The organism is Mediterranea sp. An20 (assembly GCF_002160055.1).
GTDB classification, from domain to species: Bacteria; Bacteroidota; Bacteroidia; order Bacteroidales; family Bacteroidaceae; genus Bacteroides; species Bacteroides avicola.
In genome coordinates, this window is the sequence record NZ_NFJV01000012.1 from 57672 (window position 1) to 115342 (window position 57671).

Below are 57671 nucleotides of genomic sequence, written 5' to 3' on the forward strand. Positions count from 1 at the left end.
AATTCCTTGGTCAGGCGGTTCAGCAGTTCGGTTTGTTTCACCGGGTTGGTGCCTTCACCTTCGATGTCGTCGAAGAAGATGGCGAAAGAGCGTACCCCCAAGTCGTACATCAGGTTGAACTTATGCACTAAGTTGTTATAGTCTTCTTCGTTCCATTTGATGTCCTTTCCCGGATGTATAGCCCACACGAAGTCTACGTAATTGCGTTTGCAAGCCTCGATAAGCTCGCTGATTTGTTGGGCTTCGTCCTCCGGATAAGGCAAGCGCCAGTTCGGGCTGCTGTGGTAGGGGTCGTCTTTCGGTCCGTACAGATACGTATTCATTTTGTTCTTACCCCAGAAGTCGATGAGCGACAAGCGTACCTGGTGCGACCAGGGCGTGCCATAGAATCCTTCCACTACGCCTCGGTTGGGCAGGTCGGGCCAGTCGGTAATCTTCAGCACGGGCAATCCTTTTTTCTCTGTACCGTCCGGGTTCAGCATCAGTTGGCGTAAGGTTTGTATGCCATAGAAAGCTCCCCGTTCATCATAACCCGTGATATTGATTTGGTCCGCGTCGATGGTCAGGGTGTAAGCACCAGACACAGGTTTTACTCCGTTTTTTTCAGCCTTCTTGGCATTGATGTCGATGGTCAGTTTGATACCGTCCTTGGCGGTTTTCAAGAACTCCAGTGCGTGGGCAAACTTCCCTTTCTTGTCTTTCACGTTGAAGCCTCTCTGGAAAGAAACCAGCATGTCTTTCTGCGTGATGTCCATTACTTGCGGGGTCGGATTGATGACGATTCCCTTGTGGTCAATCTTCTTACCTGGGATAGCAGTGACATACTGTTTCTCCGATCGTTGCGAAGAGAGATCGAAACCAGTATCCTGTGCTGCCAGGTTGCCGCATACCAACATGGTAGTCAGGCAGGCGGCGAGTGATTTTGTACACTTCATAGTCCTTTTTGATTTTAAGTATATTATTTATTATATTGTGTCCAATCTGTATGGCGCATATCTCCGCTTTGAGCCAATTCGGCATGCATGCCCAGGGCGGCTTGTATGGAGTGCGGAGTCTGTGCCTTGCCATCTGTCAGTTTCAGGTAATCCCACAACAGTTGTTTGTAATCCGGGTGTGCGCAGTTCTCGATGATAGCTTGTGCGCGTTCCTTCGGGCTTTTGCCGCGCAGGTCGGCCACACCTTGCTCGGTAACGATGACGTTGACATCATGTTCCGTATGGTCATGGTGTGATACCATAGGCACGATAGCGCTGATGCGTCCTTCTTTGGCCACCGACGGGCAGGTGAAGATGGAGATATAGGCATTGCGTGTGAAGTCGCCACTGCCGCCGATACCGTTCATCATCTTCGTGCCTCCGATGTGCGTGGAGTTCACGTTGCCGTAGAGGTCTGCTTCGATAGCTGTGTTGATGGAGATGATGCCCAGTCGGCGCACTACTTCGGGGCTGTTGGATATTTCCGACGGGCGCAGCACCAGTTTATCGCGGAAGAAGTCCATATCGTCGTAGATGCCTTGCAGGCAATCGTTGGTTACAGTCAGCGAGCAGGCGCTTCCGAACTTGATACGTCCTTCGCGGATGAGTCCTATCACGGAGTTCTGTATCACTTCGGTGTACATCTCGAAGGGCGGGATGGTCTTTTCGTGGCCCAGTGCGCTCAATACGGCGTTGGCAATGTTTCCCACGCCCGACTGCAAGGGAAGGAACGTCGGAGGGATGATGCCCCGTTTCATGTCGGCTACCAGAAAATCGGCCACGTTCTGCCCGATCTTGTCAGTCAGCGGGTCGGCTGCCGCAAATGAGCGTGCCTCATCGGGCCAGTTAGTTTCCACTACGCCTGCAATTTTCTTCGGGTCTACCTGAATATAGGTGGTTCCTATGCGGTCGCTGGGCTTATAAATAGGTATTTCGCGTCGTGCGGGCGGGTCCAGCGGTTCATAGACATCGTGCAGACCCATGGCCGCCTTGCTGTGTGCGGCGTTCAGCTCTACGATGATTTTGTCTGCCATCCGGCACACGGTAGGAGCTATACCTCCCGCCGCAGTCAGATATATTTTGCCGTCATCGGTCACTTCGCAAGCCTCGATGATAGCTATGTCTATCTTTCCCATAAAGCCATAGCGCAGTTCCTGTGCCATTTGTGAGAGGTGGATGTCATTATAGGCAATTTCGCCGTTGTTTACGGCTATGCGGAAATCCTTGTTCGTGGTATAAGGCGCCCGATAGCGGATAGCCTTGGCCCGCGACAGGATACCGTCGCATGAGTCGCCCGTCGATGCTCCGGTGAAGATACCCACCTGGAAAGGCCGTCCGGCGGCATGTTCCGCTTCAGCGATGTGGGCCAGTTCGGCTGTGACCGCCTTGGCTGTACCTGCGGGCGTGAATCCGCTTAAACCTATGTTATAGCCATGTTTGATGAGGCTTGCAGCTTCTGCTGCCGAAATGTAGTTGAGTGCCATGGTTGTTGTAAAGTATAGTTATATTTATTGTAATGTCAGTTGTTGCGATGTCAGTATTTTCTCGATAGGATTTCTCCCCAGATGATGGCCCGGCGTGCTTCTTCGACCGACTGGATGCGGAAATCCTCGTCTCCGGCTTTTTCTTGCAGAGAAGGTGCCTTGTCAGACTTTTCGGGTTGCCTTGTCCTTGTGGTGCGTTGTCCTTCGGGGTTCAGCATGGGGCGCGGTCTGGGAGCCGGTTTCGGTTCGGGAGCCGGTCCCTGGGGTATATAGCCGCCATAGGTATGGTCTTCCTTCTCAGGGTGGGGCAGCGGAGAGGCTTCGTCGGGCAGGGGTACAGCAGGTTGTTGCGGCGCTTTTTTCTGCGCTTCTTTCCGGACTTGCCGTATGAATGCCACCACCAATACGGCTGCCACCAGCAGGAACTTCAAAACGTCTTCCATAAGGTCGGGATATGATTTATCGCCCAAAGTTAAGAATATTATCCGGATAAACTAAGAGATGCAAAGTAAAATTTGAGTATTTGCCTCAGGAAAAGAGGTAAAAAGAGGGAAGACAAGTTGGGCGGGCAGATGGCAGGGGCTGCATTCGCATAAAAAAAGGGCAGCTTCACAGCTCCCCTTAATCTTTTTAACCTAAACCTTAACTATGAAAAAATCTAATGTTTCTTTCGGGGGACAAATGTCCGAAATAATTTGCTTTATACCAAATTAACGAAAGAATAATATTTTACTGTTAACATAATTTAAAGTATTGCTCGCGTAAAAGGCTTTTTTGCCTGGATTAATGATACATAGCTAATGTTGAACAACAACGGATGTCATAGAACTTTAAGCGTTTTTTGAGGATTCCGTCTCTTCATTGCCTGCAAACCCGTATCTTTGCAAGCGGATTTTATAACGAACTGTTTATGGAAAAAGAACTGACGGGAACGGACTTTAAATCCGTAACCGACGGTGGCAACAAGAAGTTGTACATCGAGACTTACGGCTGCCAGATGAACGTGGCCGACAGCGAGGTGATTGCCTCAGTGATGAAAATGGCAGGCTACGACACGGCCCAGAGTGTAGACGAGGCGGATGCCGTCTTTCTGAACACCTGCTCCGTGCGCGACAATGCCGAGCAGAAAATACTGAACCGCCTGGAGGCGTTGCGTGCCTTGCGGAAAAAACACCCCGGACTCATCGTAGGTGTGGTGGGCTGCATGGCCGAGCGTGTGAAGGACGAACTGATTGAGCATCACGGTGTAAACCTGGTGGCGGGACCGGATGCCTATCTGTCGTTGCCCGACCTGATGGCCGCCGCCGAGGCAGGAGAACGTGCCATCAACGTGGAGCTGTCTGCCACGGAAACCTACCGCGATGTGGTGCCCCTGCATCCGGGTGCCAACCGGGTGTCGGGTTTCGTATCTATCATGCGCGGCTGCAACAATTTCTGCACTTATTGCATCGTGCCTTATACCCGCGGGCGGGAGCGTAGCCGCGATGTGGAAAGCATTTTGCGCGAGGCACGCGATTTGCAGGAGAAAGGCTTCCATGAAGTCACCCTGCTGGGACAAAACGTCAACTCCTACCGTTTCGCCCATCCGGACGGTACGGTGGTAACCTTTCCCGAACTGTTGCGCACCGTGGCGCGTGCCGTACCTGCGATGCGTGTGCGCTTCACCACTTCCCACCCCAAGGATATGAGCGACGAGACGCTGCACGTCATTGCCGATGAGCCCAACGTGTGCCGTCACATCCACTTGCCGGTGCAGAGCGGGAGCAGCCGCATTTTGAAGCTGATGAACCGCAAGTACGATCGCGAGTGGTATCTGGAGCGTGTGGCAGCCATCCGCCGCATCATCCCCGACTGCGGCTTGAGCACGGACATATTCTGTGGTTTCCCCGGCGAGACGGAAGAAGACCACCGCTTGTCGCTGTCGCTGATGGAAGAATGCCGCTACGATTCGGCTTTTATGTTCAAATATTCCGAGCGTCCCGGCACATACGCTTCCAAACACCTGCCCGACGATGTGCCCGAGGAGGTGAAAATCCGTCGCCTGAACGAAATCATAGCCTTGCAGAACCGTCTTTCTGCCGAAGCCAACGCCCGCCAGGTAGGCCACACCTTCGAAGTGCTGGTAGAGGGCGTTTCCAAGCGCAGCCGCGAGCAGCTGTTCGGCCGCACGGAGCAGAACCGGGTGGTGGTGTTCGACCGTGGCGGGCATCGTATCGGCGACCGTGTCTTAGTGAAGATAACGGAAAGCAGTTCGGCGACGCTGAAGGGCGTGGAAGTGGACAAGGCCGATTGAATGAATTTACAGCCTTCCGTTTGAGAAGCGGGCGCTCATCTTCGTCTGAAGTATGAGTCCGGCAAGTGCCCTCACGCTCTCCGGTTGGTGTCCAAGTGCTGATGCAGATATTATGGCCGTGAAGGATAGTGCTTTCGCATATCTTTCACGGCTTTATTGTGTCTGTTATTTTCTTCTTATATAGATGCTTCCTGCTTCAAAGCGCTAAGGCGTCTGCTTCCAAGCGCTAAGGCGTTGGCTTCTTAGGTATAAGAAAGAACCTGTGTCTATCTGTTGTATCCGTGGCATGATAAAAAGAGTTTCCCCGGTTAAATCTCCTTAACAAACTCCCGATTATTCGCATTTTATTTATTACTTTGCGCCAAATTTGGGTATCTTGCGGCTTTACGCCTCGGGCGGAGGCCGCAACATGTTTTTTCTGAGCCGATACGTTGGATGAATAAAGTCACTATAAAAGCCTGTCCGCTGTGCGGAGGCACGCAATTGGAGCACACTTTGACGTGTGTGGACCACTATGCTTCGGGCGAGGCATTCCACCTGTGCCGTTGCAGCGCGTGCGGCTTCCTCTTCACGCAGGATTTTCCCGCGGAAGCGGAGATAGGACGCTATTACGAAACCCCTGACTACATTTCACATTCGGATACCCGCAAGGGACTGGTCAACACGCTCTACCATTGGGTGCGTACTGTCATGCTGGGCCGCAAGGCGCGGCTGGTGATGAACGAGGCACACCGGCGGAGGGGACGCCTGCTGGACATCGGAACGGGCACGGGCTATTTTGCCCATGCCATGGACGAGCGGGGCTGGCGGGTGGATGCCATCGAGAAGAATGCGCAGGCACGGGCGTTCGCCAAGGAACATTTCGGCCTGGAGGTGCTGCCCGACGATGCGTGGGCTTCCTTGCAGGAGGGGGCGTATGACGTCATCACGCTTTGGCATGTAATGGAGCACCTCGAACATCTGAACGATACGTGGGAACGACTTTACCGCCTCTTGTCGCCCAAAGGCGTGCTCATTGTGGCAGTGCCCAACTGCTCGTCGTTTGATGCGCACAAATATGGAGGCCAGTGGGCGGCTTACGACGTGCCGCGCCACTTGTGGCACTTCACGCCGGGCACCATGCAGCAGTTTGGTGCCAAACACGGTTTTATTCTGGCAGAGCGGCATCCCATGCCGTTTGATGCGTTTTACGTGTCGATGCTGACCGAGAAATACATGCACCACAATCTGCCTTTCGTGCGCGGCTTGCTGACGGGTACACTGGCATGGTTCAGCGCCCTGGTGCGCAAAGACCGCAGCAGTTCGCTGATTTATGTGTTCAGAAAAAAACAGAGCCGTTGAGCGGAGATGCGTATGAAGAAGAAAGAACAAGGACACAGCACGGTTTCACTGTTTGACATGCAGTTTGTGACGGCTACCATCAGCACGACGCTGGTGTTGCTGCTGCTGGGCATGGTGTTGTTTTTTGTGTTGACAGCCCATAATCTTTCGGTCTACGTGCGCGAGAACATCAGTTTCTCGTTAGTGCTGGACGATGGAGTGACAGACCGCGAAGTGCTGCGTCTGCAACGCGCTTTGCAGCAAGAGCCTTTTGTGAAAGAGGTGGAATATATCTCGAAAGAGCGTGCCTTGCAGGATTATGTCGCCGCTACGGGTACCGACCCGCAGGAGTTTGTGGGATATAATCCGTTGGGCGCTTCTTTAGAAATCAGGTTGCATTCTGCCTATGCCAATTCGGACAGCATTGCCTGGATTGAAGAACGCATCGGGCAGGACAAACAGGTGAAGGAAGTGCTTTACCAGCAAGAACTGATAGATGCGGTGAATAAGAATATCGGACGCATCAGCCTTATTCTGTTGGGACTGGCGGCTTTGCTGCTGCTTATCTCGTTTGCGCTGATAAGCAATACCATCAGGCTGACTATTTACTCCAAACGGTTCCTCATACACACCATGAAGCTGGTGGGAGCCTCGTGGAGTTTTATCCGCAGGCCTTTCTTGCGGCGTAACTTCTGGGTAGGAGTCATGTCGGCCGTCATTGCCGACGGGATGCTGTGGGGAGCGGCCGGCTGGCTGGTGACGTATGAACCGGGACTGGTGCAGGTGGTGACTTCGGAAGTCATGGCGCTGGTTTCTGCAGCGGTGTTGGTGGCAGGGGTGCTCATCACTTGCCTGTGTGCGCTGCTGTCTATCAACAAATACCTGCGCATGAAAGAAGGAGCACTGTATCTGGTATGACTGAGAAGAAACAGAGATTAATATGATAAGATTGGCAGTTCATAATTTAAAGAACCATGGATAGAGGAAAATTTGCTTTCGACAAGACCAACTTCATCCTGCTGGCTGCAGGTATGGTAGTAGTAATTATAGGTTTCGTATTGATGACCGGTCCGTCATCTACTCCAACTCACTTCGAGCCGGATATCTTCAGTGTGCGCCGCATCAAGGTGGCTCCTCTGATTTGCCTGCTGGGCTTTGTGTCCATCATTTATGCAGTGGTGCGCCGTCCACGTGGCGACAAATGAGGGCTGGGGGAGATGTTTTTCCTGACATATATTAAAAAAGAGCAATAAGAAGAAAAATGGGAGATTTAACAACTTGGGAAGCGATTATCATCGCTATTGTAGAGGGGCTGACAGAGTTCCTGCCAGTGTCGTCGACGGGACACATGATTATCACGCAAAACGTTTTGGGTGTGGAAAGTACAGAATTTGTCAAGGCGTTTACATTCATCATACAGTTTGGTGCCATCCTGTCGGTGGTGGTGCTTTATTGGAAGCGTTTCTTCCGGTTGAACCATACACCTGCTCCTGAGGGAGCTTCTTCGCTGGCACGTTTTCTTCATAAGTATGATTTTTACTGGAAGCTGTTTGTGGCCTTCATTCCGGCTGCCGTGCTGGGATTGTTGTGCAGCGATTTCATCGACGCCATGCTGGAGAGTGTCACGGTAGTGGCCGTCATGCTTATCATAGGCGGTGTGTTCATGCTGTTCTGCGACAAGATATTCAATAAAGGCAGCGAACAGACCGAACTGACGGAGAAGCGTGCCTTCTGGATAGGAATGTTCCAGTGCATTTCCATGATACCGGGCGTGTCGCGTTCGATGGCTACCATTGTGGGCGGTATGGCACAGAAACTGACCCGCAAGGCTGCTGCCGAGTTCTCGTTTTTCCTGGCAGTGCCTACGATGTTTGCCGCCATGGTCTATAAGATGTTCAAGCTCTTTCGTGACGGAGGCATGGACATTATCGTAAACAATTTGCCTGCTCTGTTTGTTGGAAATGTAGTGGCGTTTGTGGTGGCGTTGCTGGCTATTAAGTTCTTCATCAGCTTTGTCACGAAGTACGGTTTCAAAGCCTTTGGCTGGTATCGCATCATTGTGGGAGTGGCTATCCTGGCCCTGCTGCTGACAGGTCATACATTGGAAATGGCGTGATGATGATGGACTTCAAGGAAGGCGAAGTATTGTGTTTCGACAAGCCGTTGGGTTGGACATCGTTCAAGGTGGTGGGGCATGTGCGCTATCACCTGTGCAGACATTTGGGAGTGAAGAAACTGAAGGTGGGTCACGCCGGTACGCTCGACCCGTTGGCTACGGGAGTGATGATAGTCTGCACCGGCAAGGCAACCAAACGTATCGAGGAGTTTCAGTATCATACGAAAGAATACGTGGCTACGTTGCGTCTGGGAGCTACCACTCCCAGCTATGACCTGGAGCACGAGGTGGATGCTACTTATCCCACGGAGCATATCACGCGGCAACTGGTGGAAGAAACCCTGCAGAAGTTTACAGGGGAAATCTGGCAGACGCCGCCCGCTTTTTCGGCATGTATGGTCAATGGGGAGCGGGCATACGACCTGGCACGCCGGGGTGAGGAAGTGAACCTGCGTCCTAAGCTGCTGGTGATTGATGAAATAGAGTTGTTGGACTGTCGGCTCGATGTGCCTGAAATCACTATCCGCGTAGTGTGCAGCAAAGGAACTTATATCCGTGCGCTGGCCCGCGACATAGGGGAAGCTTTGCATAGTGGTGCCCATCTGACCGCTTTACGCCGTACCCGTGTGGGAGAGGTCCGTGTGGAAGACTGTCTGAATCCGCTGACGTTTAAGGATTGGGTGGACAGGCTGGAAGAAATGCCCGTAGAAAGTGGAGATGTGTAAGGAGAAGTACAGAAACATAGCCGAACAGAATGAAAGAAGAGGCAACAGGTATATGAAAAAGACTTTATTTACGTTTTTGGCAGCTGCTTTTTCCTTGAGCCTGGCTGCTCAGGAAAAATTTGGGTTATCCCATGGCCCGTATTTGCAGGAAGTGACCACGGATAAGGCGACCGTGGTATTCCAGACTTCCGGGAAAGCTTTTTCGTGGGTGGAAGTAAAACCGCACGGGGCGCCGGAGGAGGAGTGTGTGCGATATTATGCATCGGATCACGGGTTGAAGATGGCTTATAACACATTCAACTCCATTCGCCTGAAGAAATTGGAGCCGGCTAAAGCCTACGATTACCGCATCCTTTCGAAAGAGATGCGCAGTTTTCAGCCTTATAAGGTGGTGTTCGGCGACAGCATAGCCACGCCGTGGCATACCTTTTCTACGATTGACCCGGAAGGTAAGGGGGCCTCGATATTCATAACCAGCGATATGCACGGCGATGCCGCCAAGTTGGACACCCTGCTGCATTGGGCTGACTACAAGACCTGCCATGCTTTCTTTTATGCAGGCGACATGATGAATTACATGGACCGTCCCGAATTGCCTTTCACTTCCTTTATCGACATCAGCGTGAAACGTTTTGCTTCTTCCATTCCTTTTGAAGTGGTACGTGGAAACCATGAGACGCGGGGCAACCTGGCACGTGAGTTCTCCCGTTATTTCCCGAAGGAGGATGGAAAGATTTATGGTGCCTATCGCTTGGGAGATATCATGGTTGTCATGCTGGACAGCGGGGAAGACAAAGCCGATTCGCATCCGGTATATGCCGGCTTGACCGACTTTGATGCTTACCGCACGGAGCAGGCTGCCTGGCTTGAAGAGTTGGTGCAGACAAAGGAATATAAGACGGCGCGTTACCGCATTGTCATTTCCCATTTCCCGATGGTGATGCCTTCGGACAACCAGAAAGAAGGTGTGTGGAAAGGATGGGAGGATGCCATCCGGAAGTTTCTGCCTGTCCTGAACAGAGCCGGTGTGGATTTGCTGGTTTCCGGTCACACTCACCGTTATGCTTACTATGAGGCCGGTACGGAGGGGAATAACTTTCCTGTACTGATACAAGGTGCCTACAGTGCTGCCCGGTTGGATGTGAAAGACGGAAAGATACAGGTCAAGGTCATTGATACTGCCGGGCAGGTTCTGAAAGAAGCAGTCCTGGACACAGATAAAAGATAATATAACCATTGTAAATCACTCATTATATGAAACTGTCGCAATTTAAGTTCAAACTTCCCGAAGAGAAAATCGCCCTGCATCCTGCCAAGTACAGGGATGAGTCGCGCCTGATGGTGCTTCATCGCAAGACAGGTGAGATAGAGCATCGTGTTTTTAAGGATATTCTGGATTATTTCGACGACCAGGATGTGTTTATCTTCAACGATACGAAGGTGTTCCCTGCCCGTTTATATGGCAACAAGGAGAAGACAGGAGCGCGCATTGAAGTTTTCTTGTTGCGTGAGCTGAACGAGGAACTGCGTTTGTGGGATGTGCTGGTGGATCCTGCCCGTAAGATTCGCATTGGCAATAAGCTGTATTTTGGTGAAGACGATTCAATGGTGGCCGAGGTAATAGACAATACCACCTCGCGCGGACGTACCTTGCGTTTCTTATACGACGGTCCGCACGATGAATTCAAGAAAGCGCTTTATGCTTTGGGGGAAACACCCTTGCCCCACAGCATCATCAACCGTCCGGTGGAGCCGGAAGATGCCGAGCGTTTCCAGTCTATCTTTGCCTGCAACGAGGGGGCTGTTACGGCTCCTACGGCCAATCTGCACTTCAGCCGTGAACTGATGAAGCGCATGGAGATTAAAGGCATTAATTTTGCTTTTGTCACGTTGCACGCCGGTTTGGGCAATTTCCGCGAGATTGATGTAGAAGATCTGACGAAGCACAAGACCGATTCCGAACAGATGTTTGTGACCAGTGAGGCCGTGGAGATTGTAAACCGCGCCAAGGATTTGCACAAGCAGGTATGTGCGGTAGGCACAACCGTGATGCGCGCCATCGAAAGTACGGTCAGCACCGACGGACACCTGAAGCCTTATGAAGGTTGGACCAACAAGTTTATCTTCCCGCCTTATGATTTCACCGTGGCCAATGCAATGGTGGCCAACTTCCAGATGCCGCTTTCTACCTTGCTGATGATTATAGCTGCTTTTGGTGGTTACGAGCAGGTGATGAATGCTTACGATGTGGCTTTGAAGGAAGACTACCGTTTCGGTACGTATGGTGATGCCATGCTGATAACGGACAAATAATCTGCTTTTTGCCAAAGACAAACTTATGGAGGGTGAAGAAGAAAATAGCCGGAAGGTTCAATCTGCATCAGGAGAAGAAAAGACTGTGGCAGCTCCGTCTTCCGGACGGGTTTCTTCTTCATCCTTCCTATATTACCTGGGTTTAGGGACTAATCTGGGCGACCGGGAAGCCCATTTGCATACGGCAGTCTGCCACCTGGCAGAACGGGTAGGGGAGGTTGCCGCTCTTTCTGGCTTTTATTCCACCGAGCCGTGGGGATTTGTTTCCAATCATGTTTTTCTGAATGCTGTGGTATGTATCCGTACTCTGTTAGCGCCCTTGGACGTGCTGGCGTGCACGCAAGCGATAGAGCGTGACATGGGTCGGGTACATAAATCAGCGAATGGCGTATATGCCGACCGTGTGATAGATATTGACCTGTTGCTCTGCTTCGACGGGCAGGGGAAGCCGGTATGTCTGCATACGCCTCTTCTGACTTTGCCTCATCCATTGATGCATCTGCGCGATTTTGTCATGGAGCCTTTGGCGGAGATTGCGCCGGAGGTGGCGCAGGCTGTTCGTACTTCTTTTTTATCTTTGTAATACGAAACCGAATTTAGGCTGTTTTTGAGCTTTGTAGCAAAAATCTTTGAGCCGGAGGGCAAAGCCTTTCCCGGCAGGTCCTGCTATCTTTGCACCATAATCCTGCAACAGTTTGATGATGAACGTATGGAGACATGCTCCGGCAGATAATCACTGACTGACAACAAACGATTAACTGATAGCATTATGGAAGATATTTTTAAGAAAGACCTGTCGGGAGCCCTGGTATCGCCCGACGAACCCGGTTACGAACAGTTGATTGCCTCCATCTTCGACACCATGAAGCTGGCTTATGAACTGAACAGCGGCTACCATACGCCCGATGAAGTGCGCAACTATTTGTCGCGCATTACCAGACAGGAGATTGACCCTTCCGTGACCTTGCTGCCACCTTTTTACGTAGACTTTGGCAAAAACATCCGTATGGGCAAGCGTTGCTGGATTCAGCAGGGTTGCACGTTTTTCGACCGTGGGGGCATCACGCTGGGCAACGATGTGCTCATCGCCCCGAAAGTGAACCTCATCACCATCAACCACGACCCCAATCCGGATAACCGCAGTGCAACGTATGGGCGTCCCATCGTTATTGAAGACAAGGCATGGATTGGCATCAACTCCACCATATTGCCCGGTGTGCGGATTGGCTACGGGGCCATCGTGGGAGCCAACAGTGTGGTGACGCACGACGTTCCTCCCTTGACCGTGGTAGGAGGCAATCCGGCAAGAGTCATTAAGACGATTGAAACCCAAGACAAGGAGTAATGGTAATTTCCCGGGCATTTGCCTGTGTTGGCATACTTTCTCATGGGCAAATTCCCGAGGTATTGGCAGCCGCTTGGTTATATATGGGCGTCTTCCTTACAAGGTATAAGAACCAACTGACTGTATATCAGCAGGTGTTCCCCTTCGGGGAGCCACCGGCGGCAACCCATCGTTCAACCTCCTTGAGGTTGCCGAGTGTGCGAGTCAAGAAAGGGTCAGACGTGCGAGGTTCAACCTCTATGAGATTGTCAGCGCAGGCAAAAATGTGGCGATATGCACCATTCTAACCCGCGCAAAGTATAGCGCCGTATTCATATTAGCGCCGTAACCCTTCATTTTAGCGGCGTAACTCTCTATTTTAGCGGCGTAATCCTTCATATTAGCGACGTAACCTTGTATTTGAGGGGAACTTTCAGTTTTTTATCAGTCATTGATGCCGGAATTTTGTGTTTCACCTCGGGTAATCTGTGTCGGCAGATGTTTCATCTTCCCTCTCCATGTTCTTCTCAGAAAAATGCTTTCACGCCTTCACCAGGTTTCAACCTATTATTAATAAGCGCCTTACTGTGAAACATAGGACCTTCACGCATCTTTCACACACCGTTCACGCATCATGATTTGCCTCCTATGGGGGGGAAGCCTCTCTTTAAGCGATAAGGACTTTACTTCTACGGACTGGTCACGTTGCTTTCAAACTATAAGGAAGAAATTACTGAGAGTCCATCAACCCGTCTCATCTGTGTTTCAATGAATCCGGTGAAAGACGTGTGAAAGATGTGTGAAGGTTTTATGTTTCACAATATCTTATTTATCTACAGCGGTTTAAACGAGGGTGAAAGCGTGAAGGATGTTTGAAGAAGAAATAACAGGTAGCGGTTTGCTTTCACAGAAAAGTCCGGAATCATGTCATTTCCCGTTTATAAAAAATGGAAGGTTTTAATTTGTCAAACTGCTGTATAATAGTATATTGCTGTGAAACATGCCGATTTTTCATTTATATTTTTTGCCTGAATGCACGGTTGGACGCATCTGAGGTTACGGATTGTTATTTCACCTTAACTGCGTGTACGAAAAACGAGAATATAAGTATAAATGTGCAAACTTAAATGCTACTAAACACAGAAACACAGAGGCACAGAGTCCGTGGGTGCACCGCACACGGGAGAGAAATAAATTCTGTGCCTCTGTGTCTCTGTGTTTAAAGTCATTTCATTTTGACGCATCCCCGCGCTGTCACCCCGAGGGGGCTCACGATACACGGCGCGAGACCCATGCCCGTTGTATCGTTACCGCAATCGCGACCACTGCGCCCACAATGAGCGAAACTACCACGGCATCCATCCTTTCCTTGTTCCATAAAAAGGCTTCTAACAGCCACGTCACCACGAAACAGACGAGGAAGGCGCATAAAAAAGTAAAGAAATGCTGTTTCATAATCATATATTTTTGTTTTTAACTTTACCGCAAAGTTAGTCTTCTTTATTGAATGGTCCTTATTTTATGATACGCAAATAGTACGCAACCCTCATTTGCGTATTATTGCGTACTATTTGCCAGATAATTTAGGGATATGTTGGAAATAGTTTTTATCTTTGCCCTCCTGCTTAAATGGTTTTGTATGAAGTATGTAGCCTATTCATTCATTTTTTGGTTTGGGGTGCTGGCCTTTTCTTTTCAGGCTTGTCAGTCTCCTTTAAAGAACAGTTCTTTGTCTGAAGCCTTGGGACGTGTAAACCGGTTGACCTATACATCTCCCGACAGCGCAATGGTATTGCTGGAAGATTTGTCCCAGACAGTAAGACAAGGAACCGAAGAACAGCAGATGTATTATAAATTACTCACCATCAAAGCACGGGATAAAGCCTATCTGCCGCATTTGTCGGACAGCCTGATTCGGGAGGTGGTAGCCTTTTATCAAAAAGGAAAAGACAGGGATTTGCAGGCTGAAGCATTCTATTATTTAGGGCGTGTGCATGTGGATTTGCAACAGTATGCACGGGCATTGGAGGAGTTCCTGCGCGCGCTTGAGGTGAGTGATGAAAAGGATTACCGATTGCGGGGGGTAATATATGCTCAAATGGGAACGCTTTACTTGTATCAGGATATGTATGAAGAAGGGCTGGAAGCGCATAAGAACAGTTATAAATATAAACTTCTGCAAGGAAATGACAATGAGGTTGTTTTCGCTTTACGGGATATAGGCCGTACCTACACAATGCTTCAACAGCCAGACAGTGCTTTATATTATTATACGGCAGCCCGAGACCTTGCTGCAAGCATCGGAAACAAAAAAATGGAGCGGATGGTATGCAGTGAGTTAGGGGGATATTACGTAGATTTGGGAGATTACAGAAAGGCTTACGAATGTATTCAGTCGGCAATTCAAAGCGAAACTCAGCGCAACAAGTTTACCACATTATCTATAATGGGGCGATATTATGAATACAGTCATCAGTTGGATTCTGCTGGCTATTATTATCATCGTCTCTTGTCTTCCTCTTCTCCGCTATATCTTCACGCCGCCTACCACGGCCTTGCCTCCATCGCCCGTCAGCGCGGAGAGCTTTCGCAAGCCTTGGCGTATTATGACCGCTACATGGCCTATGCCGATACGCTGCGGGAGATGGCGCAGGAGGAGGCGATGGGCAAAATCAAGTCGGCTTATGACTACCAGCAATACCACCTGGAAAACAATGCCCTGCGGCAGGAATCCACCAGACAGAAACTGTTGATAGTCTTCCTGCTTCTTGCCGTGTTGTTTTTCGGGCTTGTGCTTGTGGGATACCGACAATACCGGAAACGGCGGGAGCGCGAAGCCGAGCTGCGCTATGAACGTCTGCAGCAGCTTCAGCGCGAACAGCAGCAACAGGGCGAACAGCAGCATCGGCAAAATCTGCAACGGATTGAAGCGCTGGAACACGCCCTGCGGGAAGCACGCACCGGCAATGATCCTGCGGTGCGTGAACTACTGCAATCGCAAAAGGATCTGGTGGAAAAGAATAACGAGCAGATCGAGGCACGTCAGAAGGTGAGGCACCAGGCTGTGGCTGCCTTGCGCCGCTCGGACATCTACCATCGTTTCCACCGGCTGGCCGATGAGAACGGGAAGCCCGGCGAAGCTGACTGGTTGCAACTGGAAGAGGCGGTGGATGCTGCCTACGAACGTTTCTCTACCCGCTTGCGCGAGCTCTATCCCCCGCTGCGCGATGTGGAACTGCAGGTGTGCCTTTTGGTCAAGATCGACCTGCAGCCCTCGCAGGTGGCTGCTCTCATCCTGCGCAGCCGACAAGCTGTGGCCTCCCTGCGCAGTCGCCTCTATGCCAAGGTGTTTGGACAAAAGGGAAGCCCTGATGATTGGGATGCGTTTTTGAAAGAGCTTTGAAAGGAGGAGGTGTGGGGCAGCGTTTTTTTGCGGTGTCCGGGTGTTAATCTCTGTCATCTTAGTGCGGAATACCGGAAAACTTCTTATCTTTGCGCCCGAAAATGAAAGTGGAAAGATTTGAGTAGCTTGCAACCACGGAAAAAAATGCTAAAACACATCTCTTTTTCTGACCGCAAAGGCTCGTGTTTCCCGCCGGGGAAGCAAAGCCGGATTCCTACTCCCTCCTTTCCCATTTTTTGAACTTCTAATTTCTAATTTTTTATTCAAAAGGAAATGGGATATTTATTCACATCCGAATCGGTGTCTGAGGGACACCCCGACAAAGTGGCCGACCAAATATCGGACGCTGTGCTTGACAAACTGTTGGCTTACGACCCCAGTTCGAAAGTAGCTTGCGAAACGCTGGTGACTACCGGACAGGTGGTGCTGGCCGGTGAAGTGAAAACAAAGGCTTATGTGGACATGCAACTGATTGCCCGTGAAGTCATTAAGGAAATCGGTTATACCAAGGGCGAATACATGTTCGAAGGCAACTCGTGCGGTGTGCTGAGTGCCATTCATGAACAAAGCCCCGACATCAACCGCGGTGTGGAACGCCAGGACCCGATGGAACAGGGAGCCGGCGACCAAGGCATGATGTTCGGCTATGCCACCAATGAGACAGAAAACTACATGCCTCTCTCGCTCGACTTGGCGCACCGCATTCTGCAAGTGCTGGCCGACATTCGTCGCGAAGGCAAACAGATGACTTATCTGCGTCCCGACTCAAAGAGCCAAGTGACCATCGAGTACGACGACAACGGCAAACCCGTGCGGATTGACACTATCGTTGTCTCTACCCAGCACGATGAGTTTATCCAACCGGCCGACAACACGGAGGAAGCGCAGCTGAAGGCTGACGAAGAAATGCTGGCCATCATCCGCTACGACGTTATTCATACGCTGATGCCGCGGGTCATTGCTTCCATACATGCTCCTCAGGTGTTGGCTCTCTTCAATGAGCAAATCAAGTATTATGTGAATCCTACAGGCAAGTTTGTCATTGGCGGCCCTCATGGAGATACCGGTCTGACCGGCCGTAAAATCATTGTCGATACCTATGGAGGCAAAGGGGCGCATGGAGGCGGAGCCTTCTCGGGCAAAGACCCTTCGAAGGTAGACCGCAGTGCCGCATACGCTGCCCGTCACATTGCCAAGAACCTGGTAGCGGCTGGTGTGGCCGATGAAATGCTGGTGCAGCTCAGCTATGCCATTGGTGTGGCACGCCCCATCAGCATCTATGTCAATACTTACGGGCGCAGTCATGTGGCTATGTCCGACGGCGAGATTGCCCGCAAGATTGACGAATTGTTCGACCTGCGCCCCAAGGCTATCGAGGACCGTCTGAAACTGCGCAATCCTATCTACCGCGAAACGGCGGCTTACGGACACATGGGCCGCGAGCCTAAAACCGTGGTGAAGCATTTCCGCAGCCGTTATGAGGGTGACAAGGATATAGAGGTGGAACTCTTTACCTGGGAGAAACTGGACTATGTGGCTCAGGTAAAAGAGGCATTTGGATTGAAATAAGGTAATGAAGAAGCCTCTTTCCCAACCTGCCTTTTCTCGGAAGGGGTTGGGGGAGAGGCGCTTTTTATGTACACAGATAGCTTATGAACACACTTTCTTCCGTTTGTGTCTATGGCGCTTCAAGCACCAGGATAGATAAGGTTTATTACGACGATGCGGGCGAATTGGGCACTTTGTTGGGCCAGCGTGGCCTGCGTGTGATAAACGGTGCCGGCAACATGGGGCTGATGGCAGCCGTATCGGATGCTGCTTTGAAAGCCGGAGGTACGGTGACCGGTGTCATTCCTCGTTTCATGGTGGAGCAGGGATGGCATCATACGGGACTGACCGAACTGATTGAGGTGGAAAGTATGCACGAGCGGAAGCAGACGATGGCCCGTCTGAGTGATGCCGTCATTGCCTTGCCCGGCGGTTGCGGTACCTTGGAGGAACTGCTGGAAATCATAACCTGGAAGCAGCTGGGGCTTTATCTCAACCCCATTGTCCTGCTTAATACGAAAGGCTATTATGATTCTTTGTTGCAGTTGTTCGACCATGCTGTCGACGAGCATTTCATGGGGCAACGTCATAAAGAGTTGTGGCGGGTGGCACAGACACCGCAGGAAGCGGTAGACTTGATATATACGGTTCCCCGCTGGGATGCTTCAGTCCGTAAATTTGCAGCCTTATGATGTCGGCATTGTTGTTGATGGGGCAAGCTGCGGGAGGTCAGATGTCCGGCGTCCCCATTCCTTACTCGCTTCGCATGGATGGATGGGTGACCATAGTGTTGCTGGTATGCTTTTGTTTTTCGTCGTGGGTGTTGTCGCACAGCCGTAAATTCCTGTTGCAGCAAGGCCGTGATTTCATACTTCATCGGGAGCGTGCAGACCTTTTTGCGGTCTCTACGGGCAGTGATGTCCGCTTTTTGCTGTTGCTGGTCGGGCAGACTTGCGTGTTGGCCGGCATTTATCTCTTCGATTGTTTCAGTGGAGTACAGCCGGTTTTGGCAGGGGACATCACTTCGTGGAAACCGATGGGAATTTATATGCTTGTCTGTTTGGGCTATGTGTTTGTCAAATGGTTGCTTTACTCCTTCATAGGATGGATATTTTTTGACAAAGACAAGGTTTCTTTATGGATCGAATCCTATTCTACGCTTCTTTATTACTTGGGATTCGCACTTTTTCCGCTTGTCTTATTCATCGTTTATTTCAATGTAAACCTCGAATTAGTGTGCATAACCGGCTTGTCTTTGGTCGTAATTTTTAAAATATTGTCATTATATAAGTGGTTAAAGCTTTTTTGCAACAATTTGTATGGCTGTTTCTTGTTAATTTTGTACTTTTGCGCCCTGGAAATTATTCCTTGCCTCATGCTTTATAGAGGTTTGGAGCAATTGAACAATTACTGGATAATAAAATCTTAGGACAACAGTGAAGATTAAAAAAGTACTTGTGTCGCAGCCGAAGCCGACATCAGAAAAGTCGCCTTACTACGACATCGCCGAGAAGTACGGTGTGAAAATAGATTTTCGCCCGTTCATTAAAGTGGAAAGTTTGACGGCCCGAGAGTTCAGACAGCAGAAGGTCTCCATTCTTGACTATAGTGCCATCGTATTTACCTCACGCCATGCCATCGACCACTTTTTCCATCTTTGTACGGAATTGCGCGTGACTATCCCCGAAACGATGAAATATTTCTGTGTGACGGAAGCCATTGCGCTCTATATCCAGAAATATGTGCAGTATCGCAAGCGCAAGATATTCTTTGGCAGCACCGGTAAGTTCGATGATTTATTGCCTGCCATTGTGAAGCACAAGACGGAAAAGTATCTGGTGCCGATGTCGGATGTACATAACGATGATATCAAGAATCTGCTGGATAAGAATAAAATCCAACACAAGGAGGTGGTGATGTACCGCACGGTGAGCAACGACTTTCAGCCCGATGAAGATTTTGACTACGATATGCTGGTGTTCTTCAGCCCGGCGGGGGTAAGTTCGCTGAAGAAGAATTTTCCCAATTTCGAGCAGAAAGATATTAAGATCGGTACCTTTGGAACTACCACGGCCCAGGCTGTGCGCGATGCCGGTTTACGGTTGGATTTGGAGGCTCCCAGCTTACAGGCTCCTTCGATGACTGCCGCGCTTGATATGTTTATCCGTGAGAATAACAAGGAAAAATAATCTTTGCTCTGGTGGATTGCCGGAGAAATGTATGTATGACAAATACACTGCATAAAGCCGAAAGGCTGAACAGAAAGAAAGTAATAGAGAAAATGTTTGCGGGAGGTTCCCGCTCATTTTCTCTATTTCCTTTACGGGTCGTCTGCTTGCCTGTGGAGGAGTTGGATGTGCCTGTATCTGTCCTGGTCAGTGTGTCGAAACGCCGTTTCAAGCGTGCTGTGAAGCGTAACCGGGTGAAACGCCTTATCCGGGAGGCTTACCGCCTGAACAAACAGCCTTTGTTGGAGGCGGTGCAGCGCAGCGGCTGCCGGCTGGCTGTGGCCTTCATTTATTTGTCCGACCGCGTGGTTGAGTTTTCACTTCTTGCCGAGCGGATGCAGGTGGCCTTGTCGCGTCTGGCAGAAGAGCTTCCGGCGGCTGCAGAGGCAGAGGGCGAAGCGGGAGGTGACTCATGTTGAAGGCTTTGTCTAAGGCGCTTTCTTTTCTGCTGCTGCTTCCCATCTGGTTTTACCAGCGTTGTATTTCCCCTTTCACGCCACCTTCCTGCCGCTTTACTCCTACTTGTTCGCAGTATGCTGTAGAGGCTATCAGGAAGCATGGTCCGTTGAAGGGGCTTTATCTGGCCATTCGCCGCCTTCTGCGTTGTCACCCTTGGGGAGGTTCGGGGTATGACCCGGTGCCTTAGTCCTTATATCCGTTTGTATTTTATTTGACATACGTGCTCGATTTTCCCGATATACATACTCATAGGACCGGTGTCGGTAATGCATCCGGGTTCTGCCTGCTTAGTTGTACGCCCGATGAATTTGTGGCGCACGGAGGTGGATATTACTCTGTGGGGATACATCCGTGGCAGCTGACCGCCGCAATGCCGCCGGAAGAGACCTGGCGCTTGCTTGAAGAGGCGGTGCGCCATCCGCAGGTGCTGGCTGTAGGCGAGGCAGGAGTAGACAAACTGGCTGCCGCGCCTTTGCCGTTGCAGGAAACTGTGTTTGAGCGGCAGGCTTTGCTGGCAGAAGAGACAGACAAACCTTTGGTCATTCATCTGGTTAAGGCTGTAGACGAGTTGCTGCGTGTACGGAAACGGCTGCTTCCCCGTGTACCTTGGGTGGTGCACGGTTTCCGGGGCAAGGCTGCGTTGGCGCAGGAGTTGTTGCATCACGGTTTTTATTTGTCTTTCGGCGAGAAGTATCAGGAAGAGGCACTGAATGCCGTACCCCTTTCCCGACTGTTTCTGGAGACGGACGAGAGCCTTGAATCCATTTCCCGTCTCTATGTTCGTGCAGCTGCCGTGCGACAGCTTTCTGTCGAAGAGCTGGTCACGGCGGTGCGGGACAATGTGTGCCGTGTTTTCAGGCGTTGATTGTCCCTTATTGGTTGAGCAACTGTTCTACTGCCTGGCTGGAGCGCTGGTCTGTTCGGGCTGTTTTGTCCGTACTGAACAGTTTGTCCAGTTCGTAGGGCTGCAATGTTGCTGATGGCTGAAAGTCATCCGATTCTACATAGTTCTGTATGGAAACCAGCAGTTGTTGCATGGCCAATCGGTTCTCTTTGTTTTTCTCGGGGTCCACACACAGCACGAATAGCTTTCCTGGGCCAACTTTTGCTTCGAATGCAATTCCCAGTTTCCTGTTTGTCTCATACGTGTCAATACTTTGGATGACCGGTGTCAGGTTGCGCAAGTCTGTCAGGTCTAAAGCCGTTGCATCATTCAGAATGTCCCACCATTGCCAGTCGGCATAATAGGAAGTGGGGAATTGGTTAAAAGCAGGATGCCGGTATTTTATCAGAGTACCTACGATCATCGGTTCCCAGTTGAACATGATAGGATTCCAGAAATGGCTGGCAAAATGTGTCTTCCGTCCTGCGCAACTGTCTGGTATGAACCACACCGTTTCCCCTTTCTGCAGCCGTTCTTTGGCTTCCTGCCAGTGACGGACATAGCGAGGGGTTGCTGCCGGCGTCTGTTTACCGGAAGGATATATCCAGATGTCCCACTCGTTGCGGATGCCGTTTGCCAGATGGGTTTTCAGGGTGAATTTCCCGGCTTCTGCAACTGTAGAAAGCGATATGTCAAGCACACCGATGCTGTCTACCGTGCTGGCAGGAATTTTCCCGTGCCGCATCTTTCCTTCTCTTACGATTTGTCCTGCTTCATCGGCCAGCTGCCAGGTTATTGTCCCTTTGTCAATGGCTTCGGGGCCGAAGTGATAGATGCCGAGTTTGGCTCTGAATGTTTCTTGGTTGGTGTAGGTACGTTTGGGGATGCGTGCCAGCAGGACTGTCGGCGCACACGACTCGCGGAATTTTTCGGGTGTAACCAGTCCTTTGCTTTCCCAAAAAGCATCTAAGATGCCTACAAATGCGCTGCCCTGACCGGGAAAGTCTGCCAGTCCGAGCAGTTGGAATCCGCCGGAGTTGGCAGTACGCAGCAGTGCTTCGTTTACTTCCTTGTATTGCAATACGGTGTGTGCTCCTGTTGCACGGAAGAAGTCTTCTGCTTGCGGGAGCATCCCGTTACGTGCCAGCCGTTCCTGGAAAACCACGAAGTTGCGGGGTTCCAGCACACCGGTATATTTGGCTATTTCCCGGAAATTGGGATACATGCAGCGCTGCCCCGTTTCATGAGCGATGACCGGTACGTCGATGTCCGAAGTTTCCGAGCGGTCCCAGTCTGTCGACGGTTGTCCTTCGTAGACAGTAATCCAGCCTTTATGGGTTACGTGGGAAGTATAATATTGGTCTGCCTGTACATGTGTCCGGGCTGTGGAAGCCGAATAAAGATGCCGGGAATCGTAGCTCTTCCCTTTTTTTATCAGGTCTTCAAGAACCGCAAAATCTCCTTCGTTCTCATTGCCGTTGCAGTATAGCAGGAAAGAAGGGTGGTTTCCATACTCATCCAGGATGGCATACATTTCTTTTTCAAAGAAGTTGCGGCGTGCCGGATATTTCCCCACGTCTTTAATCCACATCGGGAGTTCTACCTGCAGATATATGCCGGTTTGGTCTGCGGCTTCGAATGCAGCTTCGGGCGGGCACCACGAATGAAACCGCACATGATTCATTCCATAATCTTTTACTGTCCGGAATATGCGTTTCCAGGCCGGCACATCAGTTGCCGGATAGCCGGTCAGCGGGAAGACACAGCAGTCTAATACACCGCGCAGATGTATGTCTCGTCCGTTCAGCCGGATGTGGTGTTTGCCCTGTTCTACCCGTCGCATACCGAAATCGGCCGTACAGGTATCTTGTCCCGCTTCGCTTTCCAGCACTGCTTCGAGTGTATAGAGGGCGGGTGAGAATTCATCCCAGAGTTTCATCCTTTTCTTTCCGATGGTCAGGGTCTGTTCCAGCAGCAGTGTATCGGCTGCAAGCGAGACGGGTACAGTGGTTGTGCCTATCTCGCGTCCGTCTTTTTCGCGGAGTCGAAGTTGGAGGGTGCCTGTTTGTGTTTCTCCTTTCGAGTGGAGGTCCAAACAAATACGTACAGTTGCTTCGTCGATGTCCGGGTAGAGTTTCATTCTATGGATATAAGAAGCCGGTCGTGCCTGCAGTTCAATGCGGCCTACGACGCCGTTCCAGTTGGTCTGCGTGTATTCCGTTGTTCCGTGCGTCCACTGATCCATGGGATATTTCAGACGGTTGTCGATGCAGAGGGTCAGTGTATGTACGCCCGGTGTCAGTTGCCGTGTCAGTACAAAACGGTTGGGGGTAGAAAGCCTCTCGTCAGTTCCTGCCGACTGGCCGTCGACAAATACGGCTGTTTCCCAATGGCAGCGTTCCAGGAAGAGGGTAATTTCTTTTCCTGCCCAGTCGTCGGGGATGACCACTTCCCGCTGGTACCACGCTTGTCCGCAATATTCGAACTTGCGGCTCAGCCGGTCTACATGGGCCACTACGTTCTGTATGCCTTTGCCTCCTTCATCGGTCGAGCCGGGCAGGGTAATGGTTTCTGTCAGGCGGCTCAGGTATAGTTCCGAACCGGGTGTCTTGCCGAACCCCATCGGGTCTAATTGAAAGCGCCACATTCCGGCAAGGTCTATCTTTTCGGCGCGTGCTGTTCCGGTCAGCAGGCAGGCAGTCAGGCATACCGCCAGCACACTCAGTATCTTAATCTTATTTCTTCTCATTATCATCGTAAGTCAAATCGTTGATGTTCACTTCAGTCTGTGGCTGGAACTTATCCGAAGCCATGTATTCCAGCAGGCTTTGCCGGAATTGTGCCGCTGCCGGTCGGGAGGACAGGTCGTGTTGGATGTCGGCGCTGCATACCAGGATTTTGCCTTTTCCTATGCGTGCCTCGAATAGCATGCCCAGTCGCCGGTTGGTAAACCAGTCGTCTATGAGGTAGACAATGGGGCGCAGCTCCTGAGGCAGGTCATCCATCCGCATGGCTTCACACCGGTTCATCAGGTCCCACCACTGGTAATCACTGACCCCTTCGTTGGGGAAAGCGGCAAGAGCCGGGTGTTGCGGGTCGCAGCAGACGCCGAGGGTGTGGGGTGCCTGTCCGCGGGTCCATGCCGTATTCCAGAAGATGCTGGAGAAACCGACGGTGATGTTTCCACCCTTTTCTGGAGGAACCGTGCCGTAAGTCAGCAGCAGGACGGAACCTCCCTGTTCGAGTTGCTTCCGTGCGGTGGCGTCCATCCGGGTGGTGATGTAGGGCATGGTTTCAACCGCATTCTTCTCCGAAGGATAGACCCACAGGTTCCATTGGTTCCGTGCTTCCGTGCCCTGCACTTCGGCTGTGACTGTCAGTTGTGTGGGTCGGGTCAGGGTCGAGAGCTCCGCCCGGATTTCCCCTACGGGGATGCAGTTTCCCAGAGGAAGGTCGCAAGTCACGGTCTCTTCCACCAGGATTTGCTGGTCTTGGGTGCTCACCTGCCAGTGCACTTGTGCGCCGTGCATGGGTTCAGCACCGAAATGTGCCATTTCCAGCGGTGCTTCCAACACTTCGTTGTTCAGCCAGACCATTTTGGAGAAGCGTGCCAGAGGGACAGTCTTGTTGCAGAAAGTCCGGTATTCTTCGCCTGTCACGTAGCCTTTGCTGTCCCAGAAGGGGTCGAGCACGCCGACAAGGGCAGTTCCCTGGCCGGGGAAATCATGCAGGTCGAGCAACTGGAAGCCGGCAAAGCCGGGGGTACGCAGGGCAGCTTCTATATCTGCTTTGTAGCAGAGGGTCTGCAGGCGGCCGGAGGCATAAAGGAAGCGTTCTGCCATGTCGCCCAGTCCGTGCTGTTGCAAGGTCTCCTGGAAGATTTCGAGGTTTTTGGCCTTGAGCACGCCGGTATATTTAGGTATCTCCTTGAAGTTGGGATATACGCACCATTGCCCGATTTCGTGGCTGACGGTCGGCATTTCCTGCCGGATGGCGGTGCGCCAGTCATAGTCCGTGCTCGGTGCCTGTCGGTTGATGAGGCTGTTTACACCTGCGCCCCATGCCTGGATGCGCGGGTCGGGTGTGTTCCAATAGTCGGCATTTTCGATGTAGGGCCATCCTGCCGAGCTGGAGTAAACGCGTCGCGGATCCTGATTCTTCCAAGTGTCTACTAACTGCGACAGATATTGCACCTGGTTGGCACCTGCCGGCTCATTGCCATACACCATCAGGCAGAAAGAAGGATGGTTGCCATATTCCCTGAGTATGCGTTGGCTTTCTTCCTCAAACCAGCGGTCTTGCGGTTTTCCGCTTCCCACTTCCGCCCATCCTCCGCATTCCACCTGCAGGTAGATGCCTAAGCTGTCTGCCACGTGGAAGGCGACCTCCGGCGGGCACCACGAGTGGAAGCGGACGTGGTTCAGGCCGTATTCCTTGCAGGTGCGGTAGATTTTCGCCCAATAATCTTTCTCCATCGAGGGATAGCCGGTCAGGGGGAAGATGCAGCATTCCAGCGTGCCGCGCAGGAATACGGGCTGTCCGTTCACTTCAAAGCGGGTTCCGTTGGCTTTGAATTCGCGCAGTCCGAAGTTGGGTGCGGCATGGTCTTCTCCTTCCGCGGTGTGCAGAGTGACAGCCATCCGGTAGACGTTCGGCGTGTGTTCCGACCAAAGTCCGGCATCAGCGCCTAAGTCTACCGTGGCTTCCACTTCCTGTTTTGTTTGTTTGTTTTCGAGGGTCAGGCGTACCGGCTTTCCCACCGGTTTCCCGTCCAGCGTTTCGGCTTGGAGCGACAGTTCCGGCTGGTCAGCGTCCGGAGCTTCTCCTTTCAGTTCTATCTTGACATGTGCTTGTTTGTTCCGAATATCCGGGTCGATGCGGATGTCGCCCAGGTAGAGAGAAGGTTTGGCTGTCAGTCGGATGTCGCCCACTATGCCGTTCCAGTTGCTTTGCGTATGGTCGGAGACGCTGTGTGCGTTATAGCCTACATCCACGTAAAGCCGGTTGTCTACCCGCAATGTCAGGGTATGTTCGCCGGCCTGCAAGCCTTCCAGCATGTAACGGTGCGGGGTTTGCAGGGAATTCCGGCTACCCGTCTCCTTGCCGTCTACGAAGAGGGTGGTAGACCAGTGTGTCCGTTCCAGTTCCAGTTCTACCGGCCGGTTTTCCCACCCGGCGGGGATATTCACTTTCCGCTGATACCATGCCGCGCCTACATAATGTTTGTCCGGGTTCAGCCAGAAAGGCACTTTGATGTTTCCGGGTTTTCGGTAGGCGGCATATTCCGGTGCCTTATACCACGAACTGTCCACAATCTGCCCCGTCCATTCCGTATCAAGTCCGATGTCTTCGCCTTTTCCCTGCTCCTGCAGCGAACCGGGCAAGTACAAGGTTTCCGGCAGAGATTGTCCTTGCCATTCCTCTTTCATTCCCACATCTTTCGGGTCTAAAGCAAACTGCCATTCTCCTGCCAGAGACATTTCCTGCGGTGTCTGTCGGCAGGCAGGGGCCGCAAGTGCCCATGCGAGCAGGCAGGCCCATCCAATCACATTCCTTTGTTTCATATATCTTATTTGTTATGGTGCTGTCCGGTTTTTTCCTGGCTTCTGCCGGAATGGCGGGATAATTCCGAATCCATGCCGGAGACATCGGAAAGACAGTGCAAAGTAACTGACTTTATGCCGGAAAGAGAATAGATAAAAAGAGGATGAACATGGATTATTTTCTGATTCTGCATCCTGAAGCGGCCAAGGTTTCCCGGATGGCGGGCAAACTTCTTCTTATCTCGCTGACAATCAGTCTGCTATTTCTTATATATAACGAGTTCGTTGCTTGTGGCTTGGCAGTTGGCTGCTTATCGCTTAGCAGCTTTCTGTGAAGGGCTTATCAGAGAATCCGTGCTGTATGCGCTACATCAGTATTGTGCATGAAAAGTTTAGCGCCTTTCACTTTTTTCGTATCTTTGCATCCGTGAACACTTAAACAATGCTGCCATGATTAAAAGAAAAGACGGCTTCTGTGGCGAAAGGGCGTTGGTCTTGCCGCAACCTGTCGTGCATGAGATGGAAGCCGACCCGGTTGCCTCCTTGCTGCACATCACCGATATAGGCTATTATCCGAAAGCCCGGCACCACTTCCGGGAGCGGAAATCGCCCATCACACAATATGTCTTCATCTACTGCACAGAGGGGGAGGGATGGTTCCGCATCGGCGGGAAGACTTTTCCGGTGGGCCCCGACCAGTATTTCATCCTGCCTGCCGGTCAGCCCCATGCCTACAAGGCAGACGAGCAGAATCCGTGGACCATTTACTGGATTCACTTCAAGGGGCGGCTGGCTGCCCATTTTGCACAGCCCTGCGCCTGTCCGGTCGAAATCAAGCCGGGGGCTCATTCACGCATCAGCGACCGTATCCTGCTGTTTGAAGAGATTTTCCGTACGCTGGAGATGGGCTACAGCCACGAGAACCTGCTGTATGCCTGCTCCATCTTCCACCATTATCTCGGCACGCTGCGCTACCTGCGGCAATACCGCGACGCTGTCCGTCCCGATGCGGAGACGAACGACATGGTGACTGCCGCCATACACTTCATGAAAGAAAATGTGGGTAAAAAGCTGACGTTGAATGAGATGGCTTCGCAGGCAGGTTATTCGCCCTCTCACTTCTCCCAGTTGTTTTGCCGACGTACAGGCTATCCGCCGTTGGCCTATTTCAACCAGCTGAAAATTCGCCAGGCTTGCCGTCTGCTGGATTTTACGGATATGAAAATCAACCAGATATGCTACAAGATAGGCATTGAAGACAGCTATTACTTCTCCCGGCTCTTCAGCAAGGTCATGGGGATGCCTCCCAGCCGCTACAAACAGATGAAGAAAGGCTGAGGTGTTTCCTTTCCTTTGGCTTTTGCAACATTCAGCCCGCCCAAAAGTTGTTTCTTCAGATAAAGTGTCGTACTTTTGCAGCGTTAATCATTAAACGTATTAAAAAACAATTACTCATTCGATGAATTTTGTAGAAGAATTAAGATGGCGTGGCATGCTCCACGACATGATGCCCGGCACGGAAGAACTGCTGGCCAAAGAACAAGTGACTGCTTACATCGGTTTTGACCCCACGGCCGATTCCCTCCACATCGGCCACTTGTGCAGCGTGATGATTCTGCGCCACTTCCAGCGTTGCGGCCACAAGCCGCTGGCACTCATCGGCGGCGCTACGGGCATGATTGGTGACCCCTCCGGCAAATCGCAGGAACGCAACCTGCTGACCGAGGAAACCTTGCGGCACAACATCGAAGGCATGAAGAAACAGCTCTCCAAGTTCCTGGACTTCGATTCGGATGCGCCCAACCATGCCGAACTGGTCAATAACTACGACTGGATGAAGAATTTCACTTTCCTGGACTTTGCCCGTGAGGTAGGCAAGCACATTACCGTCAACTATATGATGGCCAAAGACAGCGTGAAGAAACGCCTCAACGGCGAAGCGCGCGACGGCCTTTCCTTCACCGAATTCACTTACCAACTGCTGCAGGGCTATGACTTCCTGCACCTTTACGAGACCAAGGGCTGTAAGCTCCAGATGGGTGGCAGCGACCAGTGGGGCAATATCACCACCGGTGCCGAACTCATCCGCCGCACCAACGGCGGCGAAGTGTTTGCCCTGACTTGCCCCCTCATCACGAAGGCCGACGGCGGAAAGTTCGGCAAGACGGAGAGCGGCAACGTATGGCTCGACCCGCGCTATACTTCTCCCTACAAGTTCTACCAGTTCTGGCTGAACGTGAGCGACGAAGATGCTGCCCGCTACATCAAGATATTTACCGCCCTTCCCAAGGAGGAAATCGAGGCCCTGACCGCCCAGCACGCCGAGGCTCCGCACCTGCGTCTGTTGCAGAAGCGCCTGGCCCGCGAAGTGACTGTCATGGTACACTCCGAGGATGATTATAACGCAGCTGTTGAGGCATCCAACATCCTGTTTGGCGGTGGCACGAGCGATGCGTTGAGAAAGCTGGACGAGCAGACGCTGCTGTCTGTCTTCGAAGGCGTGCCCCAGTTTGAAGTGTCGCGCGATGCACTCGGCGCCGGCGTCAAGGCAGTTGACCTCTTTGTAGAAAACGCTCCCATTTTTGCTTCGAAGGGCGAAATGCGTAAGTTGGTGCAGGGTGGCGGCGTTTCGTTGAACAAGGAGAAGCTGGCTGCTTTCGACCAAGTCATCACCACCGCCGACTTGCTGGACGACAAGTATCTGTTAGTACAGCGCGGCAAGAAGAACTATTATTTGGTGATTGCCAAGTAAGACAGGCATTGTCGTTCCATAGATAAATATAGATAAAGAGGATGTGTCGGACAAATCCTGGCACATCCTCTTTATTTTTATAAATCTGTCCTATTAATTTCGCACTACCCTGAATTCACATTGCCCCGTGCCCAGCAGTCCCTGCCCGTCGGTGCCTTCCACCACGCCGATAAAGCCGGTGTTGATGTCCGAACAATAGAATTCAGCTTCTGCTTCTCCATTCTCATCTGTCACTAAGTTGGGTAGCCACAACAAGGTGTTGCGGGCATCGGGAACGGAACTCTGCATGTCCCATTCATCCGGTTGGTAGAACTCACGTTTGCCGTAATAGCCTTTGGTGCGGTAGATGTTGTTCATGCGTAGAAGTTCTTCTTCTGTAAATTCCGGTCCATTATATGTAATGAATTGAATGTCTGTCACAATCCAAATTCCATCAGGACCAACAGGTTCATATTTTATAAGTTCATACGACTTTCCGATAACTGGTGCTGATTTCTTTCCATCATATGGGCAGCATGCCGGATGATGGGAATACCCTTTGTAATCGTTTAAAAAAGGATAGTTATTCTTACAGTCTTCACAGACCCACGCTCCGTTCAAATCTGTTTGTGCCAAACTATCCAAGCGTCCCATAAATTTATCGCGGAACACCCTTACTTTATCTGTCGTCACTGTCACTTCTGACAGAAGAATGCTGCCGTCAATTCCAATTCTAAGATAATCAGGTTCTTTGCTTACACGTTCGGGTTGCATAAAGGAGTAATATACTTGTCGGGTTTTCCGCAAACTGTCTGCTTGTCCAAGCAAGTCCTTAAAAGCTACAGAAGGCTTGTAGCGGTCTTTGTCCAGTAGCGGTTTGATGTATACGTAGCCGCCTTGCAACTTCTCCATCAGTTCTGTCGAGAGCGTGAACTGTCCCAAAGTGTCGGTCAGCAGAATCTCTGCATTTCCATCGGGACCAAACACCTGGATGGCCTGTTGCATACCTCCCACTTCCTTTACTCTTCTTTTTGTTCCGATGGTCTGCACCCCGTTGATCTCATCGTGCAGGAATATGGAGGCAGATGTCACGGTGTCCCGCTCCTCCCACACATACCGCCGCCATCCTTGCGTCAGCAGCAACAGGTCCAGCGATTCCAAACGGTCTTTGTTCCGCTCGTCAAAGTAATAGGACGGGTTGTGTATGTTTCCCATGATTTCCGTAGACAGGAAGCAGTAGGACAGCAGATTTTCCGGAACCTTTTCGTTGACGTATGCTTTATCGAACAGACTCAAGGCCAGGTTTGCCTGCACGGGTCTTCCGTGTTCATCGGTTACCCGTATTTTCAATGTTCCTTTTTCCCTTTTCCAATAGCGTGTCCTGCTCGGTTTCACTTCCACATACAGCCGTCTTTGCGGATGCACGTACACTAAGCGTTCCGCCATGGGGCGGCCGGCTTCATTGTAGAGAGTAAACTCCGCAATGCCTTGTTGGGTAAATGTTTCCACCGGCATACGCACCCGCACACTGCCATGCAGGGTGGCTGTAGCCGTACAGCAGGTCATGCCCCGCATGCGTCCCACTAATCTCACCGTTTGTGGCTTATTACCATTTGGTTGTGACAGGTGGAAGTCAAGAAACTGTTCCGTCTGCTTGTTCAGCCTCAGTGCAAGACCGGAAGGTTGTATGCCGCAGAAAGGGAACTCTCTGCCGTCATCCAGCACGACCTTATATGAGGCTTCCTTATGCGGGTTCAGGATAAGAAAACCCATGCCGTCGTGCATGGACTCCAGTCGGGCCACCACACGGCCATTCTCTTCCAATACACCCTCCACGGGAACGGGCATTCCCCGATAGTCTGTGGCTTTGAAGGCCACCTTCGAGGGGATTCCGTCTATCAAATCACCTCCTTCCGGGAAGAATTGCAGCCGTGCCACCGTGTCGGACTTACTTACCGCTTCCTTGTGCTCAAGTTTGTCTGCAATCTCCTTTACCACCCGTATCACTTTGGGATAGATGGGCATCAGTGTGTCGCGTAGGAGAGAGTGGCGGGTATAGGCATGGATGCGGTAGTTGCCCGGACGGAGAGCCTTGTCCACGTAGATGTGTCCCTCGGCCATGCCCGCATGTATCGGATATTTCTCCTGCCACACGATGCTGTCTTTCCCGTCTGCCATCTCTACGAACAGGGTACGGCTCCTATCAGAAAGCGCCAGTGTCTGCGCATCGAAGGCATATCCCTTGAACCACAGGTCTTCTCCTGCTTCATATACACCCTTGCTGGTCTGCAGGTACACCGTCTCGCGCAGGCCGTTGTAGTCTTGCGGGACGGAGTCGGCGGGTGCCTGGGCACGGACCGCAAAACCGGCCATACAGCATAAGAGGAAACAGATTGTCTTTCTCATGGCTGATGATAGTTAATTGTCATTCTCTTTCAAATCTTCTTTTAACTGAATGATGCAAGGATAAATGGAATTATTGGTCGGCATCACAAACTGATTTTCTTTGTCTACATAGATATTCGGATGGTCCTAGCTTTCACAATTCTTCCCATATCGCGTAAATCAATTAAGAGCCTTAGGAGATAAGACCTTTAGGGTCAGATAGTCCTCATTGATGCCTATATCTCCAATATATTCTATGTTTAATCCCTCTTGGGTAACGAAAGCGTTGGTCCAATTCCATTCTTTGCCAGTCCCAAGGTTTGTTTCTCCCATATAGTGGAAATGTTCATCCATTAGGATGACTACTATGGGCTTCTCTTCTTTAACGGTCTTGATGGTTGCATCAGGCAGACCTTTCAACATAAACCGGTAATACACATTTCGATAAGGGTCATAAAGAATCGCACCATACATATCTTCTTTCATATAATTCTCTATAACCAATTCATCTGGAGTTTTTTTGACATCGCTGTAATCTATGGAATGAATGGTGCGAGCCACGTTACTCCCGCCGTAGACTGTTTGGGTTGCATCTTCGTCCCATCGGGTCAGGTAGAGATTATGGGAGGCAGGAAAACTGAACACAAGTTCCTTGTTGGGAGAGAGTGTTGAAAATACCTGGGTGGGCAATCCGCCTTCCCAATTCGCATTATTGCCATAAATCTCTTTCGGATACGTATGACGGAAGTCCACCTGGTTCGTAGCTGTATTTATATAGGCACTGAATTTAAAGCGTTCAATATTCTCAGCCGGAACGGACAACATGGACTGACCGGTCAATATCAATGTCGAATCTATTGGAATAAACGAAGTTACGGTACTCAGTAGGTATTGCGGATAATAGTTGGGCCAATCCGGTTCCTTGGAAGCTCCGGTCAATGGAATATGCGCTTTGACTTTCCCTTGTGCGTCAGCCAATTCCACTTGAACCATTGGCATATTATAGATGTAGATGGAGTCCGCATTCTTGATGTGATAGCCGGACACTTTCAATATTGCGTTAGGGCCTTCTTTATTGTAGGCTATCCTTTTAACGTAGGTCGTGTCATCATAATTATAAAAATAAATGGCATTCTTATAAGGATTCAGAAACGTCAGGAACCTTTTGCCCAACGAATCAGTCCACAATTGCATATAAGGAGGTTTCGGTGCGGTTTCTGCATCCAAATAGAATTTTTTTTCACCCTTTTCTGCTAATTGGAAAGTAGCGGTGAGTTTTCCTTCCATCTCATTGTCAACCTTCACCACACCATTTCTACAGGAAGTTAATGCAAGGATAAGCAACGTTACAAATAAAAAATGTAGCAATTGTGTAACTTTCATAACCTAATTATTTAGTGACTGTAAAAATACTCATTATTAGGCATTCGATATTAAGAGTCTGTTTAAATTTTCCTTTTATAGATTTATTTTCAGCTTCTGTTGAGTCTCTTTCCGGTCTCTTTTCCCGGCATACTTCGTCACGTAGCCCGCTACGTTCCTCAGTACACCGGAAAAATATCCTCGGAAACAGCACTCAAAATAAAGCTGAGCAAAATTTAAACAGGCTCTAAGTTTCCCATAAAAATGTGTATGCAGTTTTGTATGCAATACTCCTTAACGCCTACAATGGGAGTCTTGCATATAAACCTGCATATCAAATGAAGTAATCAATTATACTTTGGGCGGGTTAGAATTGGGCATTTTTCACATTACCTGCCCTGCATGCATTGACATCCTCGAAGAGGTTGCACCTCGCACGCCTGACTCTTTCTTGCTTCGTACGTCCGACTCTTTCTTCCCTCGTACATTCGGCAACCTCGGAGAGGTTGAACGATGCTTAACCGCGGGTGGCTCCCCGAAGGGGAACACCTGCGGATTACCTCATCCTCCTCCCTTCCATCGACCTCGTAGGGGTCGAACCACGTTTATTCTGCCTGAAAGAACCGCTCATCCATCTTAATCCCATTCTTACGGACGAGAGCTTGAGCAACTGTAGATAGAGGACAGGCTATATAAATGGATGAATCGGGAAAGAGTCAGTCAGAAGAATGTGGTCGGACATGCGTGGTTCGACCCCTTTGAGGTCGATGTGAGAGAGCGAGGATAGATCCGCAGGTGTTCCCCTTCGGGGAGCCACCAGCGGTTACCCATAGTTCAACCTCTCCGAGGTTGCCGGGTGTGCGAGGCAAGCAAGAGTTGAGTGTTAGCTTCGCTCAAATGCAGGTTTAGCCAGCTCAAATGCAGGTTTAGCTTCTTTAAATGCAGGTTTAGCCGATTCAGATGGAGGTTGGGTGACACCATCCTGGCTTTTTCTCCTCCTTACAGTGTGATTCCCTTCCGGCTGCCTTCACGCTTTCACCGTCGTTCAAACTGTTGCAACTCAGTGAGATGTTGTGAAAGATAGAGCCTTCACGCATCTTTCACACCTTTCGCTTTGTGGTTTCCTTGCCTTCCCCTGATGTCAGGCACTGCCGTCGTCTGCTTCTTATATATGCGCCACCTGCTTCTAAAGACTAAGGACGCTGCTTTCAAAGTATAAGGAGAAAACCGGTAAAAACAGAACCGGGCCGTGCATCTGTAGTGGTACGCCGGGTGTGTGAAAGCAGGGTGAAGGATGTATCTTTCACACCAATTCCTTGTACAGTAGATATTTGCAGGCCGTTGAAGGCGTGAAGGCAGTTTGTTGCCAAACATGGTGCAGGCGGTTTCTGGTGCGCCATGCACCTGTTTTGCACCTCATTTTTCATTTATAAAAAATAGCTGCTTACGATTTGTCAAATGATTGTATATCAGTTGGATGCTGTGAAACATACCCGATATTCATTTATATTTCCGTTTATATTCGGGCACAGAATCCGGTTTCACCGAAAAACTGTAAGTCGGTTGATTTTTCCTTTGCTTCTGCCTCTGTTTTTATCTTTCATCAAGCGAGGGTGTATCAAAACATAGATTAACTTTCATTTTGTCATCTTGAGCGAAGCGAAAGATCTCAAAACAGATGCTGATGCAGTCGAGATGCTTCACTTCGTTTTGGGTGGTATAAGCGGGTTCGACCTCTTTGAGGATGTCAGTGCATGCCGGGAAGACAATGTGGAAATGTACCATTCTAACCCGCGCAAAGCATAAGTCTGTCAAGAAGTCATAGATGTCCGATTGTTATCCTGTCAAAATTATTTTTATGGAATAATGCTTCTGTTTCCCGATTAATATGTTTATATTTGCCGCTGGTTTTTGGTACGAAGTTCTCGCAGATAGCCATTAAAGATGCTCATACTCTGTAACATAGATAACTAAAAACTGCAGTTTGTAGTTAAAAATACTTAACCGTTATAATCAAAACATGTATGCGTAGATGTCTGTTTTTGTGCCTGATGGCACTTTCCCAGTTTGGCTACTCACAGCATATCATAGGAGTGGGTGCTGATGTGAATGAACGGGTCAATTTGGCTCAACGAGAGGTGCTGGATACCAGCCGGTTCCAGTGTGTGTATCAACATTTGGTATATGAACCCGAGCGTGATGCGATGAGGGATTATTATGAAATTCTTTTGGTAGGCAGCAGTTATAGCAAGTATGAGGACTATGCGGCCTATCAGTTGGATTCTTTGATGAAGACAATTCCTACGGAGGAAATGACTTTCAACGACTATTTTTCCTTGTCCATGCGCTATAAGTCGGAGCCGGAAAGTCTGATAAGGGACTTCAAGTCTAATAATATGACGTTTTATGGGCGGGTATATGTAGATAATTATATTTATGAAGAGCCTGTTCCGGCTATTTCATGGAAGTTGGAGGATGGGACAGAAGAAGTCTGCGGTTACCTTTGCCACAAAGCGACAGCCACCTTCCGTGGACGTGTCTGGACGGCCTGGTACAGCGATATACCGATTAACAACGGACCGTGGAAATTCGGGAATCTGCCCGGGCTGATTCTGAAACTGGAGGATGCCAAGGGGGAACATAGGTTCAAGGCTGTGGGCTTCAAGCAGGATACAGTGGAATTCGGCTATCAGAAACGTGATTATATGAAGACAAAGCGCAAGCAGTATAACGCTGCGCTGGCCAAGTATAAGGCCGAGGCGTGGAAATTGGTGGAAAACACGGAGCTTCATCCTACGAATTTAGACGGGACTCCGGTCAAGATACCCCATCGCAAGTTGTTTTATAATCCGATAGAACTGGAGTAGGCAGATGAGGTGTGCGATTCTTGTACTGGTTTTGCTGGCGGCCGGATGGTGCAGTGGCTTGGCCGCACAGGTAGAGGGCACGGTGCGTTCGGACAAGGGAGAGCCTTTGGCAGGCGCGATGGTCAAAGCGGTGGATGCCGACGGTGGGGTGCTTGCCTACGCTATTGCCGACGGCGGGGGACATTATGTCTTACAGGTGGAACCGCTGCCCGAACCGTTGCGCCTGGTGTTTTCGTGCATGGGCTACGAGGTACTGGAACGGACAGTGGACGACCCCGCGCAGCCTGTGGATGTGCGTCTCCGCGAAAAAGTATTCGAGTTGAAGGAGGTAGTGGTGCGGGTGCCTCCCATCCGGGCATTGGGCGACACGTTATTGTATGACGTAGCGTCCTTCCGCAGTCAGTCGGATCGTAGCATCGAGGACGTCATCAAACGCCTGCCGGGCATCGAGGTGCAGGACAATGGCCGTATCTTCTACAACGGCGAGGCCATCAACAAGTTCTACATCGAAAACCTGGATTTGCTGGGCGGGCGTTACGCCATCGCCACGCGCAACATTTCGGCAGACGACATCGCATCGGTCAGTGTCTACGAGAATCACCAACCCGTGCAGGCCTTGAAAGATATTCGCATGAGCGACCGCGCGGCATTGAACCTGACCCTGAAACGGCAGCGCACGCTGAAGCCCATCGGTTATATGAAAGCCGGAGCCGGTTGGGGCGGGGAGACGAAATGGCAAGGGGAATTGTTCGGCATGTTGGTGTCTCCCAAGAACCAGACCCTTGTCACGGCCAAAGGCAATAACTTCGGTGAGGAGTACCGCAACGAGACGCAGCAGCTGATAGGCAGCTTGTTCGATACGAAGACCCTGGCCTACGGCGTGTTCTCGCAGATGCCTTTCGGGGAGGCACAGATTCCGCAGTCGCGCTATTTCCGGAACCGTTCGGTCACCGCTTCGGTGAATACGTTGCAGAAACTCCACGAGCATCTGACGCTGACAGTGTCTGCTGATTACATTCGTGAAAAAGATTCTTATCAGAATGCCCAGGTGACCGAATATTATGCCACGGGCGAACAACCGGTGCGTGTGGCAGAGGACAGCCGCTCGCATCTGGACGGGCATGAAGCCAACTTCTCGCTCAAGATGGAGAACAATGCATCGACCCGTTATGTGGTGAATGAATTGCGCTTCAAGGGCCGTTTCCATACCAACCGTTATCTGCTTTCCAACGAAAACTTTATGGAACAGACATTGCGCAACCGCGATTACAACGCCAGCAATAACTTCAGCGCGGTGTTTCGTAAGGATCGCCGGGTGTATGAGGTACATTCGCTGGTATCGGTTTCGAGCACGCCGTCCAATGCCATGCGGGTGGTTTATCCGGTGCGTGATTCGCTGGGAGTCAGCCAATGGGCAGAGGGGCTGTCGTTCCATACGCGGGAGAGCACTGCTTTTTCCTGGCTGGCCGGGTATCGCAGCAGCGTGGGGGCAGACTTGTCTTTCGAATCGTTTTATGAGACTTTCCGTTCGGAGGGCCGTCATGGGTGTTCGGCAGATGCTTTGTCTGTAAATGACGACAGCGGCTATAAGCTGGTGACTTCCATAGAGCCTTATTTCCAGTGGAAAGGAGATAAACTGACGTGGCGCACGTCGGTGCCTGTCAGGATGCACGACCTGAAATACCATGACGCTTGGGGAGGCGGCATGTATACCTTGCACAAGCCTTACGTGGAGTTCCGCACCACTTTCTATTTCTTTTTGCCTCGTAATGTAAAGGCTACGCTGGAGGGAGGAAGGCGATACGACATCGGCGGCATGGAAGATTTCGTTGTGAATCCGGTCTATGTCACCTACCGCCGGCAGAATACCATCGGGGCGGGTGTGCTGGGAGTGCGCCGCAGTGACTATGTGTCGGCATCCGTCCGCCACCGTAATACAGTGGAAGGATTGTTCTGCTCGTTGCGGGGGATGTTCAGCCGTACAGTCAACAACCGGATGGTCACAACAGAGGTCGATGCAGACCAGACTACTACGGGGCAAGTTCAGGCCCGTCACACTGGATATAATGCGGATGTCATGGCGAATGTTTCCAAGAATGTCCGGGCGTTGAATACGACTTTTTCCTTGATAGGCAGTGCCATTTTCCTGAAGCGGGCAACGCAGCGGCAGGGACATGTGGTGGACATCAAGAATCGGATGTATACGTTGCGAGGTGAAGTGAGGGGGTATTTGTGGGCAGACCGGTTGTCGTTCTCGCTGGACGGAGAGTATGTGCGGACGTCGCAGGTGTCTGATGCGCTGCAGTCACCGGTGGCGGTAGACGATGTGACCGCGCACGCCCGGCTTTCCTTTTTCCCGTTCAAGTCGTTTGAGGTCTATGCCAAGGCGTATTATAACAATGCAGAGCTTTTCGGCAGCGGTCGCCAGGTGAATGTGTTTGTAGATGGCGGGATGCGCTATTCGGTGGGAAAGTTTGAGGTGGAGTGTACTGGACATAATCTGACTGACCGGCAGGTTTATGCCTATACCCGTCTCAGCAATTACGACTTGTACACGTATTCGTTTGCTCTGCGTCCGTTGGAATTTTTGTTTACGGTGAAATATAATTTCTGAGGCGCTGTCGCGGATTACACGGATTATGCTTCGTCCCAAACAATGTCTGCGTCCGATTTCGTATCAAATGCAGAGGCACAGAGTTCCGTAACTGTCTGTCGGAAAATTCCCGCTATCGGGAGATGCTTCACGTGTGTTACCAATGACAGCATGATAGGAACTGAATGGTTTTCGGGCAAGCTCCTCCTGTCAGCCTCATTGGTTGGAGGCTTCCTTGTTGCTTATCGCACCTTCTTTTCTTTATCTCTACTGCTTATGCGGGTATAAGCGAACACGCCGACTGCTGTCAGCACGGCACCGGCAAGGCTCCATAGTTCTTTTGAAAGAAACAACTCCCATCGGAAAAGGCATGCGATGGGATGATATGCGAGGCCTATGAGGGTGGCTATGGCCAGTCGTTGGTAGTTCGATGCGCTTTTCCTGAACAGCATGTCGAGGCAAAATAGGGTGGGTACGAATACGATGTAGTTGATGTCCGTCACGTCAGTGCAGAGGTTTATGACCACGGCTATCAGCATGAATCCTGCTATGGCCAATATGATTTTCGCGTTCCTTTTCATCATGAATTTGTTTTTGTGATGTGGCAAAGGTATATTTTGTAGAAAGAAAAACAAAAAAACAGTCAAAAAAATTGCATATATCCGGTGAATGCCTTATCTTTGCACCGCTTTTTAACAGAAAGCTTCTGTTTGGACTATGGTGTAATGGTAGCACAACAGATTTTGGTTCTGTTTGTCCAAGTTCGAATCTTGGTAGTCCAACCAATAAAAAGGAGGGTATACCCCAATCGGGTATATCCTCTTTTTTATGAGTTGGGGGTGTGTCGGGGAACCGCCTTAAGGATTTTTGTAATCAGGATTCAGTTCTGTAGGCACCGGTGCATGCACCTCTTCTTTCCACTGGTCTAAAACCCGGGATAACTCTTCGACCTTTTGCGGGTATGTGCCCGACAGTTCTTCCCGTTCACTGATGTCATTCACTACATTATACAGCTCATACTTGCCCGTTTCATAGTTTTCTATCAGTTTCCATTCTCCCTGGCGGATGACAGAAACCGGGCGGGTACGGAAACGTCTGTCTGTGGTCTCCACATTACCCCCTTCCAGATAAGCGGGGAAATGCCAGTACAGCACACGTTCAGACACCTTGGCATCCTTTCCGGAACGCAACAGCCCGGTCAGATCCATTCCGTCCAGCAGCAGGTGGTCCGGTGAGATGCCGGTCAATGTCAGCAGAGTAGGGAAAATATCCAGTTGGGAAACAGCCACGTCCGGGTACGTCCGGTGTTCAAACACATCTTTCCAGTAGAACACGAGCGGCACCCGGATGCCTCCTTCGTAGAACGAACCTTTTCCGGCGCGCAGGGGCCACTGCTTGGAAATGTCGTACACCCCGCCATTGTCGCTGGTGAATATAATCAGGGTGTTGTCTTCCAGTCCGTTGTCCTGCACAGCCTGCCATACGCGGCCCACATTGCGGTCCATGGCTTCCACCAATGCCGCATAGGTGGGGTTATGGTGAGCTTCCGTGGCTGGTTTCTCCTTGTATTTCTGTATCAGTTCCGGCTCGGCCTGTAAAGGCGTATGCACCGCATACGTGGCATAATACAAGAAGAAAGGGCGGGAGCGGTCAGCCTTGCGTATCAGTTCGGCAGCTTCACGTCCCAGGCGGTCCGTCAGGAATTCTCCTTCCGGTCCGTCGGATAAATTAGCATTGTGGTATGGCGAAAAATAGGTGCTCGGGTTGCCGGCGTGGTTGCCTCCTATGTTCTTGTCTATCCCGCAGGGCGTGGGGTCGTTAGTGACATGCCATTTCCCTACGTGAAATGTCTGATAGCCGGCTTCCTGTAACACCCGTGGCAGAATCTGGAATCCGTCGGGCAGGGATTCGTGGTTGGGGATGGGTATCAGTTTCCGGTGGGCTGCCTTGCCACGCTCTGAACTTCCCACGGTGTAGATACCGTGACGCGGGGCATATTGTCCGGTCAGCATACAGGCGCGGCTGGGTGCGCTGTTGGCTGCACCTGCGTACGCCTGTGGAAACCAGATTCCGGCTTCGCGCAGTTTGTCGATGTTAGGCGTCTCGTAGTAACCGCTGCCGTTGCCACTCAAATCCGTCCAACCCAGATCATCGATGTTAATCAGTATGATGTTCGGACGTTCCTCTTTCACTTCCTGTGCGGTGACAGGCAAGGTGCAGCCTATGGCGGAAAGCACCGCCAGATTAACGGGTAAATGCTTTTTCATCTTTATAGGTAAGTAGTCAATTAGATTGAATTTATATCAAACACAGAGACACAGAGACACAAAGTTCTGTAACTGTCTGTCGGTAAAATGACGGGAGGGCACAGAGTCCGCGGTTTCGCCGCAATCGAGAGAAGGGAAATTAACTCTGTGAGCTATGGACAAGAAAACAAAAACTCTGTGTCTCCGTGTCTCTGTGTTTAGTACACATTTGCTTAAATCAAAACAGCTTCTGCAAACAACGATAAATGATAAATAAAGAGGCTGTCCCAGCATGGCGGACTGACAATCTGTCTCCTGTGTTGGGGCAGCCTCTTCTTATGTATGAATAACGGTCAACCTGTTACCATCCGGGGTTCTGGGTCAGGTTGGGATTGAGCAGGATTTCGTCGGTGGGAACCTGATACAGGTAATACTTCTCCAACCAGCCTCTGCCTTCAGCAACGGGGTCGTTGAAGAGATAGAGGTATCCTTCGGTCATCGAGCCGTTGGTGCCGTCAGACAGACCGGTTTCGGGGTTGTAGAGGGTCATGTTGTTGGCTGAGGCATATTCTTTGGTCACCCAAATGCCTTTCGGTGCACGGTTGAGGAACCACGGAGCCATGCGCCAGCGGCGAACATCGTAGAAGCCGAATCCTTCGCCCATCAGTTCGATGATGCGTTCACGGCGTACTTCCCACAGCAGGGCGGGTACCTGGATGCCGGCATCGTTGCCTGCCGGATAATAGTAAGGACGGTCAGGATCGAAGTTGTCGTCTATTTCAGCCACGTTCATGCGGGCCACTTCGGCACGGTCTCTCAGTCGGTTGATACTGCGGTCGGCAGCAGCCTGGTCGAATGAACCGAGTTCGGCTTTGGCTTCTGCATAGTTCAGCAGCACTTCCTCAATTTTAAAGATAGGCTTGTCGGCCACGTTGAGGCTACCGTTGTTGAAGTTTTCTTCCCATCCGCACCATAATTTCCACAGGTAGTAACCGGAACGGCATTGCACGTAGGCACTTGTGCCCAGGCGGGGAATTTCCGGTACCAGTGAGGCCGACCAGTTCTGTGCCGGCAGGCGTTTCATGCCCACGCCGGGATTGCTGCATGTGTAGTTGGCACCCATGATGTCAATATACTCGCGGTCTGCCGGGTCATCGGTGTAGCCCCATGTGGCATTCGGGTTCTCTTCCGGTTTGTTGGCACCGCCCGCTTCTACCGTATAGGGTGGCATTACGGTGTGGTAGAGGCGCGGGTCGCGGTCGCGGAAGGTGTCATACATGGTATGGTCGCCGTAGTAGCCCGATTCCGGGTTGTGGATGGGTTTTCCGTTCTTCATCAGGTAGAGGTCCACTGTGTTCTGGTTCATTTCAATGCTTTGGCTGGAAGTGTGCTCTAAGTAGCATCCTCCCTGCACGGGGTTCACATCCGTAACGTATGATTTGTAGAGGATGATGCCCGGCACCAGGCCCAAATCGTCCGTAGTCCACATTTCACCATATCCGGCTCCCGGCTGTCCGTCAGTTCCGGTATAGAGGGTGGGGTAGTCGGCCATCAGCAGTTCCGATACGCGTATACACTCATTGAGCAGGGCATCGGCTCCATCCATGTTGTGATACTTGCGCCAGGTACCTTCGCGCAGGGTGAAGCGCGAAATAGCTGCACGCACACAGTCGCGGTTGATGGTGTTCGAGCCGTCCTGGTCCTCAAAGTCACCGATATGTTCTTCTGCCCATTGCAGGCGTGTCAGCACCGAGTCGGCTACCTCAGCGCGCGGCATCCGTGCGCCATAGGTTTCGGGTGAAGACTCGTCCAGGACTTTGTTTACCCAAGGCACATCGCCAAAGCGGTTGATGAGCTCCATGTACCAGAAAGAGTGGAAGAAGTAGCCTACCGAGCGCCAGTGGTCCTTCTCGGCCTGTGTCATCTCTGCCTGGTCCAGGTGGGACAGCATGATGTTGACGCGGCGGATGAAGGAACTGAAGTCCCAGCCGTTGCCCGAAGTGGCATTGCCTATTGTCTGGTATGCATACTCGTTGAAGCCGCTTTGTCCACGGTTATTCAGGTAGTTGGCGTCCACGTCGCCTTCGTATTGTCCGCCTACGCCCCATCCGTTGTTGCGGGTCGAGGTAGCAATGGTGGTATTGGTGAACATCTCGTAGCAGGGCCACATGAAGCTCTTGAAGTTGTCATAAGAAGAGAATGCATTGTCTTCTGTCAGGTCGGTGATGGGTGATTTGTCCAGGAAACTGTCATTGCATCCGGTCAGTGTCATCCCTGCTAAAGCCACAATGCCTATAATCAGTTTTTTCATAATTCGTTGTTTTTTTATGGTTGTTAAAGTGAAAGATTGATACCGAACGAAACCGTGCGGGAAGCCGGGTAGTTCCATGACAATGTTTCCGGGTCGATACCTTTGGGAAGCGAGGTAAATGTAGCCAAGTTTTCTACACTCACGAATGCTTTCAGTGAGGAGAGGCTGATCTTATTTATCCATGCCTTGGGAAAATTGTATGAGAACGTCAGGTTCTTGATGCGCAGGTAGGAAGCATCAGACAGGTATCTGTCGGACTGCCGGTAGTTGGAACCCATGTTGCCGTATTCGTCATAGATACGCGGGAATTCGGCATTCGGGTTGGCGCAGGTGTAGTCGCCGTTGGCGGCATCCACCGGTCTCCAGTAATTTTCCGTGCCTTCATACAGTGCAATGAATTTGAAGTCGCTGTACATGGGGAATACCATGTTGTTGGCCAACCAGGCATCGCGTTTTCCGGTGCCTTGCAGGAAGATGCTCAGGTCGAAGCCCTTATAGCTGGCTCCTAAGTTGATGCCATAGAGATAACGTGGCAGGTTATTGCCGATTATCTTGCGGTCGCCCGGATTGTCATAAGTGCCTTCGCCTTCGTATATCACGTTTTCGCCCATGGTTTCATCGTCCCGCAGGTTTTTGAATTTCACATCGCCCGGACGCGGGTTGTAGCCGTTGATAGTAGTAACTCCTTCCTTCAGTTGCCAGGTCTGGGTATCGACAAAGTCATCTACCGTGTAGAAGCCATCATAGACATAGCCCCAGATTTCTCCCAATTCCTGACCTTCATAGAAGCTGCTCAACAATTTGGACTCATTACTGTCATACTTGGTGATGACACTCTTCGAGTCGGACAGGTTGAAGCCTACCCGGTAACTCCAGTCGCCGATACGGTCGCGCCAGTTCAGGTTGATTTCCCAGCCGCGTGTGCGCATGTCTGCCGTGTTCTGATAAGGAGCGCTGGCACCTACTACGGCCGGCAACTGCATGCCCGGTGCCAACATGCCCACCGTGTTCTTCTGGTACCATTCAAACAGACCGCTCAGGCGGCTGTTGAACAGCGCGAAGTCAATACCCACGTTGGTAGTCTTTACCTTTTCCCAGGTAAACGATGTGCTGACCAGAGAAGGAAGGGTTGTGATGGCGGCTACCCGGTTGCCGTCTATCAGCCATCCGTTGTAGGTATTGTTGATGGTCATGGACGGAATAAATGCATACTCCATGATATTCTGGTTACCGATCATACCGTAAGAAGCACGGGGTTTCAGCAAGTTCAGCCAATCCTGTGTGCCGCTCATGAATTTTTCCTGTGTGATGTTCCAACCTACCGATACAGAGGGGAAGAAACCGAAGCGGTTGTCTTTTGGGAAGCGGGAAGAACCGTCGTAACGACCGTTGACTTCCAGCAGGTATTTGTCCTGGTAGTTGTAGTTGACCCGGAAGAAACCGCCACGCACTGCATATTCTGAATAAGAATCTGTAGCTGTCAGGGTAGACGTACCGCCTCCTAATGAGGGCACTTCCGTTACTGCCTGGCCGTATGAATAGTTATCTACCGTTTCACGATAGCTTGATTCCTGGTTAAAGCCAGCCATTACCTTGAAATGATGGTCTGTTGCCAAGTCAAAGCTATATGTACCATACAGGTTGATGGCATTGTAGTCAGTGTACCGTTTATTTTTACGCAGGTAGTCGTTGGACGGATATTCATCTGCTCCACCTTGTATAGTGGTCATGTGTATCTTGCCTGTATAATAATGGTAGTCGTAGATATTCTTGTCATACGTGTATTCAAAGGCGATTTCCAGTCCTTTCAACGGTTTCAGGATGGACTTCAGGAAGATTCGCGGATTGTCATAAAGAACTTTGTTCGTATTGGCAAGTAAAATCTGGTTCTTGGGCGTGAAGAAAGGCAAATTATCATCGTCCTTTCCGTATCCCGCAGGCATGTTCCCTTCCGGATAATAGGATATAAGGCGGGTGCCGTAGATGGCGCCGACTGGAGACTGGGGATGGTTGCGCTTGCTGTGGGCGTAACTTAAAGTAGCCTCCTGAGTGAACCACGAGGTAATATCGGCCGATAAGAACGCGCTGACGTTCATACGGCGGAAGGAGTCCTTGTCGGTGATCAATACACCATCACTGTCCACCAAGCCGGCCGACAGACGATAACGGAGCCGGTTCGTACCTCCGCTTACCGAGATGTTGTGTGTTTGCCTGAAGCTGGTTTCCAGCATGTTCTTTACAAGGTCTTTTTCGTTGAGGAAGTACAGTGCACCATTGCTGTCCCGATAGATGCCGTCGCCCTGTGTAGGTACGGAAGAGGGGTCGGCCTGGTATTGGTCCAACAATTCCAGCCAGCGGGTGACACTGGGTGTGCCCAGCGACCAATAATCGTCGCCAGATGCTTCCCGGTATGCTTCCAAATACGTTCTCAGCGATGTCTGTTTGGGCAGGTTCATGGCGCTGGAGAAAGCGAAGTTGTTGTTGTAATTCAGTTGGAAGCGTGCTTCTTTGTCGGGGCGCTTGGTCGTGACCAAGATAACGCCACCGGCAGCGCGGGCACCGTAGATAGCTGTTGAAGCGGCATCTTTCAGCACCGTAACCGACTCGATGTCATCCGGATTCAGCAGGTCGATGTCGCCCTCCACGTTGTCAATCAATATCAACGGGGCTACAGTGGCTCCGTATGAACCATCGCTGTTTTGGATACCCAATGAGTAGGCACCACGAATCTGGAACGACTTGCTGTCGCCCACCGCGTTACCACCGCTGCTGACCAGCAGTCCCGGTACAGCTCCCTGCAAGGCTTCTGAGGCACTTGTCAACGGACGGTCTCCCAAAGCTTCATCCATTTTTACAGTGGTAACGGCACCGGTCAGGTTGGCTTTCTTCTGTGTGCCGAACCCCACTACTACCACTTCGTCCAGTGTCTGGTTGTCTTCTTGTAATGTGATTTTCAATGGACTTCCAGCTTTGGCTGCAATTTCTTGCGTTTTATAGCCAATGAACGATACCACGATGGTGGCCCCTTCATTGACTTGCAGGCTGAAATTGCCGTCTATGTCGCTGATGACCCCATTGTTAGTTCCTTTTTCCATAATGGTGGCACCTATCACAGGGCCCACATTGTCATACACCGTACCTGTTACGGTCATTTTCTTCACTTGTTGTTGGGAGTAGGTTCCTGGCGTTTCGCTGGCATACATTCCGGCGGGTGTCAAGAAAGCTCCACAGAAGGCTGCTGCATAAAGATACACCTTCACTTGAGTAGAAAATTTCTTCATGTTTCTCTTTTTTGGTTTAGACTATTATTAATTAACTCAATAATTTGTTTCCATATTTTTTCCTCCGGTTCGTTTTCCTTTTCCGGAGAGTTTTGAACTGCTTCCCACTGTTCACGCATCTTCCGCTTCACGACAGGCAGGCTTGCTGCTCGTTTTAGTTCATCCGTCCGGGCACACATACACATCACGGCTTTTAGCATCTTTATTATATGTTTGCCTGCGTGTTTCATGGGTTCGACAATTTGCATTTATTATAAATACACGCATTCTCTGCCTTTCCCCCCAAGCTCAATTGATTTTTTTTAAATCTAATTTGTCCTTTTGAAGAATAAATTTGTCTTTCTACCCTTCCGCATTGTAAATGCGGACCGGCCGGATTGCGGGCTTTTCTGCCGGGTAATCGGGGCGGCTGTAAGCAGATGAGTCCGGCAGAAGGCAAAAGTATAAGCAGTAAAATCCTGGGGTATAAGGAGCGAATTGCCAGGCGCTAAGAAGCACGCTTGTTGTATATAAGAAGTAACTTGCTGTACAACAGATATATATGCTTTTGCTTATGTCGTATATACTCTTGCAGGAAAAGGTCGGAGCGTCTTGCCTGCTGACTATTTTTAAAAGACTTTTTTCTGTTTATTTAAATATTTTATTTGTATATTTGTTGTAGTTTTAGATAACTTATTTGACTATCAACTTTTTGTAGAAAACTCGCACGAGAACGGGCAACGGATAAGAAAATGCGGAACTGTTTGGTAGTGCCATATTTCTCATGCTTTCAAATAACTCTTTATCTCTTCCGCAAAGGTAACACTTCTTTTTGAAAAGGCATCATAAATAAGCCGCAATCTCATAGGGCAGATTAAACTCACCGATGCAACTTTTCATTACAAATAAGCGAAAAATAATCTTTTCGGGCAATCAAAACCCAATTTTTCTCTCGGCCTTTTATTGATTTTATACTGTACGTTCCTGATGTACAATCTGTCATAATTGTCAATCGGTTCTCCTTTTGGTATATATTGCCTGACCAGTCCGTTTGTGTGTTCATTCAGCCCCCTTTCCCACGAGGAATACGGGTGGCAAAAGAAAAATTGAGCCTCCAGCTTTTTGGCTATCAGTTCGTGTTCAGCAAATTCCGTCCCGTTGTCCGAAGTGATTGTGTGCACATGCCTTTTGTATGGCGTGAGCATCCGGATGACGGTTCCCGCCAATCCCTTGGCGTTCTTCCCTTGCGGGAGCTTTGCCATCATCAGGTATCCCGTCTTCCGTTCCGTGAGTGTGACTATGGCCCCCTTGTTGTCCTTGCCCACAATCGTGTCTATCTCCCAGTCTCCAAATCTGGAACGTGCGTCCACGACGGCCGGCCGTTCTTCTATCGACACCCGCCCTTTGATGCCGCAACGGCCGCCCACCGGGCGCTTGCGGTGCTTCAGCCTGTGCCGGAGGTTCAAGTAGAGCGTGCCGCCATTTTCCTTGTCCTCCCGGACAAACTGGTATATGCGCGTGTGACTGACCATCTCCCTGCCCTCCCGGCGGGCCAGCCCGACAATCTGCTCCGGGGAGTACTGTTCCTCGCACAAGTCCCGCAACACCCGCTTGCGGACCGCATCCGTAAACTTGCGCGGACGGCGAAAGCGCTCCTTGCGCTCATCGGCCATCTCTTGCGCCAATGCGGGGTGGTAGCCATGCTTGCCGCTGTTCCGTTTCAGCTCGCGGCTGATGACTGACTTGTCCTTGCATATAATTTCCGCAATTTCTTTTTGGCTGTGACCCGCTTGCCGTAATGCGGAAATTTGATACCTTTGCTCGCGGGTCAATTGATTCTTCTTTTTCATTTACAACTCAAATGTAAGATTTTTGACCTTAAAAACAGTCGGAATTCCCCGACTGTTTACTTATTTGAGTTGCATTTTCTAGTTTAATTTACCTAGAAACATATCGGAAAGTGAAAAGCATACCGTAGCCGAGTCCCCATAACCACAGGCAAAGGTAATCCGTGTTCTTTTCGTACAAGCAAGGCCAAGCCCTTCGGGTTCGTGGAAAAAATCATCCTCGCCCGGAGGGCTTGCGGTATTTTTTCCCGAAGCCTTGCATGTACGGAACACGACCTTTTTAAGCCTGTAGTTATGGGAACTCCGGCCCCAGAAAGCCGGACTAACAAAAAATCATAGTCATGTTGCAGAAAACAAAGAACAAGTACACCGTCGAAACACTCAAAGCACTGAATGTTTCCTATGACCATGACCACCGGCTGACACAGGAAGATACGGATATGGTCAACGCCTATGTGGAACTGATAGAGGGGACACGGTCCGAAACCACCCCGCAGGTCGGGGACAGACTGATTTATACAGACAGGCACGGAAGCCATTATGGCAATGCGCTCATTGAAAAAGCCCTGGAAACAGGCTGCGTTTATATATGCGAAGAGCCCTACATCCCTTTCCTGTGGGAAGAAGACGGGAATATCCGCCTGAGCGTCAGCGGCGGGGCATTCCATTCCGTCAATCCCCAAGAAATGAAGTTTGTCCGATGGACAGAAGGCGCCTTCAAGGACTGGGGATATTGCGGAGCCTGCGCCAATGGCGCCGTGGCATTCACGGCAAGAGTGCCATTGTGGTCCTATTCCGAACCGGAACCTCTTTACGGCAAATTCACGACGGAAACCTACCGCCGTTTTTATCTTCACAGAAAGACAGATGCGGACACGGGAAACCTTTACCAGGGTGACGGCATCGCTTTCCGTGACGAAACCGAGTTCCGGCAATTCCTGAAAGATTACGAAGGAACAGTATTCAAGGGCAATTGGGAAAACCAGATTGTGGTATGGTGCTTCCGCCGCGAATATGTATTCCTGCCATCCGCCGAATGGGCAAGGATTGATGTCCCGGCCGAAGAGCGGAGGCTCAACTTCCATCCCGAGCAAGTGAAGATTGTCAAGGACATGGAAAAGCACACCACTTACTTTTACCGGATCCAATCACAGAATTTTCAACACATAAAATCCAACTGACATGCAAACGACAGCAACAGCCAGGGTCGGCAACGCTCCCGACCTGCTTTCCAGCATTCTGAGCGTACAGGTAAGAAACGAAGAGATAATCACGGAACAGGACCGCCAGTACTGCCAACGGCAGCAGGACCTGCTCTACAAGACACTCGACCAGATAGACCGGTGGTACGCCATCTTCAAGGAGGACGCGGAACGATACCGGGAAGAAAAGAACTTCAAGTATGAGGACAACGGCAAGGTTCCCGTCCGGAACTGCCTGATCAGTGACTTCGGAAAGGATGACTATTCGCACAACGAGTTCAAGCCGTTCGACCAGATCAACGACCTTGTGGACAAGAACCACAACGCCAACGCGAATTTCGCCGACCGCATCATCTCCTATTTCAACAAGACCTACAACGTGGCGGTACCCGTTTCTGCGGTTGATGAAAAGACCCTGCGCATGGGCTTCCGTCCCGTCTATCAGACCTATGTGGATGCGGTCATTGAACACCTGGGCGGCAAAAGCTTCAGGGAAACAGCCGAGGAAGAACTGCTGGCCCGTTTTCTGAAAACGGTACGGCCTTCCTGCTGGAGCAAGGTCAAACCGGAACTGAAAAATGACAGGATAACCTTTCCCGAAATCATCCGCTTCGACGAGTTCACCATGCAGTACAGCCATAGAAACAGTATCTCCTACAACTACGGCGGTGAACTGGAAACACTCTGCGCCGGTATCGCCTACGGTGCGGATGACATACTGAACGGAGACTCAAAGATGATTATCCATTTCAACGGCAACGACGTTTCCGTCAGCGGCTGGTACAATCTCACCCTGACCAATGCCGAGCAGATCAAGTTCTACAAGAACGGACGCATCGACATCCGTTTCAAGGACAGTCAGACCGCAGGAAACTGTTACAGGCGGTTGCGGCTGGACGAAATCACGCTCCAGGAAGACTGATTCATGAAAAGCTTATTCCGGCACCCCGTAAGGCATCCTTGCGGGGTGTCTTCGTTTCCAACCATTAAAAAGTAAAGACATGTATGCCATCATACCACAGAAGATACCGCAGGACAGGCGTGCCGAGGTCAACGAGAAGATACTTTTCGCCATAGGCTCCGGCAAGGACCTCATCCCGAAGGAAAGCATCTACAACTGCTACACGGGCATCGGAGGACTGCACAGCCTCAGACAGTCGGACTTCGCCAGCTACCACGAATATGCCGAGGCCAAGAAGGAGTCCGAGATGGGACAGTTCTTCACCCCGCATGAAGTATGCAGGGACATGGTCGGGATCCTTTCCCCGACATCGACGGAAATGGTCCTCGACATGTGCTGCGGCATGGGAAACTTCTTCAACCACCTGCCCAACCCGCACAACGCCTACGGCTTCGACATAGACGGCAAGGCGGTGGCCGTCGCAAGACACCTCTACCCGGAAGCCCATATCGAGAAATGCGACATACAACAGTACAATCCCGAACATCGTTTCGACATCGTCATAGGCAACCCTCCCTTCAACCTGAAGTTCGATTACAGGCTGTCACAGGAATACTATATGGACAAGGCTTACGACGTGCTCAACCCCGCCGGAATCCTGATGGTCATCGTCCCGCTCTCCTTCATGCAGAGCGAGTTCTGGGAAAAGACCCGTGTGGCAGGTGTCAACTCAAATTTCTCCTTCATCGGCCAGACCCGGCTGGACCCGGCAGCCTTCGCCCCCGTCGGAGTGCGGAACTTCGCCACGAAGGTCATGGTATTCCACCGCCGTTCCATCCACATGGAAATGCATCCCTACAACGCGGAAGAGTTTGTCAGCATGGAGGAACTTAAAGAACGCATTACCGAAGCGCGGAGGATGAAACGCCGGCTGCGCCTTCAACTGATGCGGGAGGCCAGCCACATAGACAGGGAGGAACTGGAAACATTCGAGTACAGGCTGGCCAAGTTCATGTACGAGCTGAAGGCACATCCCGCACTGAACAGGCACATCAAGAAAGCGGAGGCCCTGGTCACGAAGTTCCGCAACCAGAAACCGCCGGAGGGCGCCACCAAGGAGCAGATGAAGGAATGGGAACGCAGGAAGCTCACGACGGGCAAGGTCCTCGGCATCATACGCAGGTACATCACCTCGCAGAACATGGTGCCCCGCAAGGAGGTGGCGCTGGTGAAGACCTCCTACGGCTTCAAGCTGAAACAGTACGCCCCACGTCTGCTTGACAAGGTCACGCACAAGGCGGCAGGCATCAACGACCTCGTGCTGGGACGTGCCGTACTGCCTGTGCCGGAACTGCCGACAGAAAAGAACATGAGCCAGATCCGTGCCGCCGAGAAGCTGATACGGCGCAAGCGGAAACAGTATGAAATGCAGGACCGGCAGTTCCCGGAAATGGAGGAAGACGGCAGGCTGAAAGAATACCTGGACCGTTGCACATTCATCAACAGGGACGGCGAAGTCTGCGAATTCACCTCCCTGCAGAAACACGACCTGAATCTCGTGCTTCAGAAACGCTACGCCCTTCTGAACTGGCAGCAGGGCTCGGGCAAGACCACCGCCGTCTATCACCGGGCGAAATACCTGCTCAAGTTCCGGAAAGTAAGGAACGCCGTCATACTTGCACCGGCCATCGCCACCCACATGACCTGGATACCGTTCCTCACCGTAAACAGGGAGAGGTTCAAGATGATAAAAACGGAGAGTGACCTTGAGAATATCCCGGAAGGGATGTTCCTTGTCGTCTCCACCTCCATGCTCGGCAGGCTGAAACGGGGACTGACACGTTTTGTCAAGCGCACGTCAAGGAAACTGTGCCTGGTCTTCGACGAGTCGGACGAAATCACCAATCCCATGTCACAGCGTACAAGAAACGTCCTGTGCATATTCAGAAGGCTCAGGTACAAGATCCTTGACACCGGGACGACCACCCGCAACAACATAGCGGAACTGTACAGCCAGTTCGAGCTGCTCTACAACAATTCGGTAAACATGATATGCTGGAGTCCGCAGATCTACCGCGAGAACAGGAACCGGGAAATAGAAGAGGACAGCAACCCCGATTACGGCACCCCGTTCCCCGCCTTCAGGGGGCATGTGCTGTTCCGCGCCTGCCACTGCCCCGGCAAGGCCACCGTGTTCGGGATAGAGAAACAGAACCAGGACGTCTACAACAAGGACGAACTTTCCGGACTCATCGGCAAGACGGTCATCACCCGGAAGTTCCGTGACTTCGCGGGAGAGAAATACCGGATACGCACACATGCCGTCCGTCCTTCGGAGGGGGAACGCGAGGTGTACCGCGTCATCATAGAGGAGTTCTACCGCATCTGCGAACTGTACTACAACAGCACGGGTGACACGAAAAAGGATGCCGGCCTGAGACTCATAAGACAGATCAAGCTGCTCATCAAGGCCTGCTCGGTGCCGCACCTGATAGACGGATATTACGGAGACGGGTATCCCTGCAAGACAAGATACATTGAAAGGCTTGTGAGGAGAATCCCCGGCAAGGTGGCCGTCGGCTGCACCACGCTGGCATCCTTCGACCTGTACGGGAGCTACATCCGCGAACATTTCCCCGACAGGCCGGTATTCGCTGTCAAGGGGGACGTGGCGTTCAGAAAACGCCAGGACATCGTGACGGAGTTCGACTCCACCATCAACGGCATCCTGGTATGCACGCAGCAGAGCCTGAGCAGCTCGGTGAACATACCCACCTGCAACGACGTGATACTGGAATCCCTGCAATGGAACATCCCACGGATGGAACAGTTCTACTTCCGTTTCATACGCCTGGACTCCAGGGAAATGAAGAACGTGCATTATGTCACCTACGAGGATTCGGTCGAGCAGAACCTGATGGCGCTGGTGCTGGCCAAGGAACGCCTGAACGATTTCATCAAGACCGGGGAGGTCAGGGAGCAATCCGAGATCTTCGAGGAGTTCGACATCACGATGTCCGTCATCGACAGCCTGCTTGTCCGCACGGAAGACAGCGAAGGAAAGATACACATCAGCTGGGGCAGCCAGCGCATCAAGGAGTGAGAGAATGAGAATGATGGCAGCAGACCGCAGATTCCATTCCACAGGCAAAGGTAGCCCGTGTCCTTCCTGGCCGTGCAAGGTCAGGCCGCGGGCGGTTTTACGGAAAATCATCCTCGCCTTTGCAGGCTCCGGTATTTTCCGTAAAAACCCTGCACAGCCGGGACACGGCCCTTTGCCGGCCCGTGGAATGAAATCCACGGTCATGAACCATTCATTGACAACGACAAAAAAAACAGAAGATTATGGACTTGAACCGTTCAGAAGTGTCCGTGACGACACAACACCTCATAGATATCAGGCAGGAAAAGGACAACTGGCTCCGGATGTCGGATTTCGGCGACATGGGCGAATTCCTCAATGCCTGTTCGGACCTGTTCCCGAAGGAACGCGAACCCGAGTACAGATACCTCGGATGGGAAGACATACCCGACCTGCTGATCAGCCGGGAATGGCTGTGCCCCAACTTCTTCGACATCAGGGACGCGCTTGAAACGCTCGGCGGGGAAGACGCGGAGCATTTCATCACATGGAGCGGGCATTACGGGTATGACCTCACCGCTGACGACCCGTACATGATGGTCTCGCACTATCTGGACCTGTACGGGCATACCCTCACGGAACCGGAGGAAGACCCTGCGGACATGCCGGCGGGCGAACTTATATACACGGGAGTCTCAAGCAATTACCTTGACATGGCTCCTTACCGCTACGAGATATTTGACGATGACTACAATTAAAAACGACGGACATGAGAATCAATTTCAAAGGACCGGTAATGCCGGTGGACCCGTATTCACAGCTGGCATTCGTGGAGATACTGAACATCATCCTGGCGGCCAAAAACATCGTGGACGTGAACAGGCTTCTGATAAACAGGAACGTCAACCCGAAATTCGGCTCGCTGTCCGGCTATTTCAGATGGTCATTCGCTGGGGACCGGTTCACGCTATGGCAACGGATGGACTACAACTCCATGCTGTGTTTCAATCCGGGAATACTGGAGATACACTTCGGAGCCCTGGCCGCCAGGGACAACGGGAAAGACATCAATGTATTCAACTGACAAGAACAACGGATATGGCAACGACAGTCAAAGTCCCCAACCGGGATATCGCAATACGGGCGTTCGATTACCTGCGCCACGAACACAAGACATTTTCAGCTTTGCGCCTGGCCCATCACCTGCTCCACCACGAGGGCATCTCTCTCGGCATAGGTGACACGGATTGGGATATTGACACGGCCCTGCAAAGGTTCGGCGGAGAGCCGAGAAGCGGATACGGGCATTCCGCCCGCTTCGATTTCAACGGGAAGACGGTAATGGAACGTGACAAGTTCCAACAGGTATTCCATGAAGAGGACAGATAACCGGAGGGCGGCCGCAAGGTCGCTCTCCTCTCATTTATAAATTCATGTACGGGAAAATGAATCCTGCCGTACACAGGTGACAGAAATGAAAGGACAGGAAAAACTGACGATGGACTTTGTGAAATCGCTCATGGAGCCTTCCTACACATGGGTGTGGGTGGATTACCGCGACAATCTTGACAACTGCCGAGACACTATTCAGAAATGCCTGGAAGAAAGGAACTGTGAAAGACTTTTGGAAAAAGTGGACGAATGGTACAGTGACGCGGAATGGGAAGCGGTCCGTGATATTGTCGCAAAACTGAAGGATGAATGCATCAGTTCCCATGACTTCGGAAAAGAAGCCGTGGAACAGTTCTTCGGAGAATACGAATATGAAATCAGGGAGGAAATATACAGCCGTAATTCCTCAGACATACTGAAGGAACTGGTCAAGAATACGGATGACATTCCCGTGCGTGTCGAGATGTTGTCCGACTATGACTGCATCAATTCCAACTGGCTCGAATCACAGGACGGCTACCGGTATGAGGAATCCTATTTCGGGGACATGGTGGATGCGCTGAATCTCAATCCCGCCAGAGTAAAGAAGACGCTTAAGGAAAAAGGCTATAAGACATGCGGCCGCTTTCCGGACAAAAAGCACAGGGACGGCAAGGAGCAGGTATCCTACGGGCAGTTCTATCAGGAACTCATCAACTCCTGCTGCGGAGCCAACCTGCTGACCTATATCGGGAAAGTAAGTCTGGAAGAACTCTATGACACCGGATTCTCGTTCAAAGAAGTCATTATTCCAAAAGGCAACTGTTGCGGGCTGTTCAGTTCCATGTACGGTGGAGGGAGCCTTCTTGAAATGGAGCTCAGAGAGGACATCAGGCTGAGACTGGAAGTCAAGGACTACCACGGATTCCGTTTCCGGCTTGACAACGAGAGGTCAACCTATGAATGCTCCATCAAGCGTGTCTATGGAGTATGCGATTCCTTCTTCGGTGAAAAGATAAGCCTTGTCGCTTCATGAGATTGACAGTCAATAAACCAAATACATAGGATTATGGAAAAGAAATATGCAATCATCCTCTTCAAGGAGAAAGAATACCTGTGCAGCCACGAGGACGGCTGCTATTGTGACGTATCCTGTCCGATGATGACATTTACTGAAGGCGAAGACGACTTCAAAATTCTGGAACCTGACCAAAACCGGTCTGAAAGGACGTTTTCTTACCATGAAAAGGCATTGAGTCTTTCTCCCGGATTCTACACGAACGGCTGGCCTGCCCTGTTCCTGGAAGTGCCGGACACGGGAGAGACCTATACGGTGCTTACCGTCAACCTGGAAGACTCTCCGGCATTCGGGATTCCGGACAGGACTTTCATTGACACCGGCAACAACCCGGATGCGATGGAATTCCTCATAAGGAACAACCTTGCCGAAGACACCGGCTACAGGCGCAGGAGCGGATGGGTGGAATATCCGATGGTAAGACTGAACCTGCCGGAGCTGTACCGGATATCCCCGGAGGCTTTCGGGGATGGACTGACAACAGAAAATGAACAATAACCCAATCATAAAATTAAAGATTATGACAAAGTACGATGTAAGAGTAAGGTACTCCTTCGAGGGTACCTACAAGGTCGTGGCCGAGGACCGCGACGAGGCGGAAAGAATGGTAACGGAAGACTGCGGGCTGGTATTGGGCGGCAACATCCACACCACCTGTGACGATGACGAGGTGACGGACTGGAAGTTCGGCAGCCATCCCGACATGCAGATCCTGTCTTTCAGGGAACGGGACAAAAAAGGCAAGGTAAAATACACCGCCATGTGTTTCGGCGACAGGATTGAAGAGCTGCGTAAGGATATCATAGAGGCCATCAGGCAGCTGCTTTATGCCCACGGGCTGAAAGAAATATCATTTGCCGACAACGATGAAGACCCTGTATGGGTCATCTGGTTCGGCAAGAACGGAGACCCCTATGAATGCCGGGTAACGGGACTTGAAGTCACGGACAACAGCCTGACGGTATTCGCATCGGAAAAGGAATGCGGAGAAGAGGTGGCCTGCCGCACTCCTTACGAGCTCGGAGCCAGCAACATCGACTGGCTCAACCAGATGTATGAGGCGGCCATGCTGCAGCTTGAAAACACAAACGGAAACTCTTAAAGAACGACAATATGGCAGCAAGAATCAACATGAACAGACACGTCCGGGAAGGATGGACTGTCGGAGCGTTCATCAGGGAACTGGCACCGCAAATAGAAACAATCATGAGCGGCCAAAGCTGGAGAAAGCCTTTCAGGGACAAGCAGGAGCTGGTGGACTGGTGCAGGGACAACCAGCCCTATTACAAGAAAAGGATTCCCGAGGTGAACAGCCATTTTGCAAGAATGTACAACCTCAAATAGAAACGCAGTATGAAATATCAAGCGGAAAACGCGGTATCCAGCTTCTTCTACTATATGTGGAACAGCTGGAACGAGGAAGAATGCAGGATTGTGTACGGAGGCATGTCCCGTCACTTCTGGGAAAAATGGTGCCAGATGACGGACAAGGGAGTGTTCGGGGCCGCCGAACGGTTTTATGTGGAACTGTCGGACACCTACCGGGAGCTTCTGGTGGAACGGGCCGTTGAACTTTATGACGGAAAAGCATTCCGAAAACAGCCGGAGGACAGGGAAATCCTTGTGTGCGCATCCTGCGGATCAAGGAAAATAGAAATCCAGGCTTGGATTGATGCCAATACCGACGAACTCCGCAGCGACGTGGATGACGACATGGACAGCCGGTGGTGCGGAGAATGCGAAGGCCATACGGGCTTCGACATGCTGGAGGGCTTCAAGCGGAAGATGGAAACCTGGTGGGTCTCCGCGGACCTCCGGCTGA

General features: G+C 51.1%; 48 protein-coding genes and 1 tRNA gene (2 of these 49 cut by a window edge). 35 read left to right on the top strand and 14 right to left on the bottom strand.

What is annotated here, in order from left to right:
* The 3 genes in view from B5F34_RS08625 to B5F34_RS08635 are tightly spaced (at most 50 nt apart) and all read right to left on the bottom strand, a layout consistent with a single transcriptional unit that may run on beyond the window.
* Nucleotides 1–935 carry the start of a beta-N-acetylglucosaminidase domain-containing protein gene (locus B5F34_RS08625; protein ID WP_087337411.1) on the bottom strand. It extends 1624 nt beyond the left edge of the window, so 935 of the gene's 2559 nt are visible here — the first part of the coding sequence; the start codon lies at nt 933–935; its stop codon lies off the left edge, out of view.
* A 23-nt stretch (nt 936–958) separates the two neighbouring features.
* Nucleotides 959–2458: an acetyl-CoA hydrolase/transferase family protein gene (locus B5F34_RS08630; RefSeq protein WP_087337414.1), complete on the bottom strand. Its 1500-nt coding sequence runs from the start codon at nt 2456–2458 to the stop codon at nt 959–961.
* A 50-nt stretch (nt 2459–2508) separates the two neighbouring features.
* Nucleotides 2509–2901, bottom strand: a complete 393-nt coding sequence (locus tag B5F34_RS08635) for a hypothetical protein (RefSeq protein ID WP_087337418.1) — start codon at nt 2899–2901, stop codon at nt 2509–2511.
* 467 nt (nt 2902–3368) lie between these two features.
* Here B5F34_RS08635 and miaB point away from each other — a divergent pair, with 467 nt between their 5' ends.
* The 10 genes from miaB to B5F34_RS08685 all read left to right on the top strand — a co-directional run bounded on the left by miaB (nt 3369) and on the right by B5F34_RS08685 (nt 12570).
* On the top strand, nt 3369–4751 hold the full coding sequence (gene miaB / locus B5F34_RS08640; protein WP_087337561.1) for a tRNA (N6-isopentenyl adenosine(37)-C2)-methylthiotransferase MiaB: 1383 nt from the start codon (nt 3369–3371) through the stop codon (nt 4749–4751).
* A gap of 435 nt (nt 4752–5186) precedes the next feature.
* Entirely contained in the window at nt 5187–6092 is a 906-nt protein-coding gene (locus B5F34_RS08645) for a class I SAM-dependent methyltransferase (RefSeq protein WP_087337420.1), read from the top strand.
* 12 nt (nt 6093–6104) lie between these two features.
* Nucleotides 6105–6989: a permease-like cell division protein FtsX gene (locus B5F34_RS08650; protein WP_087337564.1), complete on the top strand. Its 885-nt coding sequence runs from the start codon at nt 6105–6107 to the stop codon at nt 6987–6989.
* A 56-nt stretch (nt 6990–7045) separates the two neighbouring features.
* A complete protein-coding gene (locus B5F34_RS08655) occupies nt 7046–7276 on the top strand; it encodes a DUF3098 domain-containing protein (protein WP_087337423.1) in 231 nt (76 codons plus the stop codon).
* A 56-nt stretch (nt 7277–7332) separates the two neighbouring features.
* Nucleotides 7333–8187: an undecaprenyl-diphosphate phosphatase gene (locus B5F34_RS08660; protein ID WP_007844255.1), complete on the top strand. Its 855-nt coding sequence runs from the start codon at nt 7333–7335 to the stop codon at nt 8185–8187.
* Between the two features lie 2 nt (nt 8188–8189).
* Nucleotides 8190–8912: a tRNA pseudouridine(55) synthase TruB gene (truB, locus tag B5F34_RS08665; RefSeq protein WP_087337567.1), complete on the top strand. Its 723-nt coding sequence runs from the start codon at nt 8190–8192 to the stop codon at nt 8910–8912.
* 52 nt (nt 8913–8964) lie between these two features.
* A complete protein-coding gene (locus B5F34_RS08670) occupies nt 8965–10140 on the top strand; it encodes a metallophosphoesterase (protein WP_087337570.1) in 1176 nt (391 codons plus the stop codon).
* 26 nt (nt 10141–10166) lie between these two features.
* Nucleotides 10167–11225: a tRNA preQ1(34) S-adenosylmethionine ribosyltransferase-isomerase QueA gene (queA, locus tag B5F34_RS08675; RefSeq protein WP_087337426.1), complete on the top strand. Its 1059-nt coding sequence runs from the start codon at nt 10167–10169 to the stop codon at nt 11223–11225.
* Between the two features lie 25 nt (nt 11226–11250).
* Nucleotides 11251–11808 carry a 2-amino-4-hydroxy-6-hydroxymethyldihydropteridine diphosphokinase gene (gene folK, locus B5F34_RS08680; protein ID WP_087337429.1) on the top strand — a complete coding sequence of 186 codons (558 nt, stop codon included), beginning with the start codon at nt 11251–11253 and terminating at the stop codon, nt 11806–11808.
* 186 nt (nt 11809–11994) lie between these two features.
* Nucleotides 11995–12570, top strand: a complete 576-nt coding sequence (locus tag B5F34_RS08685; protein WP_087337433.1) for a DapH/DapD/GlmU-related protein — start codon at nt 11995–11997, stop codon at nt 12568–12570.
* Between the two features lie 1248 nt (nt 12571–13818).
* On the opposite strand, the gene B5F34_RS08690 is transcribed toward B5F34_RS08685, so the two are convergent.
* Complete coding sequence (locus B5F34_RS08690) at nt 13819–14004, bottom strand: hypothetical protein (RefSeq protein ID WP_140392987.1); 186 nt, start codon at nt 14002–14004, stop codon at nt 13819–13821.
* Nucleotides 14005–14188: 184 nt separating this feature from the next.
* Here B5F34_RS08690 and B5F34_RS08695 point away from each other — a divergent pair, with 184 nt between their 5' ends.
* The 8 genes from B5F34_RS08695 to B5F34_RS08730 all read left to right on the top strand — a co-directional run bounded on the left by B5F34_RS08695 (nt 14189) and on the right by B5F34_RS08730 (nt 21052).
* Nucleotides 14189–15952 carry a tetratricopeptide repeat protein gene (locus tag B5F34_RS08695; protein WP_162609307.1) on the top strand — a complete coding sequence of 588 codons (1764 nt, stop codon included), beginning with the start codon at nt 14189–14191 and terminating at the stop codon, nt 15950–15952.
* A gap of 273 nt (nt 15953–16225) precedes the next feature.
* The gene (gene metK, locus B5F34_RS08700) at nt 16226–17521 is read left to right on the top strand and encodes a methionine adenosyltransferase (RefSeq protein ID WP_087337443.1); all 1296 of its coding nucleotides are present in this window, start codon (nt 16226–16228) and stop codon (nt 17519–17521) included.
* An 83-nt stretch (nt 17522–17604) separates the two neighbouring features.
* Nucleotides 17605–18192 (top strand): TIGR00730 family Rossman fold protein, encoded by a 588-nt coding sequence (locus B5F34_RS08705; RefSeq protein WP_087337445.1) that lies wholly within the window; start codon nt 17605–17607, stop codon nt 18190–18192.
* Nucleotides 18192–18929: a DUF4271 domain-containing protein gene (locus B5F34_RS08710; protein ID WP_087337573.1), complete on the top strand. Its 738-nt coding sequence runs from the start codon at nt 18192–18194 to the stop codon at nt 18927–18929. The genes B5F34_RS08705 and B5F34_RS08710 overlap by 1 nt, the downstream gene beginning before the upstream one ends.
* A gap of 7 nt (nt 18930–18936) precedes the next feature.
* The gene (locus B5F34_RS08715; protein WP_087337448.1) at nt 18937–19689 is read left to right on the top strand and encodes a uroporphyrinogen-III synthase; all 753 of its coding nucleotides are present in this window, start codon (nt 18937–18939) and stop codon (nt 19687–19689) included.
* Nucleotides 19690–19724: 35 nt separating this feature from the next.
* Nucleotides 19725–20147 (top strand): ribonuclease P protein component, encoded by a 423-nt coding sequence (gene rnpA / locus B5F34_RS08720; RefSeq protein ID WP_087337451.1) that lies wholly within the window; start codon nt 19725–19727, stop codon nt 20145–20147.
* A gap of 5 nt (nt 20148–20152) precedes the next feature.
* Nucleotides 20153–20374 carry a membrane protein insertion efficiency factor YidD gene (yidD, locus tag B5F34_RS08725; RefSeq protein WP_087337576.1) on the top strand — a complete coding sequence of 74 codons (222 nt, stop codon included), beginning with the start codon at nt 20153–20155 and terminating at the stop codon, nt 20372–20374.
* Between the two features lie 24 nt (nt 20375–20398).
* Nucleotides 20399–21052, top strand: coding sequence for a TatD family hydrolase (locus B5F34_RS08730; RefSeq protein ID WP_239448892.1), 654 nt, complete (start codon nt 20399–20401; stop codon nt 21050–21052).
* Between the two features lie 7 nt (nt 21053–21059).
* On the opposite strand, the gene B5F34_RS08735 is transcribed toward B5F34_RS08730, so the two are convergent.
* Both B5F34_RS08735 and B5F34_RS08740 read right to left on the bottom strand, forming a co-directional pair.
* Entirely contained in the window at nt 21060–23825 is a 2766-nt protein-coding gene (locus B5F34_RS08735) for a sugar-binding domain-containing protein (protein WP_162609308.1), read from the bottom strand.
* Nucleotides 23806–26634 (bottom strand): sugar-binding domain-containing protein, encoded by a 2829-nt coding sequence (locus B5F34_RS08740; RefSeq protein WP_087337456.1) that lies wholly within the window; start codon nt 26632–26634, stop codon nt 23806–23808. Before B5F34_RS08740 ends, B5F34_RS08735 begins: the two co-directional genes overlap by 20 nt.
* Nucleotides 26635–26783: 149 nt before the next feature.
* Between B5F34_RS08740 and B5F34_RS17565 the strand changes: the two genes are divergently transcribed.
* The 3 genes from B5F34_RS17565 (at nt 26784) to tyrS (ending at nt 29365) form a co-directional block, all read left to right on the top strand.
* A complete protein-coding gene (locus B5F34_RS17565) occupies nt 26784–26948 on the top strand; it encodes a hypothetical protein (protein WP_162609309.1) in 165 nt (54 codons plus the stop codon).
* A 115-nt stretch (nt 26949–27063) separates the two neighbouring features.
* The gene (locus B5F34_RS08745; protein WP_087337459.1) at nt 27064–27951 is read left to right on the top strand and encodes an AraC family transcriptional regulator; all 888 of its coding nucleotides are present in this window, start codon (nt 27064–27066) and stop codon (nt 27949–27951) included.
* A 121-nt stretch (nt 27952–28072) separates the two neighbouring features.
* Nucleotides 28073–29365, top strand: coding sequence for a tyrosine--tRNA ligase (tyrS, locus tag B5F34_RS08750; protein WP_087337462.1), 1293 nt, complete (start codon nt 28073–28075; stop codon nt 29363–29365).
* Nucleotides 29366–29458: 93 nt separating this feature from the next.
* On the opposite strand, the gene B5F34_RS08755 is transcribed toward tyrS, so the two are convergent.
* A complete protein-coding gene (locus B5F34_RS08755) occupies nt 29459–31750 on the bottom strand; it encodes a hypothetical protein (protein WP_140392988.1) in 2292 nt (763 codons plus the stop codon).
* A 159-nt stretch (nt 31751–31909) separates the two neighbouring features.
* A complete protein-coding gene (locus tag B5F34_RS08760; protein WP_087337465.1) occupies nt 31910–33112 on the bottom strand; it encodes a DUF4221 family protein in 1203 nt (400 codons plus the stop codon).
* A 2003-nt stretch (nt 33113–35115) separates the two neighbouring features.
* On the opposite strand from B5F34_RS08760, the gene B5F34_RS08765 reads away from it, so the two are divergent.
* Nucleotides 35116–35958: a GLPGLI family protein gene (locus B5F34_RS08765; RefSeq protein ID WP_087337468.1), complete on the top strand. Its 843-nt coding sequence runs from the start codon at nt 35116–35118 to the stop codon at nt 35956–35958.
* A gap of 4 nt (nt 35959–35962) precedes the next feature.
* On the top strand, nt 35963–38572 hold the full coding sequence (locus tag B5F34_RS08770) for a carboxypeptidase regulatory-like domain-containing protein (protein WP_087337471.1): 2610 nt from the start codon (nt 35963–35965) through the stop codon (nt 38570–38572).
* A 221-nt stretch (nt 38573–38793) separates the two neighbouring features.
* Here B5F34_RS08770 and B5F34_RS08775 read toward each other — a convergent pair whose 3' ends face one another.
* Entirely contained in the window at nt 38794–39135 is a 342-nt protein-coding gene (locus tag B5F34_RS08775) for a hypothetical protein (protein WP_087337475.1), read from the bottom strand.
* A 127-nt stretch (nt 39136–39262) separates the two neighbouring features.
* Between B5F34_RS08775 and B5F34_RS08780 the strand changes: the two genes are divergently transcribed.
* Nucleotides 39263–39336: transfer RNA gene (locus B5F34_RS08780), tRNA-Gln, on the top strand.
* Nucleotides 39337–39408: 72 nt separating this feature from the next.
* Here B5F34_RS08780 and B5F34_RS08785 read toward each other — a convergent pair.
* The 5 genes from B5F34_RS08785 to B5F34_RS08805 all read right to left on the bottom strand — a co-directional run bounded on the left by B5F34_RS08785 (nt 39409) and on the right by B5F34_RS08805 (nt 48218).
* A complete protein-coding gene (locus tag B5F34_RS08785) occupies nt 39409–40818 on the bottom strand; it encodes a sulfatase (RefSeq protein ID WP_087337478.1) in 1410 nt (469 codons plus the stop codon).
* A 340-nt stretch (nt 40819–41158) separates the two neighbouring features.
* The gene (locus B5F34_RS08790) at nt 41159–43108 is read right to left on the bottom strand and encodes a RagB/SusD family nutrient uptake outer membrane protein (RefSeq protein ID WP_087337482.1); all 1950 of its coding nucleotides are present in this window, start codon (nt 43106–43108) and stop codon (nt 41159–41161) included.
* A gap of 23 nt (nt 43109–43131) precedes the next feature.
* On the bottom strand, nt 43132–46311 hold the full coding sequence (locus B5F34_RS08795; RefSeq protein WP_239448894.1) for a TonB-dependent receptor: 3180 nt from the start codon (nt 46309–46311) through the stop codon (nt 43132–43134).
* 74 nt (nt 46312–46385) lie between these two features.
* On the bottom strand, nt 46386–46619 hold the full coding sequence (locus B5F34_RS08800; protein WP_140392989.1) for a hypothetical protein: 234 nt from the start codon (nt 46617–46619) through the stop codon (nt 46386–46388).
* Nucleotides 46620–47267: 648 nt separating this feature from the next.
* Nucleotides 47268–48218, bottom strand: a complete 951-nt coding sequence (locus tag B5F34_RS08805; protein WP_087337493.1) for an IS30 family transposase — start codon at nt 48216–48218, stop codon at nt 47268–47270.
* 338 nt (nt 48219–48556) lie between these two features.
* Here B5F34_RS08805 and B5F34_RS08810 point away from each other — a divergent pair, with 338 nt between their 5' ends.
* From B5F34_RS08810 to B5F34_RS08865, 11 genes are all read left to right on the top strand, one after another.
* A complete protein-coding gene (locus B5F34_RS08810) occupies nt 48557–49396 on the top strand; it encodes a DUF4121 family protein (protein WP_087337496.1) in 840 nt (279 codons plus the stop codon).
* 1 nt (nt 49397) lies between these two features.
* Nucleotides 49398–50339 carry a hypothetical protein gene (locus B5F34_RS08815; protein ID WP_087337500.1) on the top strand — a complete coding sequence of 314 codons (942 nt, stop codon included), beginning with the start codon at nt 49398–49400 and terminating at the stop codon, nt 50337–50339.
* A 79-nt stretch (nt 50340–50418) separates the two neighbouring features.
* Nucleotides 50419–53421 (top strand): N-6 DNA methylase, encoded by a 3003-nt coding sequence (locus tag B5F34_RS08820; protein WP_087337501.1) that lies wholly within the window; start codon nt 50419–50421, stop codon nt 53419–53421.
* A 242-nt stretch (nt 53422–53663) separates the two neighbouring features.
* Nucleotides 53664–54158: a hypothetical protein gene (locus B5F34_RS08830; RefSeq protein WP_087337504.1), complete on the top strand. Its 495-nt coding sequence runs from the start codon at nt 53664–53666 to the stop codon at nt 54156–54158.
* A gap of 11 nt (nt 54159–54169) precedes the next feature.
* Complete coding sequence (locus tag B5F34_RS08835) at nt 54170–54484, top strand: hypothetical protein (protein WP_087337507.1); 315 nt, start codon at nt 54170–54172, stop codon at nt 54482–54484.
* 14 nt (nt 54485–54498) lie between these two features.
* The gene (locus B5F34_RS08840; protein WP_087337510.1) at nt 54499–54789 is read left to right on the top strand and encodes a hypothetical protein; all 291 of its coding nucleotides are present in this window, start codon (nt 54499–54501) and stop codon (nt 54787–54789) included.
* An 85-nt stretch (nt 54790–54874) separates the two neighbouring features.
* Nucleotides 54875–55807, top strand: coding sequence for a hypothetical protein (locus B5F34_RS08845; protein WP_087337513.1), 933 nt, complete (start codon nt 54875–54877; stop codon nt 55805–55807).
* A 33-nt stretch (nt 55808–55840) separates the two neighbouring features.
* Nucleotides 55841–56347 carry a DUF4313 domain-containing protein gene (locus tag B5F34_RS08850; protein ID WP_087337516.1) on the top strand — a complete coding sequence of 169 codons (507 nt, stop codon included), beginning with the start codon at nt 55841–55843 and terminating at the stop codon, nt 56345–56347.
* Between the two features lie 22 nt (nt 56348–56369).
* On the top strand, nt 56370–56951 hold the full coding sequence (locus B5F34_RS08855; RefSeq protein WP_087337519.1) for a hypothetical protein: 582 nt from the start codon (nt 56370–56372) through the stop codon (nt 56949–56951).
* A gap of 11 nt (nt 56952–56962) precedes the next feature.
* On the top strand, nt 56963–57193 hold the full coding sequence (locus tag B5F34_RS08860; protein WP_087337522.1) for a hypothetical protein: 231 nt from the start codon (nt 56963–56965) through the stop codon (nt 57191–57193).
* A 9-nt stretch (nt 57194–57202) separates the two neighbouring features.
* On the top strand, nt 57203–57671 hold the 5' portion of the coding sequence (locus B5F34_RS08865; protein ID WP_087337525.1) for a hypothetical protein. The gene runs 140 nt beyond the window's last position; 469 of the gene's 609 nt are visible here — the first part of the coding sequence; it begins with the start codon at nt 57203–57205; its stop codon lies off the right edge, out of view.

Bases quoted from the DNA above. Each gene is read 5' to 3' on its own strand.
- B5F34_RS08630 (WP_087337414.1), bottom strand. From the start codon at position 2,458: ATGGCACTCAACTACATTTCGGCAGCAGAAGCTGCAAGCCTCATCAAA.
- B5F34_RS08635 (WP_087337418.1), bottom strand. From the start codon at position 2,901: ATGGAAGACGTTTTGAAGTTCCTGCTGGTGGCAGCCGTATTGGTGGTG.
- miaB (WP_087337561.1), top strand. From the start codon at position 3,369: ATGGAAAAAGAACTGACGGGAACGGACTTTAAATCCGTAACCGACGGT.
- B5F34_RS08645 (WP_087337420.1), top strand. From the start codon at position 5,187: ATGAATAAAGTCACTATAAAAGCCTGTCCGCTGTGCGGAGGCACGCAA.
- B5F34_RS08650 (WP_087337564.1), top strand. From the start codon at position 6,105: ATGAAGAAGAAAGAACAAGGACACAGCACGGTTTCACTGTTTGACATG.
- B5F34_RS08655 (WP_087337423.1), top strand. From the start codon at position 7,046: ATGGATAGAGGAAAATTTGCTTTCGACAAGACCAACTTCATCCTGCTG.
- B5F34_RS08660 (WP_007844255.1), top strand. From the start codon at position 7,333: ATGGGAGATTTAACAACTTGGGAAGCGATTATCATCGCTATTGTAGAG.
- truB (WP_087337567.1), top strand. From the start codon at position 8,190: ATGATGGACTTCAAGGAAGGCGAAGTATTGTGTTTCGACAAGCCGTTG.
- B5F34_RS08670 (WP_087337570.1), top strand. From the start codon at position 8,965: ATGAAAAAGACTTTATTTACGTTTTTGGCAGCTGCTTTTTCCTTGAGC.
- queA (WP_087337426.1), top strand. From the start codon at position 10,167: ATGAAACTGTCGCAATTTAAGTTCAAACTTCCCGAAGAGAAAATCGCC.
- folK (WP_087337429.1), top strand. From the start codon at position 11,251: ATGGAGGGTGAAGAAGAAAATAGCCGGAAGGTTCAATCTGCATCAGGA.
- B5F34_RS08685 (WP_087337433.1), top strand. From the start codon at position 11,995: ATGGAAGATATTTTTAAGAAAGACCTGTCGGGAGCCCTGGTATCGCCC.
- B5F34_RS08690 (WP_140392987.1), bottom strand. From the start codon at position 14,004: ATGAAACAGCATTTCTTTACTTTTTTATGCGCCTTCCTCGTCTGTTTC.
- B5F34_RS08695 (WP_162609307.1), top strand. From the start codon at position 14,189: ATGAAGTATGTAGCCTATTCATTCATTTTTTGGTTTGGGGTGCTGGCC.
- metK (WP_087337443.1), top strand. From the start codon at position 16,226: ATGGGATATTTATTCACATCCGAATCGGTGTCTGAGGGACACCCCGAC.
- B5F34_RS08705 (WP_087337445.1), top strand. From the start codon at position 17,605: ATGAACACACTTTCTTCCGTTTGTGTCTATGGCGCTTCAAGCACCAGG.
- B5F34_RS08710 (WP_087337573.1), top strand. From the start codon at position 18,192: ATGTCGGCATTGTTGTTGATGGGGCAAGCTGCGGGAGGTCAGATGTCC.
- rnpA (WP_087337451.1), top strand. From the start codon at position 19,725: ATGACAAATACACTGCATAAAGCCGAAAGGCTGAACAGAAAGAAAGTA.
- B5F34_RS08735 (WP_162609308.1), bottom strand. From the start codon at position 23,825: ATGATAATGAGAAGAAATAAGATTAAGATACTGAGTGTGCTGGCGGTA.
- B5F34_RS08740 (WP_087337456.1), bottom strand. From the start codon at position 26,634: ATGAAACAAAGGAATGTGATTGGATGGGCCTGCCTGCTCGCATGGGCA.
- B5F34_RS17565 (WP_162609309.1), top strand. From the start codon at position 26,784: ATGGATTATTTTCTGATTCTGCATCCTGAAGCGGCCAAGGTTTCCCGG.
- B5F34_RS08745 (WP_087337459.1), top strand. From the start codon at position 27,064: ATGATTAAAAGAAAAGACGGCTTCTGTGGCGAAAGGGCGTTGGTCTTG.
- tyrS (WP_087337462.1), top strand. From the start codon at position 28,073: ATGAATTTTGTAGAAGAATTAAGATGGCGTGGCATGCTCCACGACATG.
- B5F34_RS08755 (WP_140392988.1), bottom strand. From the start codon at position 31,750: ATGAGAAAGACAATCTGTTTCCTCTTATGCTGTATGGCCGGTTTTGCG.
- B5F34_RS08760 (WP_087337465.1), bottom strand. From the start codon at position 33,112: ATGAAAGTTACACAATTGCTACATTTTTTATTTGTAACGTTGCTTATC.
- B5F34_RS08765 (WP_087337468.1), top strand. From the start codon at position 35,116: ATGCGTAGATGTCTGTTTTTGTGCCTGATGGCACTTTCCCAGTTTGGC.
- B5F34_RS08770 (WP_087337471.1), top strand. From the start codon at position 35,963: ATGAGGTGTGCGATTCTTGTACTGGTTTTGCTGGCGGCCGGATGGTGC.
- B5F34_RS08775 (WP_087337475.1), bottom strand. From the start codon at position 39,135: ATGATGAAAAGGAACGCGAAAATCATATTGGCCATAGCAGGATTCATG.
- B5F34_RS08785 (WP_087337478.1), bottom strand. From the start codon at position 40,818: ATGAAAAAGCATTTACCCGTTAATCTGGCGGTGCTTTCCGCCATAGGC.
- B5F34_RS08790 (WP_087337482.1), bottom strand. From the start codon at position 43,108: ATGAAAAAACTGATTATAGGCATTGTGGCTTTAGCAGGGATGACACTG.
- B5F34_RS08795 (WP_239448894.1), bottom strand. From the start codon at position 46,311: ATGTATGCCAGCGAAACGCCAGGAACCTACTCCCAACAACAAGTGAAG.
- B5F34_RS08800 (WP_140392989.1), bottom strand. From the start codon at position 46,619: ATGAAACACGCAGGCAAACATATAATAAAGATGCTAAAAGCCGTGATG.
- B5F34_RS08805 (WP_087337493.1), bottom strand. From the start codon at position 48,218: ATGAAAAAGAAGAATCAATTGACCCGCGAGCAAAGGTATCAAATTTCC.
- B5F34_RS08810 (WP_087337496.1), top strand. From the start codon at position 48,557: ATGTTGCAGAAAACAAAGAACAAGTACACCGTCGAAACACTCAAAGCA.
- B5F34_RS08815 (WP_087337500.1), top strand. From the start codon at position 49,398: ATGCAAACGACAGCAACAGCCAGGGTCGGCAACGCTCCCGACCTGCTT.
- B5F34_RS08820 (WP_087337501.1), top strand. From the start codon at position 50,419: ATGTATGCCATCATACCACAGAAGATACCGCAGGACAGGCGTGCCGAG.
- B5F34_RS08830 (WP_087337504.1), top strand. From the start codon at position 53,664: ATGGACTTGAACCGTTCAGAAGTGTCCGTGACGACACAACACCTCATA.
- B5F34_RS08835 (WP_087337507.1), top strand. From the start codon at position 54,170: ATGAGAATCAATTTCAAAGGACCGGTAATGCCGGTGGACCCGTATTCA.
- B5F34_RS08840 (WP_087337510.1), top strand. From the start codon at position 54,499: ATGGCAACGACAGTCAAAGTCCCCAACCGGGATATCGCAATACGGGCG.
- B5F34_RS08845 (WP_087337513.1), top strand. From the start codon at position 54,875: ATGAAAGGACAGGAAAAACTGACGATGGACTTTGTGAAATCGCTCATG.
- B5F34_RS08850 (WP_087337516.1), top strand. From the start codon at position 55,841: ATGGAAAAGAAATATGCAATCATCCTCTTCAAGGAGAAAGAATACCTG.
- B5F34_RS08855 (WP_087337519.1), top strand. From the start codon at position 56,370: ATGACAAAGTACGATGTAAGAGTAAGGTACTCCTTCGAGGGTACCTAC.
- B5F34_RS08860 (WP_087337522.1), top strand. From the start codon at position 56,963: ATGGCAGCAAGAATCAACATGAACAGACACGTCCGGGAAGGATGGACT.